The 57,671-nt window shown below is 49.5% G+C and carries 41 protein-coding genes and 1 pseudogene (1 of these 42 running past the window's edge); 27 read left to right on the forward strand and 15 right to left on the reverse strand.

The window, feature by feature from the left end; all coding sequences use genetic code 11:
- Positions 1 to 118 precede the first annotated feature (118 nt).
- The 7 genes from ACESTD_RS01320 (at position 119) to ACESTD_RS01350 (ending at position 15,261) form a co-directional block, all read left to right on the forward strand.
- The gene (locus ACESTD_RS01320; protein ID WP_005833836.1) at positions 119 to 4,192 is read left to right on the forward strand and encodes a two-component regulator propeller domain-containing protein; all 4,074 of its coding nucleotides are present in this window, start codon (positions 119 to 121) and stop codon (positions 4,190 to 4,192) included.
- Positions 4,193 to 4,321: 129 nt separating this feature from the next.
- Positions 4,322 to 5,881 (forward strand): arylsulfatase, encoded by a 1,560-nt coding sequence (locus tag ACESTD_RS01325; RefSeq protein WP_057087377.1) that lies wholly within the window; start codon positions 4,322 to 4,324, stop codon positions 5,879 to 5,881.
- Positions 5,882 to 6,072: 191 nt separating this feature from the next.
- Positions 6,073 to 9,216, forward strand: a complete 3,144-nt coding sequence (locus tag ACESTD_RS01330; protein WP_229076110.1) for a TonB-dependent receptor — start codon at positions 6,073 to 6,075, stop codon at positions 9,214 to 9,216.
- Between the two features lie 24 nt (positions 9,217 to 9,240).
- Positions 9,241 to 10,995, forward strand: a complete 1,755-nt coding sequence (locus tag ACESTD_RS01335) for a RagB/SusD family nutrient uptake outer membrane protein (protein ID WP_057087374.1) — start codon at positions 9,241 to 9,243, stop codon at positions 10,993 to 10,995.
- A 48-nt stretch (positions 10,996 to 11,043) separates the two neighbouring features.
- On the forward strand, positions 11,044 to 12,051 hold the full coding sequence (locus ACESTD_RS01340) for a DUF5017 domain-containing protein (RefSeq protein WP_035447847.1): 1,008 nt from the start codon (positions 11,044 to 11,046) through the stop codon (positions 12,049 to 12,051).
- Between the two features lie 136 nt (positions 12,052 to 12,187).
- On the forward strand, positions 12,188 to 14,239 hold the full coding sequence (locus tag ACESTD_RS01345; protein ID WP_057087372.1) for a polysaccharide lyase family 8 super-sandwich domain-containing protein: 2,052 nt from the start codon (positions 12,188 to 12,190) through the stop codon (positions 14,237 to 14,239).
- A gap of 53 nt (positions 14,240 to 14,292) precedes the next feature.
- A complete protein-coding gene (locus ACESTD_RS01350) occupies positions 14,293 to 15,261 on the forward strand; it encodes a tRNA-dihydrouridine synthase family protein (protein WP_035447641.1) in 969 nt (322 codons plus the stop codon).
- A gap of 254 nt (positions 15,262 to 15,515) precedes the next feature.
- Here the strand turns inward: ACESTD_RS01350 and ACESTD_RS01355 are convergent, their stop codons facing one another.
- The 4 genes from ACESTD_RS01355 to ACESTD_RS01370 form a co-directional block, all read right to left on the reverse strand.
- Positions 15,516 to 18,602 (reverse strand): chondroitinase family polysaccharide lyase, encoded by a 3,087-nt coding sequence (locus ACESTD_RS01355; protein WP_373158644.1) that lies wholly within the window; start codon positions 18,600 to 18,602, stop codon positions 15,516 to 15,518.
- Between the two features lie 6 nt (positions 18,603 to 18,608).
- Entirely contained in the window at positions 18,609 to 19,298 is a 690-nt protein-coding gene (locus ACESTD_RS01360; RefSeq protein WP_005826049.1) for a DUF6250 domain-containing protein, read from the reverse strand.
- Between the two features lie 114 nt (positions 19,299 to 19,412).
- Entirely contained in the window at positions 19,413 to 19,925 is a 513-nt protein-coding gene (locus ACESTD_RS01365; protein ID WP_005826053.1) for a hypothetical protein, read from the reverse strand.
- Positions 19,926 to 20,002: 77 nt separating this feature from the next.
- Positions 20,003 to 21,277, reverse strand: a complete 1,275-nt coding sequence (locus tag ACESTD_RS01370; RefSeq protein ID WP_005826054.1) for a DUF2851 family protein — start codon at positions 21,275 to 21,277, stop codon at positions 20,003 to 20,005.
- A 96-nt stretch (positions 21,278 to 21,373) separates the two neighbouring features.
- Between ACESTD_RS01370 and dapB the strand changes: the two genes are divergently transcribed.
- The 7 genes and pseudogenes from dapB to uxuA all read left to right on the forward strand — a co-directional run bounded on the left by dapB (position 21,374) and on the right by uxuA (position 28,681).
- Positions 21,374 to 22,138 carry a 4-hydroxy-tetrahydrodipicolinate reductase gene (gene dapB, locus ACESTD_RS01375; RefSeq protein ID WP_057087365.1) on the forward strand — a complete coding sequence of 255 codons (765 nt, stop codon included), beginning with the start codon at positions 21,374 to 21,376 and terminating at the stop codon, positions 22,136 to 22,138.
- Between the two features lie 6 nt (positions 22,139 to 22,144).
- On the forward strand, positions 22,145 to 23,638 hold the full coding sequence (gene lepB, locus ACESTD_RS01380) for a signal peptidase I (RefSeq protein WP_178682824.1): 1,494 nt from the start codon (positions 22,145 to 22,147) through the stop codon (positions 23,636 to 23,638).
- Positions 23,635 to 24,570 (forward strand): signal peptidase I, encoded by a 936-nt coding sequence (gene lepB / locus ACESTD_RS01385; RefSeq protein ID WP_373158643.1) that lies wholly within the window; start codon positions 23,635 to 23,637, stop codon positions 24,568 to 24,570. The genes lepB (ACESTD_RS01380) and lepB (ACESTD_RS01385) overlap by 4 nt, the downstream gene beginning before the upstream one ends.
- 89 nt (positions 24,571 to 24,659) lie before the next feature.
- Positions 24,660 to 25,301 carry a WbqC family protein gene (locus ACESTD_RS01390; RefSeq protein WP_117703736.1) on the forward strand — a complete coding sequence of 214 codons (642 nt, stop codon included), beginning with the start codon at positions 24,660 to 24,662 and terminating at the stop codon, positions 25,299 to 25,301.
- A 5-nt stretch (positions 25,302 to 25,306) separates the two neighbouring features.
- A pseudogene (locus ACESTD_RS01395) lies at positions 25,307 to 26,524 on the forward strand (alginate lyase family protein); the annotation flags it as partial.
- 137 nt (positions 26,525 to 26,661) lie between these two features.
- A complete protein-coding gene (locus ACESTD_RS01400; protein WP_057097399.1) occupies positions 26,662 to 27,474 on the forward strand; it encodes an SDR family oxidoreductase in 813 nt (270 codons plus the stop codon).
- A gap of 34 nt (positions 27,475 to 27,508) precedes the next feature.
- Positions 27,509 to 28,681, forward strand: a complete 1,173-nt coding sequence (gene uxuA, locus ACESTD_RS01405) for a mannonate dehydratase (RefSeq protein ID WP_373158642.1) — start codon at positions 27,509 to 27,511, stop codon at positions 28,679 to 28,681.
- 134 nt (positions 28,682 to 28,815) lie between these two features.
- Here uxuA and ACESTD_RS01410 read toward each other — a convergent pair whose 3' ends face one another.
- From ACESTD_RS01410 to ACESTD_RS01425, 4 genes are all read right to left on the reverse strand, one after another.
- On the reverse strand, positions 28,816 to 29,481 hold the full coding sequence (locus ACESTD_RS01410; RefSeq protein WP_373158641.1) for an MIP family channel protein: 666 nt from the start codon (positions 29,479 to 29,481) through the stop codon (positions 28,816 to 28,818).
- Positions 29,482 to 29,739: 258 nt separating this feature from the next.
- The gene (locus tag ACESTD_RS01415) at positions 29,740 to 31,965 is read right to left on the reverse strand and encodes a glycoside hydrolase family 3 C-terminal domain-containing protein (protein ID WP_373158640.1); all 2,226 of its coding nucleotides are present in this window, start codon (positions 31,963 to 31,965) and stop codon (positions 29,740 to 29,742) included.
- 360 nt (positions 31,966 to 32,325) lie between these two features.
- Positions 32,326 to 33,576 carry a glycoside hydrolase family 5 protein gene (locus ACESTD_RS01420; protein ID WP_373158639.1) on the reverse strand — a complete coding sequence of 417 codons (1,251 nt, stop codon included), beginning with the start codon at positions 33,574 to 33,576 and terminating at the stop codon, positions 32,326 to 32,328.
- Positions 33,577 to 33,781: 205 nt separating this feature from the next.
- Positions 33,782 to 35,374, reverse strand: a complete 1,593-nt coding sequence (locus ACESTD_RS01425; protein WP_373158638.1) for a DUF6377 domain-containing protein — start codon at positions 35,372 to 35,374, stop codon at positions 33,782 to 33,784.
- A 106-nt stretch (positions 35,375 to 35,480) separates the two neighbouring features.
- Here ACESTD_RS01425 and ACESTD_RS01430 point away from each other — a divergent pair, with 106 nt between their 5' ends.
- The 3 genes from ACESTD_RS01430 to ACESTD_RS01440 all read left to right on the forward strand — a co-directional run bounded on the left by ACESTD_RS01430 (position 35,481) and on the right by ACESTD_RS01440 (position 38,247).
- Positions 35,481 to 36,665 (forward strand): DUF5009 domain-containing protein, encoded by a 1,185-nt coding sequence (locus tag ACESTD_RS01430; protein WP_373158637.1) that lies wholly within the window; start codon positions 35,481 to 35,483, stop codon positions 36,663 to 36,665.
- Positions 36,665 to 37,252 carry an epoxyqueuosine reductase QueH gene (locus tag ACESTD_RS01435; RefSeq protein WP_009037437.1) on the forward strand — a complete coding sequence of 196 codons (588 nt, stop codon included), beginning with the start codon at positions 36,665 to 36,667 and terminating at the stop codon, positions 37,250 to 37,252. Before ACESTD_RS01430 ends, ACESTD_RS01435 begins: the two co-directional genes overlap by 1 nt.
- Before the next feature lie 89 nt (positions 37,253 to 37,341).
- The gene (locus ACESTD_RS01440) at positions 37,342 to 38,247 is read left to right on the forward strand and encodes an alkaline phosphatase (RefSeq protein WP_044468248.1); all 906 of its coding nucleotides are present in this window, start codon (positions 37,342 to 37,344) and stop codon (positions 38,245 to 38,247) included.
- A 9-nt stretch (positions 38,248 to 38,256) separates the two neighbouring features.
- Here ACESTD_RS01440 and ACESTD_RS01445 read toward each other — a convergent pair whose 3' ends face one another.
- Positions 38,257 to 39,504 (reverse strand): pitrilysin family protein, encoded by a 1,248-nt coding sequence (locus ACESTD_RS01445; RefSeq protein WP_009037438.1) that lies wholly within the window; start codon positions 39,502 to 39,504, stop codon positions 38,257 to 38,259.
- 123 nt (positions 39,505 to 39,627) lie between these two features.
- On the opposite strand from ACESTD_RS01445, the gene ACESTD_RS01450 reads away from it, so the two are divergent.
- From ACESTD_RS01450 to ACESTD_RS01480, 7 genes are all read left to right on the forward strand, one after another.
- Positions 39,628 to 40,233 (forward strand): SIS domain-containing protein, encoded by a 606-nt coding sequence (locus ACESTD_RS01450; protein ID WP_005826081.1) that lies wholly within the window; start codon positions 39,628 to 39,630, stop codon positions 40,231 to 40,233.
- Positions 40,221 to 41,150 (forward strand): carbohydrate kinase, encoded by a 930-nt coding sequence (locus ACESTD_RS01455; RefSeq protein WP_005833892.1) that lies wholly within the window; start codon positions 40,221 to 40,223, stop codon positions 41,148 to 41,150. The genes ACESTD_RS01450 and ACESTD_RS01455 overlap by 13 nt, the downstream gene beginning before the upstream one ends.
- Before the next feature lie 163 nt (positions 41,151 to 41,313).
- Positions 41,314 to 42,696: a hypothetical protein gene (locus ACESTD_RS01460; protein WP_005833893.1), complete on the forward strand. Its 1,383-nt coding sequence runs from the start codon at positions 41,314 to 41,316 to the stop codon at positions 42,694 to 42,696.
- The gene (locus ACESTD_RS01465) at positions 42,693 to 43,307 is read left to right on the forward strand and encodes a DUF5043 domain-containing protein (RefSeq protein WP_005826095.1); all 615 of its coding nucleotides are present in this window, start codon (positions 42,693 to 42,695) and stop codon (positions 43,305 to 43,307) included. The genes ACESTD_RS01460 and ACESTD_RS01465 overlap by 4 nt, the downstream gene beginning before the upstream one ends.
- Positions 43,308 to 43,343: 36 nt before the next feature.
- Positions 43,344 to 43,961, forward strand: coding sequence for a DUF5043 domain-containing protein (locus ACESTD_RS01470; RefSeq protein ID WP_005826097.1), 618 nt, complete (start codon positions 43,344 to 43,346; stop codon positions 43,959 to 43,961).
- A 149-nt stretch (positions 43,962 to 44,110) separates the two neighbouring features.
- Entirely contained in the window at positions 44,111 to 45,175 is a 1,065-nt protein-coding gene (locus tag ACESTD_RS01475) for a tyrosine-protein phosphatase (RefSeq protein WP_373158636.1), read from the forward strand.
- A gap of 144 nt (positions 45,176 to 45,319) precedes the next feature.
- Positions 45,320 to 47,272: a DEAD/DEAH box helicase gene (locus ACESTD_RS01480; protein WP_373158635.1), complete on the forward strand. Its 1,953-nt coding sequence runs from the start codon at positions 45,320 to 45,322 to the stop codon at positions 47,270 to 47,272.
- An 89-nt stretch (positions 47,273 to 47,361) separates the two neighbouring features.
- On the opposite strand, the gene ACESTD_RS01485 is transcribed toward ACESTD_RS01480, so the two are convergent.
- The gene (locus tag ACESTD_RS01485) at positions 47,362 to 47,850 is read right to left on the reverse strand and encodes a Dps family protein (RefSeq protein WP_005826103.1); all 489 of its coding nucleotides are present in this window, start codon (positions 47,848 to 47,850) and stop codon (positions 47,362 to 47,364) included.
- Positions 47,851 to 47,990: 140 nt separating this feature from the next.
- Between ACESTD_RS01485 and ACESTD_RS01490 the strand changes: the two genes are divergently transcribed.
- The 3 genes from ACESTD_RS01490 to ahpF all read left to right on the forward strand — a co-directional run bounded on the left by ACESTD_RS01490 (position 47,991) and on the right by ahpF (position 51,452).
- Positions 47,991 to 48,917, forward strand: coding sequence for a hydrogen peroxide-inducible genes activator (locus ACESTD_RS01490; protein ID WP_005826104.1), 927 nt, complete (start codon positions 47,991 to 47,993; stop codon positions 48,915 to 48,917).
- A 195-nt stretch (positions 48,918 to 49,112) separates the two neighbouring features.
- Positions 49,113 to 49,679 (forward strand): alkyl hydroperoxide reductase subunit C, encoded by a 567-nt coding sequence (gene ahpC / locus ACESTD_RS01495; RefSeq protein WP_005826106.1) that lies wholly within the window; start codon positions 49,113 to 49,115, stop codon positions 49,677 to 49,679.
- Between the two features lie 213 nt (positions 49,680 to 49,892).
- On the forward strand, positions 49,893 to 51,452 hold the full coding sequence (gene ahpF / locus ACESTD_RS01500; RefSeq protein ID WP_373158634.1) for an alkyl hydroperoxide reductase subunit F: 1,560 nt from the start codon (positions 49,893 to 49,895) through the stop codon (positions 51,450 to 51,452).
- A 38-nt stretch (positions 51,453 to 51,490) separates the two neighbouring features.
- Here ahpF and ACESTD_RS01505 read toward each other — a convergent pair whose 3' ends face one another.
- The 5 genes in view from ACESTD_RS01505 to ACESTD_RS01525 are tightly spaced (at most 51 nt apart) and all read right to left on the reverse strand, a layout consistent with a single transcriptional unit that may run on beyond the window.
- On the reverse strand, positions 51,491 to 53,629 hold the full coding sequence (locus ACESTD_RS01505) for a S46 family peptidase (RefSeq protein ID WP_005833898.1): 2,139 nt from the start codon (positions 53,627 to 53,629) through the stop codon (positions 51,491 to 51,493).
- A 16-nt stretch (positions 53,630 to 53,645) separates the two neighbouring features.
- Positions 53,646 to 55,007 carry a TIGR00341 family protein gene (locus ACESTD_RS01510; protein WP_005833899.1) on the reverse strand — a complete coding sequence of 454 codons (1,362 nt, stop codon included), beginning with the start codon at positions 55,005 to 55,007 and terminating at the stop codon, positions 53,646 to 53,648.
- Positions 55,008 to 55,042: 35 nt separating this feature from the next.
- Positions 55,043 to 56,488: a lipopolysaccharide biosynthesis protein gene (locus ACESTD_RS01515; protein WP_005833900.1), complete on the reverse strand. Its 1,446-nt coding sequence runs from the start codon at positions 56,486 to 56,488 to the stop codon at positions 55,043 to 55,045.
- 42 nt (positions 56,489 to 56,530) lie between these two features.
- On the reverse strand, positions 56,531 to 57,568 hold the full coding sequence (ruvB, locus tag ACESTD_RS01520; protein WP_034523273.1) for a Holliday junction branch migration DNA helicase RuvB: 1,038 nt from the start codon (positions 57,566 to 57,568) through the stop codon (positions 56,531 to 56,533).
- A gap of 51 nt (positions 57,569 to 57,619) precedes the next feature.
- Positions 57,620 to 57,671 carry the 3' end of a DUF4276 family protein gene (locus ACESTD_RS01525; protein WP_016272130.1) on the reverse strand. 617 nt of this gene lie beyond the right edge of the window, so the window shows 52 of its 669 coding nt (coding positions 618-669); its start codon lies off the right edge, out of view; it ends in the stop codon at positions 57,620 to 57,622.

Genomic DNA, 57,671 nt, shown 5'->3' on the forward strand with positions numbered 1-57,671 from the left:
CTATGACCTCGTTTTTACCACAAAGATAGTCGCGGTCTTGACTTTCTTATTTACCGGGCGTAAAAAATCTGTTTTTTTATATACCTTTGTAACTGAAACCTTAAAAACTACCCGAAAAGTGCGAACGTTTATCATCCGGCTGCTTCTTGTTTCAGTAAGCATGATTGCTGCAACCCTGCAGGCGCAGAACATCACCTTCAACCATCTGACAACCGACGACGGTCTGTCACAATTCTCCGTGAACAGCCTTTACATCGATGAAAACGGTGTCTTATGGATTGGAACCCGAGAAGGCTTGAACCGTTATGACGGAGAAGACATACAAACTTACAAGCTGCAGAAGAACGACCCTTACAGCCTTTTCTGCAACACCGTGCTGCGCATGGCCGGCAACCGTAACGGAAAAATCTACCTGCTCTGTACGGAAGGAGTAGCCGAGTTCAATCTCGCCACCCAAAGATTCACCACCCTGCTGCAAGGAAATGTACACAGCATATATTACAAAGAGGCCCTTTTCATCGGAAAACAGAATGAAATCTACCGCTATAACGAGCAGACCGGGAACTTTGACCTCTATTACCAGCTTCCCGGAAAAAGTCTGGAAATCTGCTGTATGCATCTGGACAAAGGACAAATGTGGATTGGAACGACCACCGACGGAGCATACCGCCTGCAACTGGACAAGAACGAGCTGACCCACCCCATCCTGAAAGGCAACATCACCAGCATATACCAAGACAGCGAAGGCGAGTTATGGATTGGCAGCTGGGAAGAAGGGCTGCACCATGTAAAGACCGACGGAACCATCGAAATCTTTGAATACGACGCAAAGAACCCTTACAGCATCTCTTCCAACTTCGTGCGAGCCTGCTGTGAAGACAATCTGGGAAACATCTGGATTGGGACATTCAACGGATTGAACCGGTATGACAAAAGTACGGGACTCTTCCAGAACCACACTGCCAGTGATGCCCAGAGCGACGGACTGACACACTCTTCCATCTGGTGCATCGTAAAGGACAACCAAGGAACGCTGTGGCTGGGGACCTACTTTGGCGGCGTCAACTACTTCAACCCCGAGTACGAGATATACAGCCGCTATATGTATTCGCCCATCGAAAAGAAGGGGCTGAGCAATCCGGTTGTAGGCCGCACCATCGAAGACAAGGACGGCAATCTGTGGATTGGCACCGAAGGGGGCGGACTGAACTATTACAACCGCCGTACCCGTGAGTTCAAATGGTTCCGCCCGGAAATCGGTCCCAACAGTATTTCCCATAACAACATCAAGGCTCTCTATTATGATGCCTCCAAAGACATCATCTGGATAGGAACCCATCTGGGCGGACTGAACAGACTGGACATACGCTCGGGGCGATTCACACACTACCGCATGGAAGCAGGTAATCCGGAGACCTTGCCTTCCGACATCATCCGCGATATCGCGCCTTACCAAGACCACCTGGTGATAGCCACCCAAAACGGAATCTGCCTCTTCGACCCTGCCAACGGGAAATGCCAACAACTGTTCCAGGACAGCAAAGAAGGCAAAAAAATCAAGATGGTGGCAGATGTCACTTTCGACAGCAACGGTACGCTCTGGATTGCAGCCACGGGCGAAGGTGTGTTCAGCTACCGTTTCGATACCGGCAAACTGACCAACTACCGCCATGATACTGCCGACCCACACAGCATCAGCAACAACAATGTAAACAACATTACCCAAGACAGCAAAGGCAATCTGTGGTTCGCCACTTCGGGCAGCGGACTGGACTTATACCGCCCTGCCAGCAACGACTTCGAGAACTTTGACCAAGCGAAGAACGGCCTTTCCAGCGACTGTATCTATGAGACGGAGGAATCCCCCACCAGCGGCAAACTGCTGCTCATCACCAACGAGGGCTTCTCCATCTTCGACTACCGGCAAAAGGCATTCCTGAACTACAGTGCCGAAAACGGTTTCCCAATGACTGCCGTCAACGAGAATGCCCTTTGCGTGACCCGTGACGGAGAGATATTCCTGGGAGGCACGCAGGGAATGATTTCTTTCCATGAAATGGAGTTGAACTTCACGCCGAAACCCTACAAAATCATCCTCTCCCGCCTCATTGTGAACGGAACGGAAATACAAGTGGGAGATGAGACCGGTATCCTGCAGCAAGCCTTGTACTGCACCCCCGAGATTACGCTCAACGCTGACCAGTCCATGTTCAGCATAGAGTTTGCCACTTCAAACTATGTAGCCGCCAACAAAGACGACATCATCTATAAGCTGGAAGGCTTCTCCAACGACTGGAACAGTGCCCGTGGACTGCACAACATCACCTATACCAACCTGAACGCCGGAACCTATAACTTGATTATAAAGCCCAACGGAAAAGACGAGAGCCTTTGTCCGCAAGTCCACCTGACCATACACGTGTTGCCTCCCTACTACAAGACTCCCCTTGCCTATCTTATCTACCTGATAGTGACGGGAATCCTGCTCTGGTATCTGGTGCGTACCTACAAGTCCAGAATCAAGTTGCGTGAATCACTGAAGTACGAACAGAAGCACATCCGTGACGTAGAGGCCCTGAACCAGTCAAAGCTACGTTTCTTCACCAACATTTCCCATGAATTCCGCACCCCGCTGACACTCATCGTGGCCCAAGTGGAAACGCTGATGCAACTCCAGAACTTCACGCCTGCCATATATAACAAGGTACTGGGCATCTACAAGAACAGCATACAGCTACGGGAACTCATCACCGAGCTGCTCGACTTCCGCAAGCAGGAACAAGGGCACATGAAGATAAAGGTAAGTCCACACAACATCGTGAACTTCCTATACGAAAACTATCTGCTTTTCCTGGAATATGCCAGCGCCAAACAAATCAGCCTCTACTTCGAGAAGGAAACAGACAGCCTCGAAGTATGGTATGACCAAAAACAGATGCAGAAAGTGATAAACAACCTGCTGTCCAACGCCGTCAAGCATACCAAGGCGGAAGACAGCATCACCCTCAGCATCAAGACCGAAGGCAGCAATGCCGTCATCCGCGTGACCGATACCGGCAGCGGCATAGATGCCCGGGAAGTGGACAAGATATTCGACCGCTTCTACCAGATAGACCAAATGGACTCTACAGATGCAAGCAAGACGGGTACGGGTATCGGCCTGGCATTGACGAAGGGTATCGTGGAGCTCCATCACGGCACCATCCGTGTGGAAAGCGAACTGGGCAAAGGTAGCAGCTTCATCGTAAACCTGCAATTGGGGAACGCACAGTTTGACGAAGAGCAAATAAATAAGAATGCAGACAGTGTGCAACAAATAGAAATTCCCAAACCGGAAAACGATGCCCTGCTCAAGGCGGAGCTGGAAGAGAGTGCTCCCATCAAACGACTCCCGGATGCAAAAATCCTGATAGTGGAAGACAACGACTCCATCCGCGACATGCTGGCAGGTATCTTCAAGCCCTTCTACGAAGTGCTGACTGCGGCCGACGGAGCGGAAGGACTTGCACTGGTGCGCAGCGAAATGCCCAATATCGTAGTCAGCGACGTGGTGATGCCCAACATGTCGGGAACGGAACTGTGCAAACAGATAAAGAGCGACTTCAACACCTGCCATATTCCCGTGGTACTGCTCACGGCACGTACTGCCATCGAACAGAATATCGAGGGACTACGCATCGGTGCGGACGACTATATCACCAAGCCGTTCAACACCAATCTGCTGATTTCGCGCTGCAACAATCTGGTAAACTCGCGTATTCTTCTGCAGGAGAAGTTCAGCAAGCAACCACAGGCTTTCGCACAGATGCTTGCCACCAATCCCATAGACAAGGAGATTCTGGACCGCGCCATGACAGTCATTGAGAAACATCTGGACGATACGGAATTCAACGTCAACGTCTTTGCACGTGAAATGGCAATGGCACGCACCAATCTGTTCACCAAGCTGAAGGCTATCACCGGGCAAACTCCGAACGACTTTATCCTGACTATCCGCCTGAAGAAGGGTGCCCTGATGCTGCGCAACAATCCGGAACTGAATATCACCGAAATTTCGGACCGGATAGGTTTCAGTTCTTCACGCTATTTCTCCAAATGCTTCAAGGACATTTACCACGTCAGCCCGCTGGCCTACCGCAAAGGAGAGAATGGAGGAGAGGAAAGTACGGAAGACAGTGAAGAGACATCTTAATATTGTACATCAAGCCATCGCATGACACGGTTTGTACTTTTTCTCCCCTCCCTTGTACTTCCTTATACACCCGATTCCACAAAACCTCTTACCTTTGACCTCAGAATTACAATCTAAAGTCAAAGAACTATGAAGCATTTTTCCCCCTTGTGGTCTCTGCTTCCCGGTGCAGCCCTGATAGCGGGATGCGGAAGCCAATCTAAAGACAAGACTTCGGAGCACTCTCCGCAGAAGCCCAATGTAGTATATCTGATTGCTGATGACCTGGGCATCGGCGACCTGAGTTGTTACGGTGCCACCAAAGTAAGCACTCCCAACATCGACCGCCTTGCCGGACAAGGCATGCAGTTTACCAACGCTTATGCCACTTCTTCCACCAGCACCCCTTCCCGCTTCGGCCTGCTGACAGGCATGTATCCCTGGCGACAGAAGAATACCGGCATTGCTCCGGGCAATTCCGAACTCATCATCGATACCGCCTGCGTCACTATGGCCGATATGTTCAAAGAAGAAGGCTACGCCACTGCAGCAGTGGGCAAGTGGCACCTCGGCCTGGGTCCTAAAGGCGGTACAGACTTCAACCACTCCATCAAACCGAACACCCAAGACATCGGCTTTGACTATGAATACATCATCCCCGCTACCGTCGACCGCGTTCCCTGCGTCTTTGTAGAGAACGGACATGTAGTGGGCCTCGACCACAACGACCCTATCACTGTGAGCTACGACCACAAGGTCGGTGACTGGCCCACCGGTCTCGAAAACCCCGAACTCGTCAAGATGAAACCCAGCCAGGGGCACAATAACACCATCATCAACGGCATCCCCCGCATCGGCTGGATGACCGGCGGCAAATCCGCCCTTTGGACAGACGAAGACATTGCCGACGTGATTACAGACAAAGCCAAGAACTTCATCACAGCCCATAAAGACGAACCTTTCTTCCTTTATATGGGTACGCAAGATGTACATGTTCCCCGCGTGCCACATCCGCGTTTCGCCGGCAAGAGTGGTTTGGGCGTACGTGGCGACGTCATCCTCCAGCTGGACTGGACCGTGGGTGAAATCATGCACACTTTGGACAGCCTCGGCATTGCCGACAACACCATTTTTGTATTCTGCAGTGACAACGGTCCCGTCATAGACGACGGCTATCAGGACCAGGCACGCGAACTGCTGAACGGCCATACTCCCATGAAGCACTACCGCGGTGGGAAGTACAGCGCTTTCGATGCCGGTACCCGTATTCCCTTCATTGTACGCTGGCCCAATGGCATCAAACCCGGCAAACAACAAGCCCCCTTCTCCATGATTGATGTATACGCTTCATTCGCCGCCCTGCTGAACCATCCGCTGGAAGCAGGCATCGCTCCCGACAGCCGCGACCAGCTCAACAACTTCCTGGGAACCGATACTGCCGGATGTGACTATATTGTACAACAGAATCTGGACAATACACTCTCCATTATCCAAGGAGACTGGAAATACATAGAGCCCAGCGACAAGCCGGCACTGGAGTATTGGACAAAAATAGAAATGGGCAACGCCCCGCAGCCCCAACTGTACAATCTTTCCATTGATCCGTCCGAAAAAGACAATGTGGCAGAAGCCCATCCGGACAAGGTAAAAACGCTCTCTGCCCTACTGGAAGAGGTGAAGGAAGCAAAGAACCAAAGTGAAAGGGAATAAAAGTACAAGAGTGGTATAGTTCGCAAGTTTTGTACGAATTCGTACTTTTTGTGAACTATTAACCAATGCATTTGTATACTCCATCTCCTACATTTGCGATGTGATTCAACTCTAAAGTGAGTACAAAACGAAGAAGCAACCTTTATTAATAACTAATTAAATTAATATTTATGAGACAAAAAGTAACCTTTATGCTACTTGCAATGCTCTTCTGCTGTGTACTTGGTATACACGCACAGACCGGAGGCCAAGTAAGCGGTAAAGTTGTCGACGCCATGGGAGAACTGCCCGGTGTCAGCGTTGTTGTGAAAGGAACCACCAACGGAACTACCACAGATCTGGAAGGAAAGTTTGCATTGGGCAACGTAAAACCTTCCGACATCCTTCAATTCTCTTTTATTGGATACAAGACCCAAGACATCAAAGTAGGTGACCAACGGACATTCAATATCACATTGGAAGAAGATGCCCAGGCATTGGATGAAGTGGTTGTTGTGGGATACCAGGAAGTCCGTAAGAAAGACTTGACCGGTTCTGTATCCAAAGTCAACATGAGTGACTTGCTCAAGACTCCTTCTGCATCTTTCGACCAGACATTGGGCGGTCGTATCGCCGGTGTAAACGTAAGCTCAGGTGAAGGCATGCCCGGTGGTACGATGACCATCACTATCCGTGGTAACAACTCGCTAACACAAGACAATACCCCACTTTATATCATCGACGGCTTCCCGGTGGAAGATGCACGCGTGGCGGCTGCTATCAACCCGAGCGACATCGAATCGACTGATGTTTTGAAAGATGCATCGGCCACAGCCATCTACGGTGCGCGTGGTGCCAACGGTGTCATTATCATCACCACCAAGCAGGGAAAAGTTGGCAAACCACAGCTCAGCTATGACGGCAGCTTCGGTATCTCCACCGTTACCAAAAAGCTGGACATGATGGATGCTTACGACTACGTAAAACTGCAACTCGAAGTAGATCCCACCCGTGCCATCGAAAAATACCTCCCTCTATACGAAGGTCACCAATGGACACTGGACGACTACCGGGGTATTGCCCAAAACAACTATCAAGACGAAATTTTCCGCACAGCATGGCAGCAAAATCATAATGTTCGTCTGTCCGGCGGTTCGGAAGGTATACGCTACAATGCATCCCTTTCTTATTACGACCAAGATGGTATCCTGCTCAACTCCAATTACGAGCGCCTGCAAAGCCGTCTGAATACTTTGGTAAAACGCGGTAAGCTGACCATAAACTTCAACTCCAACTTCTCTCGTTCCATCCAGAGTGGTTCATCTCCTTCCTCAAGTTCTTACTCTGGTATGAACAACCTTTTCTATAGCGTATGGGGATACCGCCCGGTTAACTATCCCGGCAAGTCTCTCGATTCTTTATTGAACGACCTCGTGGATGACGATGTGGATGCATCAAATGACTATCGTTTCAATCCCATAGCCGACCTGAAGAACGCCTACCGCAAATACTACGTCAACAACCTCCAGTTAAATGGTTATGTAGAATACGAGTTTATCAAGGGATTAAAGCTAAAAGTATCCGGAGGATGGACTTACGACAACCGTCACACCGACACCTTCAATAATTCCAAGACCCGCTACGGTGGTCCTACTTCTACCGACAAAGTGAATGCAGAAGTAGTACGCCAACAACGTCTGACATGGCTGAACGAAAACATCCTGACTTATCAGACCAACTTCAAAAGCAAACACTTCTTGAACGCACTGCTCGGTGTAACATTGCAGAACTCTGACTATGAATATTATTCATTACGCATGAAGCAGATTCCCAACGAATCACTGGGCATGGCCGGTATGAGTCAAGGCACTTTCGACAAAAGTACCTCTACCTTGTCTTCCTGGTCTATGCTGTCTTATCTGGGACGTGTGAACTATAACTACAAGTCTAAATATTATGCCACAGCCTCGTTCCGTGCAGACGGTTCCTCCAAGTTCAGTAAGAAGAATCGCTATGGCTACTTCCCTTCAGGCTCACTGGCGTGGAGCTTCTCCGAAGAAGACTTCATGAAGGATTATAAGAAATGGTTTTCAAGTGGTAAAATCCGTCTGAGCTGGGGTCTTACGGGTAACAACCGTATCGGCGAATATGACTACCTTGCCTTATTGGACATGATTAAAAGCCATGCCACCACCAGCATGACCAACACCGTATATCCTTTCGACGGTAACAACGGAAATGTCGGTGTAGCTCCTATCTCTCTGCCTAATGAAGATTTGAAATGGGAAACTACCGAACAGTGGAACTTAGGTCTTGACCTGGGATTCTTCGATGAACGCATCAGTTTCACCGCCGACCTATACCGTAAGACTACCCGCGACTTGTTGCTGGATGCCACCCTTCCCTACTCTTCAGGTTATCTGACAGCCATGAAAAACATCGGTAAAGTACGCAATGACGGTATTGAATTGACGTTGAACACCGTGAACATAGACAGCAAAAACTTCAAGTGGAGCAGTAATTTCAATATTTCCTTCAATAAAAATAAAGTATTGGAACTTGCCGAAAATCAGACTAGCTTGTTGAGTACCGCCAGATTTGACCAGAACTTCAACAGCCAGCCCAATTATATTGCCAAAATAGGACAACCAATGGGTATGATTTACGGATATATCTACGAAGGTACCTATAAATATGATGATTTTGACAAAAGCGGCAGCAGCTACACGCTGAAGGGTAACATTCCCCACTACGTAAGCGAAAGCAATACACAGCCCGGTATGCCCAAGTACAAAGACTTGAACGGTGACGGCGTCATAGATACCAATGACCGTACCATGATAGGACGCGGTCTGCCCATCCATACCGGTGGTTTCACCAATAATTTCGAATACAAAGGCTTCGACCTAAGCGTATTCTTCCAATGGAGCTACGGCAACGATGTACTGAATGCCAACCGCCTGTTCTTCGACAGTGGCTTCCAGAAGAAACGTGAGTTGAATCAATATGCCAGCTATACCGACCGTTGGACACCGGAAAACCCGAACAGTAATATTCCGGCAGCTACCAACTCAAGTTCCAATCTCGTGATTTCTTCACGCGTAGTAGAAGACGCTTCATTCCTGCGCCTGAAAACTGTGACGCTGGGCTATACCGTACCCAAGACTTTCTTGAAAAAATATAAGATTGACAACGCACGCCTTTACGTAGCTGCACAAAACCTTTGGACTATTACCGGTTATTCCGGCTACGACCCCGAAGTATCTATCCGTAGCGGAGGCTTGACTCCGGGCCTTGACTTCTCGTCTTACCCACGTGCACTCTCCGTAAGTTTCGGTATCAACTTAGGTTTCTAATCCCACTAAAACACTGGAATATATATGAAAACAATAAAAACAATTATATTATCTTTCGCTTGTCTGGCAATGGCATCTTGCGATTTCCTGGACAAAGAACCGACCAAGCTGACTCCCGACAATTACTTTAATAATGCGGAAGAAGCTCTCTCATTCCTGACCTCTGTATACGCTCCACTGACCTCACAGAACTTCTACGGAAACGAGTATATGTTCATGACGGGTGCCGACGATTTGTCCCACTACGGTGGCGGTCGTAATCCGCAAACCAGCGGTGCCATTGCATGTAATAATGCCAATTCAAGCTCACCACAGTTCAGCAACCTCTGGCAAACACTTTATACCGGTATCGACCGTGCCAATACATTCTTGGAGAACATAGATAAGACGGATGACATATCCGACAAGTTGCGTCTGCAATATGCATCGGAAGCACGTTTCATGCGTGCTTACTACTATTTTACGCTCGTACAAGGCTGGGGAGACGTTCCTTTCAAAACCACTTCGACAAATAGCGTGACCGGGCTCGATATTCCCCGTACAGACAAGCAGACTATCTATGACTTCATCACCACTGAAATTTCCGAGTGTGCCGAAGGGCTTGCCACAGCTGCAGAACTGGGTTATAAGCCAGGACACGTTTCACGTTCCGCAGCATGGGGTATCTTGGCACGCGTTTATTTATTCCGTGCCGGCGAGCACTTCCGCGACAACACCAGTGGAGACGCTACAGCCATTCAAAATTATTTCAAACAAGCCAGCACATACGCACAAAAGGTAATGGGCGAAGGACATAGCCTGACAGCCAACTACTGGGACGTATTCATCGACCTCTGTTCTAACCGCTACAATACTACAGCCAATGAAAGTATATGGGAAGCCGAATTCGCCGGTGACTATACTTCCGAAGTAAGAGCGGAGGGACGTATCGGAAACCTGATAGGCATCAAATGTCCGGACCAGTCTACCGACCAATCCCTGCTGGATGCCAAAGACCCCGGATTCGGTTATGCCTACTTCTGGTCGACTCCTAAGCTGTATGAGCTCTACAAGGCGAACGGCGACATCAACCGCATGAACTGGAGCATTGCACCATTCGAATATGTAGAGGCCGTGAGCAAGAAAGGCATTACGGGACGCCAATTCGAGTTCGGCAAAATGGAAGAGGTGAAAAACCAGTACTGGGATGTATCCTATAGCTACGGTCAAGGTGACGCTGCCAAAAAGACCGGCGACTACGAAAAGAGTGAAGCCGACTCCGAAAAGAATTACTCACGCGCTTGCGGAAAATACCGCAGAGAATATGAGCTTTACGGGTCGAAGAAGAACAAGAACTACACCTCTATCAACTTCCCGTTGCTACGCTACTCGGATGTATTGCTGATGGTGGCCGAAGCTGAGAACGAAGTCAGTGCTTCTCCCACTACACTGGCTTATAAATGCTTGAACGACGTGCGTAACCGTGCCGGTATCGCTCCCTACGAAGAAGGCAGTCTCAGCAAGGAGGCCTTCCGCCAGGCAGTAAAAGACGAGCGCGCTATGGAACTTTGCTTTGAGTATACCCGTCGTTACGACCTCATCCGCTGGGGTGAATATGTAAAAAACATGAATGAGCTGGCTCCCCGCGCCTTGCAAGGTGCCAATGCCAATTGGTCTACAGGACCCAATTATAGTGTCTACACTTTTTTCCAGATAACAGATGCTTATAATTACTTCCCGATACCGGATAGTGAAATGTCTGTGAACAAAGCTATCACCCAAAATAATCTGGGTTGGTAATCGAGTGAGTGAAACAAGGATAATCATTCCAAATAAATGAATAATATTATGAAACTAAATAAACTATTGATAGCTGTCAGTATCGCAACCTTCGCCCTTGCTTCCTGCGAGAGTGAATTTACTAAAGATGCCGAACTGAATGTAAACGTGGCAACCGGAGACGGTGTAAGTTTCGACGGCCAGACCATTACCGTAAAAAGTGGAACTCCAGTAGAGTTCCATTTCAACGGCGATCCGGACTTCCTCACATTTTACAGCGGTGAGGCCGGAAAAGAATATAAATATAGAGAACGTACCACAGTGGACGAAGGAGAAGTAGAAACTTCAACTTTAAAATTCAAGCTGACTCCACAATATGGAAAACCGGAAAACATACTGACCATGTATGTGTCTGCCGACTTCCCCGGACTGGAGAAAGGCAACTTTGAAGTAGACTCCGTACTGGTGGAACAGCACGCTTGGGAAACCCTGATTCCGGCAGCCGACTTCCCCGCTACTCCAAAGGCACAAGATTTTGAAGTGGACATGAAGCCCTATTTAGGCAAACGCATCGCTGTGGCCATCTGCTACCGGGGTCAAGACAAATCGGCCACACAATCCAGATTCACCTTCGGCAATATGCAGATTGTGAACAAGATGACCAACGGACAGGAAACGGCTTTCACCGCCAACTCGTTCGGCTTTACCCCCATCAACATGTTACACCGCCACAACCTGAGCGACCAGAAGGGTATGACCTCTAACCGTGCCTATGGTACAGTTACCAATAACACCTCCGGTATCTGGAATTTCAAAGATATGAATGCTTTCTTCATTCACAGTTCCAGTGCCAACACCGAGTTAAAATACAGTTGGCTGGTGTCCAATCTGTTTGTGGTCAATGCATGTTCCCCCGATGCAGGCACCGGATTGAAGAATGTTACCCAAAGTCTTGACTCTTACCAATACACTTACAACGCTCCCGGCACCTATACCGCTACCTTCGTAGGTACCAACGGCAATTACAAGCAAGAGTCTTCCGTGGTGCGCGAATACACGGTAGTCGTAACCGAGTAGTGAAGAAAAACGTACTATCAACACAAGACTTCTAACCTTAAAATTTTTTTATAGACCTTAATCAATTAACTTTGTCAGGGAGGAACCGCGAGGCTCTTCCCTAATTCATAAACACCCTAACATAACAAGTACCAACATGAAAACCCATAATATCAAAACCATTGCAGTAATTGCCTTGTGCATCATATTAGCAAATATTCATGCTCATGCTTCCGACTTTGAGACTATCTACAATCGTATGTATGAGAAGTACCTTGACCGGAACCCATCGAAAGAGACCATCAACGGACTGATTAAATCTCTTTCTCCCGAAGGTGCATTCGTCACCCTCAATTACCATGCCACCGACGGTTCACCCCGTAAGCATGTGCAGAACCTCATCACCCTGGCTTGTGCCTACCAACATCCACAAAACGCACTCTATCATAACAAAGCACTGAAAGAATCTTATCTCAAAGCACTCTGCTTCTGGGTAGACACCAACCACCAAGCAAAGAACTGGTGGTATCGCTACATTCCCTACCCCAAAGAGCTCTCTGTCAGCGTAGTGTTGATGAGCCGCGAAATCAATGAGAACCCGGAACTTTTTGACAAGGCCATCAAATACTTACGCTGGAGTTACGAGCATGCAGCTCCCTCGCACATGACGGGAGCCAACGGAGCCGACATCATCATGGGTTCGTTTGCAGCCAGCATCCTGACCAAAAACGAGGCGCAAATGGAAGACTTCAAAGAACGGATGACGCAACTGCTCACCATACAGTCTTCCGAAGGCATCCAGCCCGACTATCTCTTCGGACAACATTGCGGCCACGGGCGACAACTCTACTTCACCAGTTACGGCAAAGAGTTCGTAAACTCAACCTTAGCTTATTTGGAACTCTGCAAGGATACCCGTTTCCAAAGCCCCGGACTGGAATTACTGCAACGGCTCTTCACCGACGGCGTACAATGGATATTCTACAGCAAACAGCACGACCCCAACAATGCAGGGCGGTTCATCAGTAGCAACCAATACTCTTCTGCCATAAAAACATTGGCCGAGAGAATCTACAAACTAAGCAGTTCCGATGTCCGCAACAGCATGAAGCAGGCACTGCAACACATCAGCGGAGACAACAGCCTGACGGGAAACCGCATGTTCTGGCGCTTCGACTACATGGTGCATCGCCGCAACAATTACATGACCAGCTCTCGCATGACCTCTACCCGTACCGTAGGCAACGAAGCTGGCAATGGTGACGGTGAATTCAACTATTATGCCTCCAATGGAGTAAACTATCTTTTCGTCACCGGACGAGAATACAACGGAAATTTCTTCAAGATATTCAATAACCGCCAATATCCCGGTATCACCGCCGAACAAGACAATGCCCCCCTGCCCATCCCCGATTGGGGTGAAGGCGGCAATAATGGAAACAGCTTTGCCGGAGGTGTCAGCGACAGCCTTTACGGAGCCTGCGGCATGATGCTGGACCGCCACGGATTGCAAGGCCACAAAGCCTGGTTCTACTTCGACGACGAATATGTATGTCTTGGGACAGGTATCCGCAACCCCGAAGGAAAAGCCGAAGTATTTACTACCCTCAACCAATGTAACCGCGACGGAAAGGTGCAGTACATGGTGAACGGAAAAACACATACTCTGAAGAATGGTTCCGTGCAGACTGCCACAGACTGGGTGCTTCATGGACAGACCGCCTACGTCAATCTATTGCCCCAAGCCGAATACCGGATAGCTTGCGACACAGCATTGTTCAGTCTGAATACCAATCACGGTATCCGCCCGCAACGAGGAGAATATGCCTACCTGGTACATCCGGGAATCTCGACCGTATCAACCGTCGCAAAATATGCCGCAGACCTGCCGATAAAGATACTTGCCAATACGGAAAAGATACAAGCCGCACGCCACGAGAAGCTGGGAATAACGGAAATCATCTTCTACCAGCCAGGAGAACTGAGACTTGAAAATGGTGACATCCTTGCAACAGATACCCCTTGCGCCCTCTTGTGGAAGGAAAAAGAAGAGAAAATTCATGCTGCAAACCCACGTTGCGAATCGAAAAACCCCGGAAAGATAACGATAACCCTAACCCAAAGCGGGCAAACCAAACAAATATCGTTCGAGATGCCGCAAAAAGAAGAAGCCGGAAAGAGCTGCACGGCTCCCCTTTATAGGAATTAGAGGAGTTTCCTTTGAATTGAAAAAGCTATGGTTACTTTAGACCGGAAGTAAAAATGTGTATCTTTGCAGCCATGAACGAGAACATACTACCCATCCACTTCGCCCCGCTGCAAGGCTATACCGATGCCGTCTACCGGCGGGCGCATGCACGCATATTCGGCGGCATAGAGACCTATTACTCTCCTTTCGTACGCATGGAGCACGGAGAAATCCGGCGGAAAGATGCCCGTGACATCGGTCCGGAGAACAATCCGGGCCTGCATCTTATCCCCCAGCTCATTGCTCCGGATACGGACAAGCTGGAGCACATAATGTCCCTTTTCATCGAAAAAGGATACCGGGAAGCGGACATCAATCTGGGGTGTCCCTTCCCTATGCTGGCGCGCCGCCACAATGGCTCCGGCATGTTGCCCTATCCCGAAGAAGTGAAGGCGCTGCTCTCCGAAGCCATCGACCGGCATCCCGACATCCGTTTCTCCGTGAAGCTGCGTCTGGGTTGGGAGCAGGCGGAGGAGTGTCTTGCCCTGCTGCCGCTGTTCAACGAGCTTCCCCTCGCACACATCATCCTGCACCCACGTCTGGGTAAGCAGCAATACAAAGGGGAGGTAGACCTGGAGGGATTCGAGGCTTTCTACAAGGAGTGCACCCATCCTCTGTTCTACAACGGCGACCTGCATACCGCGGAAGATATCCGTTCCATCGCCACACGGTTCCCCCGATTGGCAGGTATCGTCATCGGCCGTGGGCTGCTCGCCAATCCTGCCCTGGCGCTGGAATACAAGCAAGGAACCCCGGTTTCTTCCGATGAAATGGCGAAAAAGGTGGGACAACTGCACACCGAAGTGTTCAACAGCTACCGGGAGCTACTGCAAGGAGGAGACACGCAACTACTGACGAAAATGAAAAGCTTCTGGGAATACCTGCTGCCGGACGGAGACCGCAAGGCGCGAAAGACCATACACAAGACCACGAAGCTGGCAAATTATGAGGCGGCGGTAAGCAATCTGCTCGGAATGTATTAAGCCTTTATTTCCGTATTTTTTACCATCCATACTCCTATCTTCCGACATTCCTTCCACCCCCATCCAGAACACCTTCTGAAAGGGGGTACAATGAGTCAGGGACTGAAAGGCATTCAGTCCCTGAGTGAAAGGCTTTCAGTCCCTGACTGAATGACGTTCGTTCAGCGAGTGAAACAGAAAGCCTCAGCAAAGCACTCTTTTACAGAATACTTCTGTAAATATAAAAGATTAAAAAGCAAAGCTACGTTTTACCTTTATCTCTTCAGCTCCACGTCGAAACTTGCAGCATCCCGGCAAGTAAAGCGCAGCACAGTCTGATTCTTGTCTGCCGACAACACCTTGCAATAGGACGTCTCGGCAACCTTCCACTGTCCCTTCAAAGTAACGGTTACGGGAATCTCCTGACTCTCATTGTCAGTCCACGGGCGTGAATAGATACTGCGCTCAATACGTTTTCCGTCCTTATCGAAAGCCTCGTCACTCGGACCACGATACAAGGCCAGGTCGGGCTGGGAAACAGTCAGCAGAAGCTTGTCCTTATATTCGCGTATCATGACAAGGCACGATGTATCGGCTTTCTGCAACAATCCACCGTCGGGCAGAGCCTGCGGAGTCTCAAACAAGACGTAAGAAGTAAGACTGTCTGCCGGAGAACGCACAATGTGGGCGTTGCGGTCTTGCCGGAGAATCTTGTAAGTGGGTTTCTTGGCGAATGCCTTCAAAGCGGCGGCATCCGTGTGGGGCAGCACTGCATATTCGTAGGAAGCGCCTTTCGGGGCTTTGCCATGTTGCAATGTCAAGGACACCCAGTCGCCGGAAGTAGGCTTGGTGCTACGCTCGCCTACGGTCACTTGCGGGAAGTTCTTCTCATATCGGGCAGTAGGACGGGAAGCTTTGGAAATGTAATAACCTATGCCGTTGGGGTCTATATAAGTCTGTCCATCACTCTGATAGGACTCCCAGTACCGGCGGGTTTCGGGAGTGGTGGCGGCAAGCTGGAACACGGTGGTTTCCGTTGGATATTCGGTATTTAGGTTTTCGATGTCCGTACCGAGGCATACAATGGTGCCGTCGAAGAAATGGAACGACTTGCGGGCACGGTGAGAACCGTTATACTTATCATGTTCATGCAGCACCATACCGAAGTTACCGTTCAGATGTGCTTGGGACAAACCGCCGGCAAAAGCTTCGTCGGAATAGAGCATCTCCTCCATGCCGGAGAAGGTATCGACATTCAATACCCGGGCACGCAGCTGGTCGAAAGGCAAATGAATGCTCGTGACACCCGGAATACGATTCCAGTCGAAACCGGCCTCCTGCCAGCCACTGGTGGCAAAAGTAACCATTTCATCGGGTTTTCCGGTAAGAATCTGCATGCTGCCATGTGCCAGATAACGGCCATAGAAGTTGGCGGGGAGATAGTGCTCGGCAGCCCAGAGGTAACGGGAATGTCCGCGTACTACGGCAGCCCAGTTGCTGCGACGCTGTACGGATACACAACCGTAACCCAAAGCCAGATTGCCTTGCGGGTCGGGTTCCGGACGGAAGCCTTGGGCTTCGAGCAACTTCTTCATCTCCAATTCGTGGCAGGTAGAAGCCTTCGGCAGATAGTCGGGCGCATTCTTGTCCGGAGCTTCTGTATAGGCAACCAGGCGCAGATAGGCAGCAGCCATTTCGGGGTCATACTTCTGCTTGCCATCCGGCGTACCGGCAATGGCCATCGTGGCATATTGGATAGGTATCAGGCTTCCTCCCCCGTTGGGATGGCGTCCGGACATGGAGAGAGACCATTGCTTCAGATTGCAATAGAAACGCATGGTGAGAAGCACTTTCTTCACCGTCTCGTGTGCCTGCTCGGACAGACGGAACTCGGTACCACTCAGCAAGTAAATCATATTAGTGGCACCGTCCAGACCGCCCACTGCATAGGCAGGATAATTGTTGCAATGATGGAAGCAAGCACCGTCCGGCTTGAAAGAACCGGCCAATCCCGGCGCAGGAAGGCAGCCTTTGTCCAGCCAACGGGAGAAGGAACGCAGGTATTGCAGTTTCTCCGGTGTATCCTCCATAATCAGAATGCTGGCTATGCGGCCTTGCAACTTGGTGTTGAACGTATCTATATCAATACCGTTGACGGCAGGTTCGGGATATACCTCATTGGTGATGGCATACCAGTTGAGCGTACGTACCGCCTCTTCCAGCTTACCTGCCTCACGCAACACGTCCTTCATCAAGAAATAAGCCACAAACAGACCGCGCATACTATATCCGTAATGGTGGATATTCCCCCAGCAACTGCCATAGGCAATACCCTGGTCGGTGGCATTGTCGTACATGGCGATGAATTTCTGCTCCAACTCGTGTTTCAGCGCCGCATCCTCCGCATTGTTGTAGGCGATGGCGACGCGTTTCATCAGGTTGAAATAGTCGCTTATCTCTATCCCCAGTCTGGAGAACATATCTTTGTCCCAATCGGGTACCATACGTTCGTATGCCTCGGAGTGACGTACGAAATAGATAGGACGTCCTGCCACCTTGCCGTTCTTGTAGGTAATCCGATAAAAATCATACTTCTCACGGATGGACTGCATCTCCTTGTCCGAAAGTGCGGAAGGCGTGTAGAGCATGTTGCGGAAACGCTTCTCCATAATCCGTATATCCTGCTTCTGCGCCTCGGTCACGTCTGTCAAAGGAATGTCCGGTTTCCACAAGGAGTGTTCGTAGATAACCAGCCAGTGGTTGGTGGTTCCCTTATTTACAAACGGTACCTGCAAGTCGGCAGTCTGCTGGCGGGCATCCACCTTGCTGGCAGTAATCAGATGGTCGAAAAAGAGTTTCCCTTTCACATCAGGGGCTACAATGCGGATTTCGTCCATCCCTTCTTCCGGGGTGCCTTGCATATCGCGTTCATAACATACCCATGCTCCGCGCCAACCGGTGAAGTTGATGCCAAAAGGAAAAGAGGTGCATACCTTGCCGTCCTTCAGGAACTCGAACCGAATCTGCTTGTCCTGGGCCTGCTCATTGTACACCCATACGATGAAAGCCGAAAGATAGGTGTCTTTCCCCGTCGGGTCTTTCTTCTCAAACTTCAAGTCTTTTTTGATAGACAGTGCGGCACCCGGCTCGAAAGTCCAGCTCAAACTGTGGTCACCATCCCTATAATGTTCGTCGCTAATGCCCAACTGCGAACCAGCTGCCGTAGTGACAAACGCCGGAACCTGCTTCTCCTCAAAAGAAAGCAAGCGCTCATTCTTCACGATTTGTGCATGTACACTGCCCGGCAGCAACATGCAAACGAGCGCTACCGCTCCTATTTTCCATTTACTGAATTGCATCATGTCTGTTTATTTAAGGTTATCGATATTTGCTACTTGGAAATCTGCAAAACGTACGTGGTTCTGCCACAACCGTAAGGCGAAATAGCCGTCTCCTTTGCCATCGGCAACCGGTAAGCTGAAAAGCTCTTCACCATCCATGGCATAAGTGGTGGCTCCATTCTCCACACGGATTTTAACTTCATACCAATGGTTGGGCTTCAAAAGGTGGGCGGCATCGGTATACTCTTTCAAGATGGGTTTAATCTTTGCATCGTCCACTCCATAATACTCTCCATGGTATTCACGGAAACGCGTAGTTCCATTATCATTACCGCCGTAGCCCACATAGTAAAGGTCCAGCGTATTGTAATTCTTGAACTCGCCGTTGCGCCATGCACTGCGGGCAAAGAAGTCATCCGGATGCCGGGGGTCATCGGCCCCCCAAAAACAATTCAAGTCGCTGAGACGGTCGTAGCTACCATTCTCAACCACCACTTGTACCCGGTAGGTAATCTCATAGTTTCCCGTCAACCGTTCCTTATACCAAAGGGACAGCCCGTCCGGAGATACAATATCCATCGTATCGCCGATACATGTAATTTCCACTTTTCCGGAAGAATCCTCCACGACCCAGGCGGTAAGCCGGCAGGAAGCGCCCATCTCCATACCGGGGAGGACACATAAGAGAAGTTGCATCAAAAGAAGTTGTAACCGCATATTTCAATGTATTAGTACGGTACAAAGAAACCCCTCTTTTTGGAAAAAGAGGGGCATAAATCGTACAGAAGAAGGATAAAATAATGATTGAGGCGGATTTCTGCCCCCACTTCATCAAGGATGAAGTTCTTCGAAAGCCTTGTTTTCCTCTTGTACCGCCTGAATAGTTTCTTCCAGTTCATTGATAGGGAGATCGAAGTTGTACCAGTCGTTATAGCAGTCGGTGACATACCACTTGCCATCCGTCAGTTCAAAGACCACACGAAGGGAAGGTTCTGATTCATCATAGCCTGCTTCGAACTCTTTATGGGCAGGCTCATTGACAGTGAAGTGAGAAATATAGGTACCTCCCTCCTCTTCGGTAGTACGTCCTTCCTTCAGCGTTTCTTCGTCTAGCAATGCCCACTTCTCGCGGGTGAAGGGAAAAGTCTGTTCCGTCTCACCGTCATCCTTCAAGAGGGCGATGGGAGACTTCAAAGGAAACTTGATTCGGGAATACTGGAATGAAGCACTGGACGTGAATTTCTGGAGAAATGTCTTGAAATCCTCCTCTTCGGCAGCCAGACCATTGAGAGTCGTCAGCATGAGTGCCGCAAACAGACAAAAAACAAAGCGGATAGCCTTCATATACTCGGATTATTTTTCAATGCGCAAAGATAATATAAAAGTAATAAAATGCTAAGGCTATGGGGCGATAATTATTATCATCTATGTTTCAGATACTCGTAACCAAACCGGCAACGCAAGCAGTCTTTCTTGTCACAATATTCCTTTTGAAGTTGAAGCAGAGCCTGCGAATCGGCAGCGGTAGATACCGGCAAACCGGCACCATCCCAAAGTCGGGTTACGTGATTGTTTTCGGCCTTCAAGGATTCAAGGAAACGGGTGGCACGGTCACACAAAACGTCATCGGCCTTGTGCAGGCCATAAGCATAAAGAAACGGGATGACCGTATTGATGGCAATCAGATTCAAGGCACCGTCCCCTACCCGCTTTTCCCTCCGGGGTGAAACCTTTCTGAAATTGAAGTGCTCCTCCCAATACGCGGAAGTCTTGGCAGCCAGTATCTTCTTCACCGCCTCCAGCGTTTCAGCCTCCATAACACGCGAGAAGAGCGACTGCTCCTTGTGATACAGACAGGCAAGCTGGGCGAGGCGTACATGTGGAAAGTTATCGGGACGAAGACGCAGAAACCGCCACTGCTCAACAGACATGGGAGCTGGCAGCTCGAACTTGTGTTGCAGGTAGCGGAACTCTTTCTGAAGTATCAAATAATAATCATCTGCCTCTGCCGAGACCTCCTCCAGCAGGCCTGCCTGCCCCAGGAAGAAAGCCTCCACTTGAAACAGACTGTCCCGATGCTTGTCTACGGCGCGGAATGGAAGGCGGTTTGCCCATGCCTCGAAAGCATCCCCATTCAGCCCGAAGCCGAAGTTACGAGCAAGAGTAATGAAGAAAACATCTTCCCAATGATGATTGCAGCGTTCGAGCCGCTGGGATATGACGCATGCTTTCTGCTCAAAACGCTCTACCTGCAAAGCGGACAGCCAGGAATGGACGGTCAGCTTTGGGAGGGAGGCAAGGATGGAATAGCAGGGAGGATAAATCTCTGTCTGCCGAAGCTCTTCATAGCGCAAGCGGACAGTGTCGGGGCAAGTGAGCACCATCTGGGGAACCAGCTCACCGTTCGTGCGGTACACATCACAATTCGATTCGCCCACCACGTGCAGGATGACGGTATCATACGCCTTGTCACGGTCGTGCCTATGGAGCAGCCAGTCTGATGCCTGCGTATGCACTTCGACGTTGCCCACCCAGAGCGTACCGTCTATTTTCAGTTTGGCATTAAAAAAATCGGGGCCTGCATTCATGTTCGGCAAACCGGGATCTATCACTTCTACCGGCCGGCCGGAGGTTGTCTGGAGCAATGACAAAGGAAATATTTTGTGCTTCCAAACATAATGCAGTAGTTGTTCCATGTTAACAAGACGTTAATGTTGAGCACAAATGTAAGAAAAAGATTATCTTTGCGACCTATAGTTTGTTGATAAACTAAATAAAAACAGATAGAAACAATGAAAATCGCATTAATCGGCTACGGAAAAATGGGCAAGGAAATCGAGAAAATAGCCCTTGGCCGCGGACACGAAATTGTAAGCATCATCGATGTCGACAATCAGGAAGACTTTGAATCGGCAGCCTTCAAGAGCGCCGACGTTGCCATAGAGTTCACCAACCCCATGGTTGCATACAATAACTATATGAAGGCATTCCGCGCCGGGGTCAAACTGGTATCCGGCAGTACGGGCTGGATGGCGGAACATGGAGACGAAGTGAAGAGACTTTGTACCGAAGGCGGCAAGACACTGTTCTGGTCTTCCAACTTCAGCTTGGGAGTAAGCATCTTCTCTGCCGTCAACAAGTACCTCGCAAAGATAATGAACCAATTCCCTGCCTATGATGTGACAATGAGCGAAACGCACCACATCCACAAGATGGACGCTCCGAGCGGAACGGCCATCACGCTTGCCGAAGGTATTCTGGAGAATCTCGACCGTAAGGACAAATGGGTAGAAGGGACTTTCCAAGCTCCCGACGGAACCGTTTCGGGCTCTACGGAATGTGCAGCCAATGAGCTACCCATAAGTTCTATCCGCGAAGGAGAAGTACCGGGCATCCACAGCATCCGCTACGACTCCGAAGCCGACAGCATCACTATCACCCACGATGCCAAGAATCGCAGGGGATTTGCCTTGGGAGCTGTCCTTGCTGCCGAATATACCGCCAAGCACGAAGGTGCTTTGGGAATGAGTGACTTGTTTCCATTTTTAAAAGACTAAAACATCATGAGAAAAGCAACACGCACCCAATGGATTAAATTCAGTATAGTCACCCTGCTCTACCTTGCCTTTCTGGTTTGGGTAAAAAGCTGGCTGGGACTGATTGTACTACCCTTCATTTTTGACATCTACATCAGTAAGAAGATACCCTGGGGGTTCTGGAAGAAATCGGAGAATCCTGCCGTACGCAGCATCATGAGTTGGGTGGATGCCATCGTATTTGCGCTGGTAGCCGTCTACTTCGTAAATATCTATGTGTTCCAGAATTACCAGATACCGTCTTCCTCACTGGAGAAATCCTTGTTGGTAGGCGATTTCCTTTATGTCAGCAAGATGAGCTATGGCCCGCGCGTACCAAATACACCGCTTTCCATGCCGTTAGCACAACATACGCTGCCGGTGTTCAACACTAAATCGTACATCGAATGGCCCCAATGGGAATACAAACGTGTGCCGGGCTTCGGCAAAGTGAAACTGAACGATATTGTGGTGTTCAACTTCCCGGCAGGCGACACGGTAGCCACCAACTTCCAGCAGACAGACTTCTATACCCTTGCTTACGAAGAAGGAAAACGCGTGTATCCCAACAAGGTGAATATGGACAGCCTGACACGCAAGCAGCAACGTACTGTCTACGACCTGTACTACAATGCCGGACGTAATCTTATCCGTTCCAATCCGAGAATGTACGGTGACATTGTCATACGCCCCGTTGACCGTCGTGAAAACTATGTAAAACGTTGCGTAGGCCTGCCCGGCGATACGTTGCAAATCAAGAAAGGACAGGTATACATCGACGGTAAAGCCATCGAGAACCCTACAGAAATGCAGTTCAACTACTTTGTACAGACTACAGGTCCTTATATCACCGATGATATGTTCCGTGAACTGGGCATCAGCAAAGAAGACCAGACACTGATGACCGACGGTCTGGGCTGGGAAGAGAATCTGATTGAAATGGGATTGGACCGCCGGGATGCCCAGGGCAGGCTGGCACCGGTCTATCATCTTCCGCTCACCAAAAAGATGTACAAGACCCTTACGGGCAACAAGAAACTCATCAGCAAGATTATCATCGAGCCGGGAGAGTTCTCGGGACAGATGTATCCGCTGAACCTTTACACCAAATGGGACCGCAACAACTACGGCCCGATATGGATTCCTGCCAAAGGCGCCACCATCAAGCTGACCGAGGACAACCTTCCCATCTACGAACGCTGCATCGTTGCTTACGAAGGCAACAAACTGGAAGTCAAGGAAGACGGCATCTACATCAATGGTGAAAAGACCGACTCCTATACCTTCAATATGGACTACTACTGGATGATGGGCGACAACCGCGACAAGTCCGCCGACTCCCGTTACTGGGGCTTTGTGCCGGAAGACCATGTCGTAGGAAAGCCTATCGTAGTATGGTTGTCACTGGACAAAGACCGAGGCTGGTTTGACGGTAAGATACGCTGGAACCGGATATTCAAGTGGATGGACGGCATTAAATGAAAAAAGGGTGTAAGATAGCAATCACAATAGTTGGAGTGGCACTCGTCGTGGTGCTGCTTCGGGGTTGTGTGGCAACTTCCTATCTTATCCCCTCTTCCGGCATGGAGAACTCACTGTATCAGGGTGAACGTATTCTTGTAAACAAGTGGAGCTACGGTCTGCGGCTTCCTTTCATGAAGTTATGGGGATATCATCGCTGGGCGGACAGTCCGGTGCAGAAAGAGGATATTCTTGTATTCAACAATCCTGCCAATCTTTCAGAACCCGTGATTGACCGACGGGAAGTCTTTATCAGCCGTTGCATCGGTACTCCTGGAGATACCTTGCTGATAGATTCGCTTTTTTCAGTGATTCCTTCCGAAAAGAATGCACCCGACCAGAAGTTTCTTTATTCTTACCCCAGTCAACGGGAACAACAGTTGGATTCATTGCTTTCCATCCTTTCCATCGCTCCCAACCAACTATTGGGACAGGACTCAATAAAGAATATACGTAGTTTCAGCCGCTATGAACACTACTTGCTGGAACAAGCCATGAACGGGAATTGCTGGATAGAACCGATTGTCAAGGAAGACTCCATGGAGATGTTGAAACCTCTGATAATCCCCAGCAAAGGCAAAGCCATACGCGTATATCCGTGGAACAAGACTTTGTTGCGAAACACCCTGGTACTTCACGAAAAGAAACAAACCGAAATCAAGAACGACACCCTTTATGTGGAAGGCAAACCCGTGCAACACTGCCATTTTACCAAAGACTACTACTGGGTAAGTGCCAACAATGCCATCAATCTTTCGGACTCCCGTCTTTTCGGTTTCGTCCCCGAAGACCACATCATAGGCAAGGCATCTATCATCTGGTTCTCCAAAGAAAAGGGAACAGGACCTTTCAGCGGTTACCGATGGGGCAAGATATGGAAAAGAGTGGAATGACAAACAAATGAAAGAATAAAAATGAAAATACAAACAATGAACAGTAGCTTCAATCGTAAATCGCAAATCATCTAATCGTAAATATACTGATGAAAACAGTTTTTCTTTCTTCCGCCTATTTGGCTCCCATAGAATATTATACCAAATTGCTGGCATACGATAAAGTATTCATCGAACAGCATGACCACTATATGAAGCAGACTTACCGCAACCGCTGCACCATTGCCGCACCGGACGGCGAGTTGGCACTTTCCATCCCTACCGTAAAGCCGGATAGCCTAAAATGCCCGATGCGCGATATCCGTATCTCCGACCACGGTAACTGGCGGCATCTGCACTGGAATGCCATAGAATCTGCCTATAACCACACTCCTTTCTTTGAATACTACAAGGATGACTTCCGTCCCTTCTATGAACAGAAATATGAATTCTTAGCCGATTTCAACGAAGAACTTTGCCACCTCGTCTGCTCCCTGATAGACTTGCAACCGGATATGGCACGTACTACCGGATACCGGACTGAGTTTGCTCCGGATGAGACAGATTTCCGCGAACGCATTCATCCGAAAAAGGATTTTTCTCTGGAAGATACAGAATTCTCACCACAACCTTATTATCAAGTGTTTCAAGAGAGACTCGGGTTTCTGCCCAACTTGAGCATCATAGACCTGCTGTTCAATATGGGACCGGAAAGCTTATTGGTATTACAGAAGTCCATCGCTCTAAAATAAAAGACATGAAACCGAAAACAACAATACAATGGACGCTTGCATTCCTGCTTCTGGCATCTTGTATGCAAGCACAATCCATTTGGAACACAGCACACCTTGCAAATGTAAAGCACTCTATTCACGAGCCTTTCTATGCCACAACTTACGAGATATTGAAAGCGGAAGCGGACAGGTTATTGGACGCCCAGCCCCTTTCTGTCATGATGAAAGAAAAAACACCTGCCAGCGGTGACAAGCATGACTATATGAGCCAAGCCCGATACTATTGGCCCGACCCGACAAAGCCAAACGGCCTGCCTTACATCAACCGCGACGGCGTATCCAATCCTGAACTGAACAAACTAGACCGTAATCGGTTGGGAACAACAGCCGGCCGCATCACTACCCTGGCTCTGGTCTGGTACTTCAGCGGAGAAGAGCAGTATGCCCGGAAAGCCACAGAACTTATCCGCGTATGGTTTCTGAACAAAGACACCCGAATGAACCCCAACCTGGAATATGCACAAATGATACCGGGACACAATAACGACAAAGGTCGCTGCTATGGGCTGATAGACACCTACTCCTTCATAGAAATGCTGGATGCTGTGGCACTGCTAGAACAGTCAAAAGCATTTACTACCCAGGACAGCAAACAACTGAAGAAATGGTTTTCCAAACTGACCGACTGGATGCTCGCCAGTCCGCAAGGTAAGGAAGAAGCAGCCAGTGCCAACAACCACAGCGTAGCCTACGATGCCCAAATCATAGCTTTCGCCCTCTATACCGGTAACAAGAAACTGGCGCAGGAAATCATCAATGACTTCCCCCAAAAACGTATCTTCCCCCAGATAGCTCCTGACGGACGACAACCGCACGAACTGCAACGTACCCTTGCCTTCCACTACTCACAGTACAACCTGACCCACTTTATTGACATCATGCTGATGGCAAAAAATCTTGGAATCAAGCTGGATGACATCACCTCTACCGATGGACGTAACTTCTACAAAGCCATGGATTTCCTGGCTTCCTACGTCGGAAAGGGCCTCAGTGAATGGCCCTACCAGCAGATAAGCGGCTGGGAAAGCTCGATACAGAATTTCTGCAAAGACCTCTACCGTACTGCCGTCTACCTGAATCCTGCACGCAAAGACTACCTGAATCTTTATTATGCCCACCGTATCCTAAAACCGCATGACAACTTCAATCTACTGTATATACAAGCCACGGCATTGGACAACCCGATAAGGAAATAGCACTTTCTTCCGGACAACAAATGCATCTTTTTTGTATGATTGTTAGTCAGTGCAACGGATTATTCCGTATTTTTGCAACGCTAATCAAATAAAACACAACGTAATTTTTAAATGAACGAATCATGAAAAACTTATTTGACATTAAAGACAAAGTAGTGGTCATAACCGGTGGAACAGGAGTATTGGGGAAAGCCATCGCCTTTCATCTGGCAGAAGAAGGTGCAAAGGTCGTCATTTTGGGACGCAAGGCAGAAATAGGGGACGCCATTGCCGGAGAAATCAAGGCAAACGGTGGAGAAGCCATGTTCCTGACAACCGACGTGATGAACCGTGAACTGCTGGAACAGAACTTGGCTGACATCCTGAAAGCCTATGGCCGCATAGATGCCCTGCTGAATGCAGCCGGCGGAAATATGCCGGGTGCCACCATCGCGCCCACGGGCACTTTCTTCGATTTGAAGATAGAAGAGTTCCAACGGGTGCTGGAATTAAACCTGACCGGTACCGTACTGCCTACACAAGTCTTCCTCAAACCGATGGTGGAGCAGAAGGCAGGTGCTATTGTCAACTTCTCCAGCATGGCTGCTTTCCGCCCCATGACGCGTGTAGCCGGATATGCTGCCGCAAAAGCCGGTATCTCCAATTTCACAGCCTTCATGGCTACGGAAGTTGCCAAGAAGTTTGGTGAAGGTATTCGTGTAAATGCCATCGCACCCGGATTTTTCCTCACAGAGCAGAACCGTGCCCTGCTGACGAACCCGGATGGAAGCTACACGGAACGTGGGCAAGATGTGATTCGCCAAACTCCCTTCGGACGTATGGGCCGTGCAGAAGAGCTTTGCGGAACCATCCAATACCTCATCAGCGATGCTTCCAGCTTTGTCACCGGTACGGTGGCTGTAGTGGACGGAGGGTTCAACGCATTCGCCATGTAAATAGTAAATTGCAAATCATCAAACAATAAATAACATGATTCTTTGTGAACAAACCTGGCGCTGGTACGGTCCCAACGACCCGGTAAGCCTTTGGGACATCAAACAAGCCGGGGCTACCGGCATTGTAAACGCCTTGCATCATATTCCAAACGGGGAAATATGGACAGTAGAGGAAATCAAGAAACGGAAAGAAATGATTGAAGCCGTAGGTCTGCGCTGGTCTGTAGTAGAAAGTGTACCCGTACACGAACATATCAAGACCCAAACCGGAGACTTCCAGAAGTATATCGACAACTATAAAGAGAGCTTGCGTAACCTGGGCAAATGCGGCATTCACATTGTCACCTACAACTTTATGCCCGTACTGGACTGGACACGTACCGACCTCGCCTACGAACTACCCGACGGCAGTCGTGCCCTCCGCTTTGAACGTGCCGCTTTCATCGCCTTCGACCTCTTCCTGCTACGTCGTCCCGGTGCAGAAGGCGAATACACCGATGAAGAAAAGGCCAAAGCCCGTGCCCGCTTCGAACAGATGACAGAGGCAGACAAACAACTGCTTGTACGCAACATGATTGCCGGACTTCCCGGCTCAGAAGAAAGCTTCACCCTGGAACAGTTCCAACAGGAACTGGACCGCTACAAGGGCATCACTCCGGAACGCCTGCGTGCCAACCTGATCTATTTCCTGCAAGAAATCACTCCGGTAGCCGACGAAGCAGGTGTCATGCTCGTTATCCATCCGGACGACCCACCGTACTCCATCCTCGGCCTGCCACGCATCATGAGCTGTGCTGCCGATTTCCAGGCACTGATTGACGCTGTTCCCAACAAGAGCAACGGTCTTTGCCTCTGCACCGGTTCGCTCGGTGTAAGCAGCGCCAACGATTGTGCAGTCATCATGCAGCAATTTGCCGACCGCATCAACTTTGTCCATCTGCGCAGTACACAACGCGACGCCGAAGGCAATTTCTACGAAGCCAACCACCTGGAAGGAGACGTGGACATGTATCACGTGATGAAAGCCTTCCTTGAACTGCAACAACGCCGTGGTGTCTCTATCCCGATGCGACCCGACCACGGACACCAGATGGTAGACGACTTGAAGAAGAAAACCAATCCCGGCTATTCCTGTATCGGCCGTCTGCGCGGACTGGCAGAGCTTCGTGGACTGGAAATGGGTATAGCCAAATCGCTGTACGAATAAGGCACAAGATATAGCAAGCATAAGGAAAGAACAGGAAGCCCTCCGTCCGAAACTTCAAAGTTTCGGACGGAGGGCTTCCCTTTATAAGTTTTCTGCCATCAGCCGCCTCTTCTTAAGGCACTGTCTGCCGACATTTATTTACCTTCTTTTGCAGCAAGCACTTTCCATACAACGGCACTCAGCGCAGCACCCACAAACGGAGCTACAATGAACAGCCACAACTGAGAGAGAGCCTCGCCACCCTGGAACAGTGCCGGACCGATGCTACGGGCAGGATTGACAGAAGTTCCCGTAACAGGAATACAAACAATGTGCACTAATACCAACGTAAGACCAATGGCCAATCCTGCAAGATTACCCGCCCCCTTCTCGGAATCAGTAGAACCTAACACAACCAGCACAAAGATAAACGTGAACACAGCCTCTGCAATGAATGCCTGCAACATCATTCCGTCAGCAAACCCATTGGAATCGGTAGCCGTAGGACCACCATGAGCGCCCGTAGACACCAATGCATAAAGAATGGCAGAACCGATAACCGCCCCGATAACCTGAAACACCATATACATGGCTGCATCTTTCCCGCTCATCCTGCCGGACAACAGAACGCCCAGGGTAATGGCAGGATTAATATGACAGCCCGAGATTCCTCCGATAGCGTATGCCATCGCCACAACGGACAAGCCGAAAGCAAAAGCCACTCCCAGCGTTCCGACACCTGCACTAACCGCCCCCGCCGCACTTCCGGCAAAGACAGCACTACCACATCCCATCAGGACAAGAACCATTGTCCCGATCATTTCTGTAAAAATAAATATAAAAGATGAAAATCTGCCCAAACACGGCGGTAAAAACTCACCCATTACTACAAAACATCACTGCTTTGACTCTAACATCCAGCATATCTGCATCTTCTTTAGCCAACCCGAAGAAACTCAGAAATATAAGAAAACATATTGGCTTGTAAAGAGTACAAAGAAAGGGTGCAACCTCACGGCCACACCCTCCATCTACACTATCTTTGATAATAACCTAAAAGGAAACTTTATTTCCCTACATCATTTCAATTCAAAAGGAACCGTTCCCTTCACATCGGCTGCCGAAGCTGCTATGACAGCCTCGAACTTGCCCGGCTCGGCCACCCAAGCGTGCTGGGTGTCATCGAAGAAGCTAAGAGCCTCCTTATCAATGGTAAATGTGACTTCCTTTGTTTCGCCCGGAGCCAGTTTCACCTTTTGGAAACCTTTCAGTTCCTTGACGGGACGAGGCAGAGAGGACTTCTTGTCACTGATGTACAGTTGGACAACTTCCTGCCCTTCGCGCGCTCCGGTATTCTTTACAGAAACCTTCACGGTCAGCGTACCGTCGGCCTGCATGGTCTTGCTGTCGGCCGTCGGCTTGCCATATTCGAAAGTGGTATAGCTCAAACCGTGGCCGAAGGGGAACAACGGTTTCACCTTCTTCTGCTTATCGGCCCAACGGTAGCCCACGAAGATGCTTTCATTATACTTGATGTCGATGATGTCCTTGCTCCGTTTGCCGGTATATTCGCCCAAACTGTGGGCCGGGCAGTCCTCCAGCTTCACGGGGAAGGTGAACGGAAGCTTGCCGCTGGGATTGACATCACCCATGAGGATGGCGGCAAGGGAACTGCCGGCTTCGGAACCCAGATACCAGTCCTGCACGATGGCAGGCACCTCGTTCACCCACGGCATGGCAATGGCGTTGCCGGAGATGTTGACGACAATCAGATTCTTGTTCGCCTCGGCCAGTGCGGAGATAACGGCATCCTGACCGTAGGACAAGCCCAGACCCTTACGGTCGGAGTCCTCGCAGTCCTGGCCGTTGCTCTTGTTCAGGCCGCCGATGAAGATGACATAATCGGCATCCCGGGCCTCTTTCACGGCTTCAGCTATCAGCTCTTCGGGAGTACGGTCATCCTTCAGATTCTGTCCGGTCACCACCCCGTTGTATTCACCGCTTGCATCGCCCACGTAGCCACGGGCATAGACCACCTCGGCCTTGCCGGCCACACGCTGCTTGATGCCGTCCAACGGAGAGAGTTCGCGCTGTACCTTCAGGGAAGAACTACCACCGCCTACGGTCATCATCTTGATGGCATTCTCGCCCACTACAAGAATCTTTTTAGTCCGGTTCAGGTCTATCGGGAGCACATTGCCCTTGTTCTGCAACAGTACGATGCCCTCCTCACCGATGCGGCGGGCAGCCTCGTAATGTTCCGGAGAGAGCATGCTTCCCCACGGACGGTCGGGGTTCATCACCGTACGGAAGATAAGGCGCAGAATGCGGCGTACCTTGTCGTCCAGTTCCGTGGTACCTACCTTACCTTCGCGGATGAGGTTCAGATAGGGATTTGCCAGATAATAGTTATCGTATGCGTTGCTGGCACCGTTCGAGAGCCCGTTGGTCCAACTGCCAAATTCCATATCCAGCCCGTTGGTGATGGCTTGCCAGGTATCGTGCGTGCCGCCCCAGTCGGAAATGACTACGCCGTCGAATCCCCATTCGCCCTTCAATATATCGTTCAATGTGTATTGGTTGTGACAAAGATGTTGGCCTTTGTATAGGTTGTAGGCACCCATGATGCTCCACGCTCCGCCTTCCTGCACGGCCATCTTGAAAGCAGGCAGATAGATTTCATAAAGAGCACGGTCGTCCACGATGACGTTGGTGGTGTGGCGGTTCACTTCGTGGTTGTTCAAGGCGAAGTGTTTCACGCAGGCAGCCACGCCGTTCTGCTGCACGCCCCGGATATAGGGCGACACCATCTTTCCGGCCAGATAAGGGTCCTCACCCATATACTCGAAGTTGCGTCCGTTGAGCGGTGTGCGGTAGATATTGACACCGGGGCCCAGCAGGACGGACTTGTTGCGGTAGCGTGCCTCTTCACCGATGCTCTGTCCGTAAAGGAGAGACATTTCGGGGTTCCAGGTTGCCGCCAGACAGGTCAGGGCAGGGAAAGCCACGCAGGAGTCGTTGGTGCATCCGGCTTGTTCCCACTCGTCCCACAACACATCGGGACGTATGCCGTGGGGGCCGTCGTCCGTCCATACATCGGGAATGCCCAGACGGGGCACACCCGCACTGCTGAACTTGCTTTGCGCATGAGTCAACTTCACTTTCTCTTCCAGGGTCAGACGGCTCAAGGCGTCTTCCACTCTTTCTTCAATAGGTTTGCTTGCGTCCAGATAGACGGGCTTCTGCTGGGCCGAAAGAGGCAGCGCGACAGCGGCCAGAACCAAACCGAATAATACTTTTTTCATTGTTGTATAATTAAGTTGTTATATAAGTAAGCAATCATAATCAGTCCGTACCATTGATAATCTCCAACATACAAGGGAATATGACTTAGCCCTACCTACATAGGAACTGAAGTCCTTACACCCGTATAGTGAGTACCCATAACATCCGGATGTTGTTGTCCAAAACATCCCCATGTTTTACCCCAAAACACCCGGATGTTTTATCCCAATACATCCCCATGTTTTGTCCTAAAACATCCAGATGTTTTGGGTGCTCAGTCCTATGGTGTGTACAGCTCAGTCCCTACCTCTTTCATGCTAAGTCCCGGCATCTCATCCTCTAGGACTTGATACGTACTGTTTGCAGCGAGGCAGCACCCGCTACTTCATTCCCAATGACCGGATATAACCCTCCTGAACCACACAATTCTTCAGTTTGCATGCCTCGATAAAGTCCATCATCGCCTTGCGGGACATGGCCTGCGCGGGACGTGCCTCACGGATTTCCTTGTACGTGGCACGCGGTGCTTCGGAGAAATACACGATGTTTGCCCAGTTCTCCGGCGGAGTGATGCCGACGAAAGAAGAACCGTCCATCTTCTTGTAGGGCCAGAAGGTATAGCCGATGTTGTTCTCGCGCATCGTCTGGCAGAAAGCGGCCTGCCATTCGTCCGTATTGTGGCCTATCTCACCCATGTACATGGGCAGGTTCACACTGTCGCGGAAGTTGATAATCGTCTGGATGGCAGCTTGGGTAGGTTCGCCTCCGTAACGGTGGCAAGTGTACATTATCTTGTCGTCGAACTTGGAGTCCTTGAAAGGCTTGAAATTACCGTTCCATTGCGCACCGCCCAGCAGAATGATGTGGTTGCTGTCCACCTCGCGGATGGCGGCTACACCTTTCTTATATACATCTTCCAGCTTGCCGTTGAGTTCCTCCATGTTCTCGAAGTAAGGGGCAATGGGCTCGTTGAAGAGTTCGTAACCGAGGATGACCGGTTCGTTCTTGTAGCGGTCGGCTATCCGGCGCCAGATGTCACAGTAGAGTTGCTGGCTGACTTCGCTGTCGAACAGCCAGGGATAGCCGTAGCTGTCGTCGATGTTGTCGCCCGTCTGTCCGCCGGGAGCGTCGTGCATGTCGAGGATGAGGTACAAGTCCGATTCGCGGCACCACTCTACCAGGCTGTCCACGCGGGCAAAGCCGTCTTGGTCGGCAGTCAGCCCCATATAGTCCTCGTCCGTAAACAGTTTGTAATGGAAAGGCAGGCGGATGGTGTTGGCACCCTGCTCCTTGATGAAGCGGATGTCCTCGCGCGTTACATAATTGTCCTTGAATGCTTTCCAGAAGTCGGCCGTAAAGTCCGGTCCCACCAACTGGCAGAACATCTCATTGATGAAACGGCCGGAATTGGTCTTGTTGAACTTGAACATGTATCCTTCCGGATTCAGCCAGTTGCCCAGGTTGGTACCCATGATGAAGAGTTTGGTACCGTCGGGCTTTATCAAGTCCTGACCTTGAATGGTTACGAATGCATCCGAAGTTACTTCTTTTGTCGCTTGTTTCTCACCGCATCCCACAAGGCCCAAAGACAGCAAGGCGATGGAAATGCTTGTCGCTAATAAATGTTTCATGGCAATAATTTTGGTTATAGTATTAGTTGCGATATTCGCTTTTGCTTCCCCAAAGTTAGGAAAGATAAGAACACCTCGTACCGGCGAATCGGGAATAGGTGGAAGGAGTGAAGAAGCATGAACAAACAAACAACTAATAATCAGAAATATAATCAAAAGAAGAGAAAGGCAGAAAGTGGATTCAAAAAGCCGGTTTGACGTATTGTCAGCGTATCTGCATCAGCCGTATTTCAAAGTCCTCGCGCGAAATGCGGGCCTTGTTCTTCACTTTGGCACGGTAATTATAGATGGTGTTTACGGAATAACGGAGGAATTCTGCAATCTGCGAACTGTCGTCGATGCCCAGACGAATCAAGGCGAAAATGCGGAGTTCCGTATTCAGCAACTCGCCTTTACGGAGCACGATGCGTTCTTCGGGCTGCAGCAAGTCATTGAATTTATCGACAAAATCGGGGAAAAGGTGCAAGAAGGCAGTATCAAAGTTATCATAGAGTTCCTTCAGTCCGGTGTCCAGCACCTCGCGGGAACGCACCATCTTCAGCAGCTCTTCCATCTGCCCGGCAGAGATTTTCTTGTTGACCATCCGCCGGTAGGTATCCAGCCGGTTGATATAAACGGAGCAGAGGTTCATGAAACGGCCCACATACTCCTCCTTGATGTTGTTTGAGAGTTGCAGTTGCTCGTTGGCATGCTCCAGCTTGTTCCGTGCGGCAGAGAGTCGCTGCATCTGCCGGTAGATAAAGCCCACTGCCACCACCAACAGCACAATCAAAGCGCTGATGAGCCAGAGGTACAGCCGGAGCCGGTCATTCTGCTTCTCACGCATGGCCTGATAAGTGAGGTCTATCAGTGAAAGGATGCCGGCAGTCTGGAGGCTGCGGCTACGGGCGTTGTATCGGTTGGTTTCGTCCCACGAGAAACGGATGTAACGGTAGGCATGCTCCATATCCCCTTCCTCATAAAGAAGTTCCGCCAGGTTCCAGAGTGAGGCATGGTCTGTGATGCTCAGGCGAATATCGGTCAGTGCAGACAAAGCCAGATAGCGCTTCTCCTCCTCCCGGTTCCCGAGCCGGCGGTAGAGCAATGAGCGCTGATAGGTCACCAGCGCATATTCGGGAGTATTGGGCTTGGCATGTGCCAGACGCGTATCATTGATGCTCAAGGCTTCGTCCGGATGGCCTGTAGCGGCCTCCCGCGTCTCTCTTCGTTCCAGATAGAGGGGGGATGAAGGCAGAAGTTCCTGCATCAAAGAATCGTCATAATGGGTAGCCAAAGCCTGATAATGCTTCTTGAAAGAATCGTCCAGCGTATAGAAACTCAGTTCTGTGTAAAGTTTATGACAGGCATTGTAATAGTCCGGCAGCAGATGGGAGGGAAGGGAGGCTTTGTCCGTCTGCCTCAAGAGTTCGGCGGCTTCCTCGTACATGCCTGCCGAAGCCATCAGGTGGGCAAGCTCCAGCCTTGTTTCGAGTGCTGCATTCCGTTGGCCATAGCGTTCTGCCCAATCCAGATTGACACGAAGATAATGGATGGCAGAGTCGCAGATATATGCCTTGTACTCCTTATAAATTTCCCCATTCCATCGAAAAAAAGAGAGATTGGCGGTGTCGGCATCCAGCAATTGGCACTTCAGCCGGGCAATGCGCCCTTCACGCACGGCGACATAGTGCCGATGCGCCTCGATAGCCTCATCCAAAGAAGCCGTCAGTGCAGTGAAAGACGACATGCCGGCAGCCAAAGCCACACTTTGCCATACCACGACGGCAAGAAAACAAAAAATGAACAATCTCCTTTCCATGACCATAAAGTTCATGCAAATATAGCAAGAAATCCTGCAAAGCAGTAGCATCGGAAAGAATAGTTTCCTATATTTGCGTTCAAAACCCCCAAACAAATTATCTATCATGAAAAGCTTAACACTCCAACGGATTGCCGCGGTAGACGTATTCCGCGCACTCACCATGTTCCTCATGCTCTTTGTCAACGACATTCCCGGACTGAAAAACGTGCCCCACTGGCTGATGCATGCCAGGATGGACGAAGACATGATGGGATTCTCCGACACCATCTTCCCTGCTTTCCTTTTCTGCATGGGCATGTCCGTATCCTTTGCCATACAAAACCGGTACAAAAAGGGAGACAACACCCTGCAAGTCGTGGCCCATATCTTCTGGCGGACAGTGGCACTGATTGCCATGGGACTGTTTTCACTGAACAGCGGAGGCATCGAAGGCGGCCTCTCACATCAATGGTTTTCCATCTTGATGGTCATCGGCTTCTTCCTCACCTGGGGGGTATATCCCAAAGCGGAAGGAACGAAAAAGACCCTTTTCACCGCAATGAAAACAGCAGGCGTGCTGCTGCTCGCCTTCCTCGTCATCTACAAGGACATGAACGGGAAACCGTTCCAGATAAGCTGGTGGGGCATCCTCGGACTTATCGGCTGGACGTATGCGGTATGTGCAGGCATCTATCTATTCACTCGGGAGAACCTGCGGAAGAATGCCATTGCCTGGTTCGTGGTCGTATTGCTTGCCGTAGTCAGCCATTCCGACTTGATACCGGGAGAGTACGGCAGCCGGATTGTCCTGCTTCCCTTTATCCCGAGCGACTGGACGCTGCATGCCCTTGGTATGTCCGGCGTACTGACCTCCCTGCTCATGCAGCGCTATGCCGACCGGGAACGGCCGGGACGGTTCATCGGCATGCTCTGTGCCCTCGGCATAGGAATGCTTGTCCTTGCCCTCGTCTCACACCCGTTCTGGATTATATCCAAAATACAAGCCACACCGACATGGCTGTTCTACTGCCTCGCCATGTTCTTCCCCTTGTTCGGCTTCTTCTACTGGCTGACGGACGTGAAAGGCAAGACCAACTGGTTCGATATTATCAAACCCGCAGGCACGGCAACGCTGACCTGCTATATTATCCCTTACATCTGGTATGCTGTCCAGCAACTGCTGCATCTGCACTATCCCGAAGCATTGGGAAGCGGTGTACCGGGGCTGCTCAAGTCCCTCGTCTTCTCGCTTGTCATTGTGGGGCTGACCGGCCTGCTGGTGAAAGGCAAGATTAAACTGAAAGTATAATGTTGAAAGTCCAAACACCCAACGGTGACCGCAAGGTGCTGCTGCATTCGTGCTGCGCACCTTGCTCCTCTGCCATCATCGAGTGCATGCTGGAGAACGGCATACGCCCCACCGTATTCTACTGCAATCCCAACATCTATCCGCAGGCGGAATATGAGATAAGGAAAAACGAGGCTATCCGTTTCGTAACCTCCAAAAACATCGATTTCATCGATGCAGACTACGATTATGCACACTGGCTGCACACCATGCAAGGCCTGGAGCACGAACCGGAACGCGGCAGCCGTTGCCTGAAGTGCTTCACCCTGCGCCTGACAGAGACAGCCCGCTACGCCTCCGAACACGGTTTCTCCGTATTCACCACTACCCTCGCCTCTTCGCGCTGGAAAAGCCTGGAACAAATCAATGAAGCCGGACGCCGTGCCGCCGCGCTCTACCCGGGCACCCTCTTCTGGGAACAGAACTGGCGGAAAGGCGGACTTCAGGACCGGCGCAACCAACTGCTGAAAGAGTATGACTTCTACAACCAGCAGTATTGCGGCTGTGAATTCAGCATGCAACGGTTGGAAAAGAACGAAACGATATAAAATCGGCCGGATTATGTACGATATCGTACTAAAACTAGGTACGTTTCCCGTAACTTTGTTTCATGTTAACAATAAGAACTAAAGAAAACATGAAGAAACTGACTTTTACATTATTCATCGCCCTAGCAGTGGCATGCCTCTTTTCAGTTCCCTGCAATGCCAAGGGAAAAGCAAAACACGTAGTTTTCATCGGTCTTGACGGCTGGGGTAGCTACAGTGTTCCCAAAGCAGACATCCCCCACATCAAGCAACTGATGGCAGACGGTTCTTATACATTAGAAAAACGGACTGTACTTCCCTCCTCCAGCGCCGTCAACTGGGCAAGCATGTTTATGGGGGCAGGTCCTGAATTGCACGGATATACGCAATGGGGCTCCAAGACTCCCGAGCTTCCGTCACGCGTACTGAACCAGCACGGCATATTTCCTACCATCTTCCAGCTGCTACGTGATGCCCGGCCGGAAGCGGAAATAGGCTGCCTGTATGAATGGGACGGTATCAAATACCTTGTAGACACTCTTGCCTTAAGCCACTATGCGCAAGCGCCCGACTACAACAAACATCCCGAAGCCTTATGCGGTATGGCAGAAAAGTATATCAAGGAGAAACAACCGACCCTTCTTGCCATTTGCTTTGACAACCCCGACCATGTAGGCCATCAAGCCGGACACAATACTCCTGAATATTACGCCAAACTGAAAGAACTCGACGGTTATGTGAGCCGCATCATCCAGGCCGTTACAGAGGCAGGCATGCTGAAAGAAACAATCTTCGTCGTTACTGCCGACCACGGAGGTATTGAAAAAGGACATGGCGGCAAGACCATGCAGGAAATGCAGACTCCCTTCATCATCTCCGGAAAGAACATTAAGAAAGAAGGCGAATTCCACGAAAGCATGATGCAGTATGACGTTGCCTCCACCATTGCCCACATCTTCGGGCTGAAACAGCCACAAGTATGGATAGGACGTCCTATGTTGCAGGTTTTCAAATAAAAAAAGCGGTCAGCGATAAATGAGCGTCGAAAGATAGTCCTCGGCAAACATCTCGTTCGCCACCTCTAACAGAGCTTCCGAAGTGAGCTGTTCAATGCGATGGAACACGGCTTCGGAAGTTTCGCATTTATTATAATGCAGGAAAGTCTTTCCCATACCCAGCGCATTGTTCTCATTATTATCCGAAGCTACACCGATTTGCCCGATAAGCTGCTTCTTGGCGGCCGCAAGCTGCGAGGAAGTCATCCGGACATCACGCAAGCGTTTCAATTCCTTATATACCAGGCGGGTGCAGTAGTCCAAATCTGCAGGGTCGCAACCGAAGTAGATGCAGAAAGTTCCCGTATCGGTATAGGAAGTCAAGTTGGATTCTACGTTATAGACCAGCCCACGACGTTCACGGAGAGAGACGTTCAAGCGGCTGTTCATGCCCGGGCCACCCAAGACATTGTTCAGCAGGTAAAGTGCGGTGCGCTTGTCATCGTATGCATTATATCCCCGGCTGCCAATCATGACATGTGCCTGGTGAGTATCCTTATGCACTACAAGATGCTCGGGTACATAGAGGGGCGGCAGAGTACGACCATAATGCACCGGTGTTGCCGGTATATCCGCCAGAAGTTTTTTTGCCATAAGCACAACTTTCTTGAAACTCAGATTACCCAGAACAAAGAAAACCATATTGTTGGGATGGTAGAAGCGGGCAGTGAATGCGGCAGCATCCTCACTGCGAAACTGCTTTAACTGCTCGGGATTGCCCAGAATGTTGCGTCCCAAGGGATGCCCCCTGAATATCAAGTCCTCAAAATCATCGAAGATTAGCTCGGAAGGGTTGTCTTCGTAGGATTGTATCTCGTCGATAATCACCTCTGTCTCCTTCTCTATCTCGCGTTGCGGAAAGGTGGAGTGGAATACAATATCCACCAGAAGTTCGAAGGCACGGCCGAAATGCTCGGTCAGGAAAGCAGAGTAAATCACCGTCTCTTCCTTGTTGGTGTAAGCGTTGAGGTCACCGCCCACATTCTCCATGCGGTTCAGAATGTGCCATGCCTTGCGCTTGGCGGTACCTTTAAATATAAGGTGCTCCACAAAATGCGCCATACCCTGCTCGTTTTCAAGCTCGTCGCGCGTACCCGCATCTACGGCAAAACCACAATAAGCCACTTTGGAGGCTGAGGGTTCGTGAATGATGCGCATGCCATTGGGCAGAGTATATTGATTGAAAGTTGGCAGTAAATTTTCTTTTAAGTTCTTCATTCTGACGTTTCAAACTATTTGAGGCGACAAAAATACAATAAAACTTATTGCCGTTTATAGAAAATTGCAGATATTTGCAATTGCTATAATTTTAAGCACATTAATCAAATTAGCACATTAAGTATGATTGCATCCATTCAAGAGCTTTTGCAGAAAGAGGCACAGGCCGTACTGAACATTCCAGTGACGGACGCTTATGAAAGAGCTGTAGAACTCATCGTAGAACAAGTGCACCGCAAAAAAGGGAAACTGGTAACTTCGGGTATGGGCAAGGCAGGACAGATAGCCATGAACATCGCTACCACCTTCTGCTCTACCGGTATTCCGTCCGTTTTCCTGCACCCCAGCGAAGCACAGCATGGTGACCTCGGCATCCTCCAGGAGAATGACTTGTTGCTGCTCATCTCCAATTCGGGCAAAACTCGCGAAATCGTGGAGCTGACACAGCTGGCACATAACCTGAACCCGGGACTGAAGTTCATCGTCATCACCGGAAACCCCGACAGCCCCCTGGCACACGAATCCAACGTATGCCTCAGCACCGGGAAACCGCAAGAAGTATGTGTACTGGGCATGACACCCACGACTTCGACCACCGCCATGACCGTCATCGGCGACATCCTGGTGGTACAGACCATGAAAGAAACAGGATTCACCATTGAAGACTACTCCAAGCGCCATCACGGTGGTTACCTCGGAGAAAAATCAAGATCGCTATGCGTAAAGTAATAGGCATCGGAGAAACCATACTGGACATCATATTCCGTGGCGAACAGCCCACAGCAGCCGTTCCGGGCGGTTCGGTATTCAACGGCATCGTTTCACTGGGACGTATCGGTGTTCCCATCTGCTTTATCAGTGAAACGGGCAACGACCACGTGGGCAATATCATCCTCAACTTCATGCGCGAGAACAATATTCCCACAGACCATGTCAATGTGTTCCCCGACGGGAAGTCCCCCGTATCACTCGCTTTCCTGAACAACCGGAGCGATGCGGAATACATCTTCTACAAAGATTATCCCAAGCAGCGCCTGGACGTGGAATATCCGCAGATTCAGGAAGACGACATCGTAATCATAGGGTCGTACTATGCCCTGAATCCGGTACTGCGCGACAAAGTGGTGGAGCTACTGGAACGCGCACACGACATGCATGCCATTATCTACTACGATCCCAATTTCCGTTCGTCCCATAAAGAGGAGGCCATCAAGCTGGCTCCCACCATCATCGAGAATCTGGAATACGCCAACATTGTACGCGGCTCGCAAGAGGATTTCTTCTATATGTGGGGCCTGCAGGAGGCCGACAAGATATACAAAGACAAAGTAAAGTTCTACTGCCGCAACTTCCTCTGCACAGCCGGCGCGGAGCAGGTTTCATTGCGCACCGGCACGATTTCCAAGGAATATTCCATCCCCCCACTGGAGGCGGTCAGCACCATCGGTGCAGGAGACAACTTCAACGCAGGCATCATCTTCGGGCTGCTGAAACATAATGTACGCTACGAGGACCTCGATACCATGGACGAGGCTACTTGGGACCAAGTTATCCAATACGGCATTGAGTTTGCCGCCGAGGTATGCAAGAGTTTCAACAACTCCGTTTCAAAGGAATTTGCAGAAGCACGAAAATACCAGCCATAGACACCCTTACAAAAGGGTGTTCACCACAGATTACATGGCCTGAAAATCCATGCAATCTGTGGTAGAACAGCTTCCGGATTAACAAAATTCTCCCGCTTTTCCTTTCATTTCTGCTTTTTTTTTGCTTTATTTGTCTATCCTTTATACCTTAAGCATTCGCGCTATGAATACAAAAGGAAGCAGACAGCACTCTCCAACCCCTCCTAAGCAGAAATGGCAAAACATCTGCCTTGCCTTGTGCATTCTTTTAGGAATACTCGCCTCTTGCGAAACAGAAGAATCCTTCTATCAACCCCGATTCCCGGCAAACGATGTCCCGTTGACCCGGCAAGCGTTATTCAAGCCGGAAAACTTCTTTGCCTACACCGACTCTACCCTAAAAGCCGTGATTTCCGCACTACGCAGAGTGGAAGAAGAAAAGCATTTCACCGCTTCTTTCCTGTTGAAATACGGCATTCCTCTCTGGAACTTCACCTATAAATTGACTGGAGAAGAGACCTGTATCTTCGTTCCCCTCTACCGCCTTGACAAGCCACACTGCATCGATGCCATCTGGCTGTTGCACATCAAAGACGGATGGATGAAGTTTTTTCCATTGAAGCGTGATGACGAACTCATAAGAGAAAGCGACCAAGTGTTCATATTCGACTTGTTAAGCTATCTAGTATTTGGCGAAGAGAATGCGCAAGGACTCACATTCAAGCCTCATGCCCAGACCCGTTCGGTAATAACCGTCACCCAATGCTGGGATGTATATACCGGACCTAAAGACCAGCTGGAATACAGCTATACCAACTGCGTTAGTCATTCCTATTGGGTAGATGATGCCCTTATAAATAATAGCAACTGGAACAGTGAAGGAGGAGGAAGCGGCGATGTGTGGATTGGAGGAGGAAGTTCAGGAGGTTCCGGCTCTTCATCGGGCACTCCGGCAGGAAATATATTCAAGAAAGAGGCCGACCAAGACTCGCTTTTATGGGTAATCACCGAAAACATGACAGCCCGAATCATGGAAGACTGTTTGGGAGGAGACCTATACAGCCAACTGAAAGAGAAAGTCAAAAACAACAAAATCAATCTGGAATTCGATTTCGGCAAAGGGTATTCCTACAATTGGGAAGAGCATACCTTGCACATCGGATTGGAAGAATTGGAAGCAAACAACCTTCTGCATGAAATGTTCCATGTTTTCCAAACCACACAAGAGCCTATATCATCGTTCAAAAGTTCTATGATGAACAGAGAGATAGAAGCGCACTATGCGCAATACCTGTTCTTACAAAGGAGCGCGGAGTGGACGGACAAAAAACAAGATAAATATGCAAAAAGCCAACGCCTAAGAGCAACAACTTCATTGACTAAATATGTAAATCAGCAAGGTCATGTTACAACTTCATTCTTGGATATCTTTGAAACCTATATATCTAATAATGTCGTTAATGCTTTCCGTCAGGAAGGATACGACAATTATCCATTTAAAGAGTATTCGGATATCACCAATATTTTTCCCAACATAAAATTAACAACTAAAAATTGTGACGAATGAAAAGACTATTGCTTATTACACTGCTTATAGGATACATCTACCCTTGTGTAGCACAGGACAAACCTATCAGAACAGAAGAATCACTTGAAGGAACAGTCATTTATAAAAAGACCACCACTTTCGAGGTAGATGGTTATACGTACCAATGCGACGTAGATGACGGTAGCCAGTTTGTGACTCTTTATAACAAAGAAAACAAACTGACATACGAAAAGATTGTGTATAAAGACACGGGGAAGACATATATTGGCAGCTGGAGTAGCAATGTAATTGAATATGACAGATTCATGAGTCAGCAAGCAGATTTCATAGTAGACCAAGCATTCACCAAAGCCATGGCAGATGAAATTGGGAAAACGGAACTTATGATAACCATGTTGCTCAGTCCAAATACGGGAGAAGTAATGGAAGTGAATTTCAATTTTTTCACCTTTGAGCCATACGCCAAAGTGCCACTACATGTATATAGGGAAATCGAAGTAAAACTGAAAGAACAAATTCATTTTAAACCCATAGAGGAAGGAAAACAACTCAACTACATTATGCTGGCATGGATGCAAAAGCCCCAAGGGAAACTCCCCCCATTACCTCCTCCCGGTTCGCTAATGTAAGCAACATACAAAATTAACAACTAAAAATTGTGACGAATGAAAAGACTATTGCTTATTACACTGCTTATAGGATACATCTACCCTTGTGTAGCACAGGATAAACCTATCAGAACAGAAGAATCGCTTGAAGGAACAGTCATTTATAAAAAAACCACCACTTTCGAGGTAGATGGTTATACGTATCAATGTGACGTAGATGACGGTAGCCAGTTTGTGACTCTTTATAACAAAGAGAACAAGTTGACATACAAAGATATTGTATATAAAGCCACAGGAAAAATATACATCGGTAGCTGGAATGAAAAAAAAGTAATTGAATACAATAGCTCCATGAGTAAACAAGCAGACTTCATTGTGGACGAAGCTTTTACCAAAGCCATGGCAGATGAACTCGGAAAGCGTGAGTTCACAATAACCATGCTACTCAGTCCGGATACGGGGAAAGTAATGGAAGTGAATTTCAATTTCACGACCTTTAGCCCATACGCCAGAGTACCACTGCATGTATATAGGGAAATCGAAGTAAAACTGAAAGAACAAATACACTTTAAACCCGGAGAAGTGGGAAAACAACTCAATTACATCATGCTGTCATGGAGACAAAAGCCCCAAGGGAAACTCCCCCCATTACCACCTCCCGGTTCGCTGATGTAACATTGTAAACCAACCTGCCTATGCACGAAAGAATCTATAGCAGTTTTTTTAAAGTTCAAAAAAGAAATATAAAAGCTTGGCATTGCTGTTACCTTCTGTGGGTAAATTACATATATTTGTGATTAACGACATCAGAGAGGTTACGAATTATGTATAAGAACTTATTGAACTTGCTTGTTTTGGCAGTGCTGCTCCCTTCCTGCAATGGCACTGCCCCTCACATTTCCGTTGTATGCGAAGAAAACAACGTGGGCAACTGCATTGTAAAATGGGAAATGGCCCCTCTCATCAAAGGAAATGTGAAGGTATATGCTTCGACCAATCCCAACCATATCCCCGAAGATGTTCCCGTTGCCGTCGCCAACATCTCCGACCTGAAGATGACTGTCATCACTACCGACCCTACACAACGATACTACTACACACTTGTATTCGCTGACAAATACCGGGTAAAGATTGCCACCCGCAACATCAACATCCCCGGCATACAGAACTTCCGAGACCTGGGAGGCTATTCCTCCTATCCCACCCAAAAGAAAGTGCATTGGGGCATGCTGTACCGCTCTGCCGAAATAGATAAACTGAAACCGTGTTCGCGCAAAGAGCTCAAGAACATAGGCATAAGGACTATCATCGACCTGCGTTCATCTGTCGAAGCGAATAGACAAAGCCCTTTGCAACAGGCATTCAAAGTGATCCATATCCCCATTCCTACCGGCGACATGGAGTATATCCTGAAAGGTGTACAGAAACAGAAAATCAAGAGCGATACTGTCTACCGAATCGTGGAGCAGATGAACCGCGAGCTCATCAGCAACTACACCAAAGAATACCGCCGGATTTTCGATATTCTGCTGGACAAGAACAATTATCCCGTCGTTATCCATTGCTCGTCGGGCAAAGGGCGCACAGGCATCGTATCGGCACTTGTGCTTGCCTCCCTTGGAGTGGACGAAGACATCATCATGGAAGACTACCGCCTCAGCAACGACTACTTCAACATCCCGGCGGCCTCCCGATACGCCTACCAGCTTCCGGCACGCTCGCAAGAGGCCATCACCACCCTCTTCTCGGCACGCGAGGATTTCCTGAATGCCGCCATCGAAGAAATGGAACGAAGGTATGGAGATACCGACACCTACCTGCAAAGAGGCATCGGTCTGACAAAAGAAGAAAGAAAGAGACTGCAAGACATTCTTTTAACGGATAATTGACAATGGATAATGGATAATGAGTAGCCAATAAAAAACGATTTTATCATGTAATTGCATAATTATCAACCATCAATTATCAATTATCCATTGAAAAGCACTATCTTTGCGCCCGAAATATAAAGATAAAGATATACAGAAGATTTAATGAAGACATTTGAAGAGCTCGGTGTGTCGCCGGAGATACGCCGCGCCATCGAAGAAATGGGTTACGAGCAGCCCATGCCGGTACAAGAGGAAGTAATTCCCTACCTTTTAGGAGAAAACAATGATGTAGTAGCACTGGCACAAACAGGAACAGGAAAGACCGCAGCGTTCGGCCTGCCGCTCATACAGAAGATTAACGTCAACAACCGAATTCCCCAATCACTTATTCTCTGCCCCACCCGCGAACTTTGTTTGCAGATAGCAGGCGACTTGAACGATTATTCTAAATATACCGATGGCTTGCGAGTGTTGCCCGTATATGGAGGCTCGTCCATCGAAAGCCAGATACGCGCCCTGAAACGGGGTGTACACATCATCGTAGCCACACCGGGACGACTGCTGGACCTGATGGAACGCAAAACCGTGTCCCTCGCCACCATACAGAACGTGGTTATGGACGAAGCGGACGAAATGCTGAACATGGGATTCACAGACAGCATCAACGCCATTCTCGCCGATGTGCCGCAGGAGCGCAACACCTTGCTGTTCTCCGCTACCATGAGCCCGGAAATCGCACGCATCTCCAAGAAGTACCTGCGCGATGCCAAGGAAATCACCATCGGACGCAAAAATGAAAGCACCAGCAACGTGAAACACGTAGCCTTCTGTGTACATGCCAAAGACAAGTATGCTGCCCTGAAACGTATTGTGGACTACTATCCGCAGATATACGGCATCATCTTCTGCCGTACCCGCAAAGAAACGCAGGAAATAGCTGACAAGTTGATGCAGGAAGGCTATAATGCCGACTCGCTGCACGGCGAACTGAGTCAGGCGCAGCGTGACGCCGTGATGCAGAAGTTCCGCATCCGCAACCTACAACTGCTGGTTGCCACGGACGTTGCCGCACGCGGCCTCGATGTGGACGACCTGACACACGTCATCAACTACGGATTGCCCGATGACACCGAGAGTTATACCCACCGCAGCGGCCGTACGGGACGTGCCGGCAAAACCGGGACTTCCATCGCCATCATCAACCTGCGAGAGAAAGGCAAAATGCGCGAGATTGAGCGCATCATCGGCAAGAAATTCATTGCAGGCGAAATGCCCACCGGCAAACAGATATGCGAAAAGCAACTGCTCAAAGTGATAGACGATCTTGAAAAGGTGAAAGTGAACGAGGAGGAAATCGCCGACTTTATGACCGACATCTACCGCAATCTGGACTGGCTGAGCAAAGAGGACCTGATTAAACGCATGGTTTCGCATGAATTCAACCGTTTCCTGGATTACTATCGCGGCCGTGACGAGATAGAGACAGCAACCGGTAGTGAGCGTGGTGCAAGAAGTGGCGAGAGGGGCGACCGCAACGACCGTAGAAGCAGCCGCAAAGCAGAACCCGGCTTTACCCGCTTGTTCATCAACCTGGGTAAAATGGACAACTTCTTCCCCAACGAATTAATCAGCCTGCTGAACAACAATACACGTGGACGTGTAGAGCTGGGACGAATTGACCTGATGCAGAAGTTCTCCTTCTTCGAAGTGGAGGAAAAGGAAGCCACCAATGTAGTGAAGGCCCTGAACCGCGCCAGCTGGAACGGCCGTAAAGTATCCGTAGAGGTTGCTGGAGACGAGGGTAAGGAGGCTCCGAGGGGCAAACGTCCGGGTACAGCCGGAAGCCATGGGAAAAAAGAGTTTGACAGCAAGAAGCGCAGTTACAAGGAAGACGGCAAACGGAACGATGCCACCGGCAAACGCAGCGAAAAGGCCGAAAGTCCTGCAAACGACAAGAAGAAAGGCAAGCCCAGCCGCGAAGAGCGGGGTTACACCAAAGCCCGTGGCAAAAAGGATGACTGGAAACAGTTCTTCCAGGGCAACAATGACTTTAAGGATGCAGAGCCCGACTTCAGTGAAGAAGGGTGGGCAAGACGGACACCGAAGAAGAAGTGATATAAACTATAGAAAAAGGATAGGGTGATAAAACCGGCAGCATCCGCTACCGTTTTATCACCCTATCCTTTTTCACGACTCTTTATCCTTTATTTCGTGCAGCTTTTCGTACTGAATGCAACGAGCATCCAAACCATTTTCTCCTGCTCTTTCAGGTAGCCGGTCATCAAATCTGCCGTCACGTCATCGCCAGCTTCATTTGCCAGTTCAATTACCTTTCTCTCTTCACCAATCAGGTAGCCGTAAGTCTCGAGGATATGGTCCACAGCCTCACTGCCGCAAGAGATGTCGGACACTTCCTTCACGTTGGCAACCTTCAGGTATTCACTGAACTTATTCTCGGGCACGCCACCCAGCATCAAGATGCGCTCTGCAATCTCGTCAATCTTCTCGGCGGTATCGTCATACATACTCTCGAACTTCTCGTGCAGCACAAAGAAGCCGTGTCCCTTGATGTTCCAGTGCATACCGCGCAGATTGGTGTAATGTACCTGGAAGTCGGCCAATAATTGGTGCAATGCTGATGCTACGCCAGCCACTTTCTTTTCATTCAAATGCAAGTAATCTAAAGTTTTCATAATTCTATTGTTTTAAATATTTATACTATTTTTCTTTTGGGTATTGCAAAGATAAGGGGTAAATCAAGGCTTGTCAAACAGATAATTTCTATCTTTGCATAGACGAACTCTATACATAACCTTCAAATGCCTTGTTCATCATGACTTTACAACAATTGGAATACATCCTTGCCGTCAACCAGTTCCGCCACTTTGCCAAAGCAGCCGAATATTGCCGCGTGACACAGCCCACCCTCAGTGCCATGATTCAGAAACTGGAAGAGGAACTGGACACCCGGATTTTTGACCGCAGCCAGCAGCCGGTATGCCCCACTCCCGTCGGTATCCACATCATAGAACAAGCACAGAATATATTGGTTCAAGCCAACCGTATAAAGAATATTATAGAAGAAGAAAAACACTCACTGACCGGCACCTTCAAGCTGGGCATACTTCCCACCGTAGCTCCTTACCTCCTGCCCCGTTTCTTTCCGCAGCTGATGAAGAAATACCCCGACCTCGACATCCGGGTAGTCGAAATGAAAACAAACGACATCAAGAAAGCCCTGCAGACGGGAGAAATAGATGCAGGTATCGTAGCGAGTCTGGCAGGTATGGAAGAGTTGCAGCAGACGCCGTTGTTCTATGAACAGTTCTTTGCCTACGTGTCGCGCGAAGACGCCCTCTTCAACAACGAGGTAATCCGTACTTCCGACCTGAACGGCGAACAGCTTTGGCTGCTCGACGAGGGCCATTGCTTCCGCGATCAGCTGGTGCGTTTCTGCCAGATGAAGTCGGCACGTGCCAGCCAGCTTGCCTATCACTTGGGCAGCATGGAGACCTTTATGCGCATGGTAGAAAGCGGCAAAGGCGTGACCTTCATCCCCGAACTGGCCGTTCTGCAACTGGGCGATGCCCAGAAAGAGCTGGTACGTTCCTTCGCCATCCCCTGCCCCACCCGCCAGGTCGTGCTGCTGACCAATAAGAACTTTATCCGCCACACGCTGCTCGAAGTGCTGGTTAAGGAGATAAAACTTTCCGTACCCAAGGAAATGCTCTCACTGAAAGCAACCCAAGCAGTCGTATAGATTTCATCTATCGCTCCATAAAATCTTTCAATCGGATTTTTTGTTCTATCGGGGAAAAATGCTATATTTTTGCAAACAGAAAAAGCGAAGGTCGGTTGCACCTCAGCATCATCAAGCAAACTGGCTTCTACATTCTGTCTGCACAATCTTCGCATTGGTAAAACAAAAAACTAAACCTATTAAAAGAGAAAAATTATGGAACCGATCATCAACTCACAACTCCCTGAATTCAAGGTTCAGGCTTTCCAAAACGGAAGTTTCAAAACAGTATCCCACGAAGACGTAAAAGGTAAATGGGCCATTTTCTTCTTCTATCCGGCAGACTTTACCTTCGTATGCCCTACCGAGCTGGTAGACATCGCAGAGAAATATGACCAATTCCAAGCAATGGGCGTAGAAGTATATTCTGTAAGCACAGACTCGCACTTTGTGCACAAGGCATGGCACGATGCTTCCGAAAGCATCCGCAAGATTAAGTACCCCATGCTTGCCGACCCCACAGGCGTACTGAGCCGCGCATTCGGCGTGATGATTGAAGAGGAAGGCATGGCATATCGCGGCACATTCCTCGTAAATCCCGAGGGTAAAATCAAGATTGCCGAGATACAGGACAACAACATCGGACGCAATGCCGACGAGCTGCTGCGCAAGGTAGAAGCTGCACAGTTTGTTGCCACACACGATGGAGAAGTATGCCCTGCCAAGTGGAAGAAAGGAGCGGAAACTTTGAAGCCGAGCATCGACCTTGTAGGAAAGATTTGATAAGTAATAGGAGGAGCGGGCGCTTTCACCATAGAAAGACGTCCGCTTTCCTTTAAGACGTCCGCAGTACTTGTACAGAAGTACTGTAGTACTTTCAAAGGAGTACCGCAGTACTTTCGAAGGAGTATTGGAGTACTTCCTCACAAGTTCTGCAACTACTCTATATCAAACATATTAAAAGACTATTTTCTCACCCCAAACACCCTATTAATCATGTTAGAAACAACTATATTAGACCAGGTGCGGAGCGTATTCCAGCATTTGGAAGCCCGCTACGTCTTTCACATCACCTATCATCCGGGTCACGAGCAGGCACAAGAGCTTATCGGATTCTTGAAGGATGTGGCAAGCTGTTCCGACAAGCTCTCCTGCCGGATGAGTGAGATAGAGAACCCCGTGTTGGAGTTCACATTGCTGAAAGACGATGTGGAAACCGGCATCAAGTTCCGCGGCATCCCCGGCGGACACGAGTTCACTTCCCTCCTACTTGCCGTGCTGAATGCCGATGGAAAGGGGAAAAATCTGCCGGACGAAGCAATTCGTCGCCGCATCCGGGCGTTGCAAGGCGACATCAGCCTGCAAACGTATGTATCGCTTACTTGCACCAACTGTCCGGATGTGGTGCAGGCACTGAACATCATCGCATTGCTGAATCCGCACGTCACCCACGAGATGGTGGACGGGGCGCTTAATCAAGAGGAAGTGGATGCGCTGAAGATACAAGCCGTGCCGTCAGTCTACGCTAATGGCAAGCTGCTTCACGTAGGTCGCGGTTCTTTAGGAGAGCTTTTGCAGAAGCTGGAAGAAGCCTTCGGCAGTGCTCCGCAAGAGGACGAAGCGCCGATAGAGAGAGATTTCGACGTGCTGGTATTGGGCGGCGGACCAGCCGGAACTTCCGCAGCCATCTACTCTGCACGCAAGGGCCTACGGGTGGCGATTGTTGCCGAGCGCATAGGCGGACAGGTAAAAGAGACGGTAGGCATAGAAAACCTTATCTCCGTGCCGCAGACTACTGGTGCAGAACTTGCCAACGCACTCCGCACACATATAGAGCACTATCCGATAGAGATTTTCGAGGAGCGTAAGATAGAGAAAGTAGAGTTGCAGGGAACGGAAAAAAGTGTCTCCACCGTAGGCGGCGAGGTGTTCCATGCACCGGCGGTAATCATTGCCACAGGGGCAAGCTGGCGCAAACTGAATGTGGAGGGCGAAGCGGAATACATAGGACGCGGCGTGGCATTCTGTCCGCATTGCGACGGTCCGTTCTATCAAGGCAAGCATGTGGCGGTTATCGGTGGAGGTAACTCGGGGATTGAAGCTGCCATCGACCTGGCAGGCATCTGCCGGAAGGTAACGGTATTCGAATTTGCCGATACACTGAAAGCCGACCAAGTGCTGCAAGAGAAAGCCCGGAGCCTGCCGAATGTGGAAATCTTCACCTCGTCACAGACCGTAAAAGTCGATGGAAACGGGGAAAAAGTAACTTCTATCCGCATCAAGGACCGCCTTACCGGCGAGGAACGCGACTTCCCGTTAGACGGCATCTTCGTGCAAATCGGTTTGGCAGCCAACAGCGCTCCTTTCCGCAACAAGCTGGAAACGACTCCGACCGGGGAGATTAAGATTGACGCTTTCTGCCGTACCACACTTCCGGGGGTATATGCGGCAGGGGATGTATCGAATGTTCCCTACAAGCAGATAGTCATTGCCATGGGCGAAGGGGCAAAGGCAGCACTCTCGGCATTCGATGACCGTATCCGTGGAGTGATTTAGAAAATATCACCCATAAAAGTATAGGCAGGGGGCACACGTTAAGGATTGGCAAGCTTCAGTTCCTGAATCAGATTTCCTGCCTTCCCATACTTCTCAATCATAAACAGTATGTAGCGTACATCTACCCCGATGGTGCGCTGCATCTTCGGCTCATAAAGGATGTCGCTGCTCATGGCTTCCCAGTTCCCATCGAAGGCAAGCCCCAGAAGTTCTCCTTTGGCATTGAACATGGCACTGCCGGAATTGCCTCCCGTAATGTCATTATTGGAGATAAAGCAGACATTCATTTCTCCCTTCTCATCGGCATATCTACCGAAATCACCGGAGGAAAGAAGGGATAGCAACTCAGGCTGCACTTCAAAATCCACATCGCCTGCATGGGCTCTGACTTTCTCCAGAATACCTTTCGCGGTGGTATAATAATCATATTCCGCTCCGTCGAAGGGGGCATAACCGCAGACAGTGCCAAAACTCAAACGCATGGTGGAGTTGGCGTCGGGATAGAAGTTACGGGATGCGTACATACGTCGCACGGCAGAGTTGAACAAACGTTCATTCCGCTCGATTTCACCGGAAGCCTGCTGTACCTGCATATTCATCTCGAATAGCTTCGTGATGAGGTCGATGCCCAAGTTGATGGCAGGGTCATTATATATCTGATAGGTGGTGTCCTGCTCCAGAAAACGCTTCAATCCACGGGGGGTGGTCAGCTCCGAGCGGGCATAAAGACTATCCACATAGGTACGCTCGTTACCTCCGTATTCTGTCGCAATCGTCTGGTAGAGCTCGGGCAGATAGGTGGAATCCACTTGGGAGCGGTATTCTTTCAACAGTGCTGTAAACACTTCCTTGTCAATGCCCAAGTCCAGATTGGCATATTTCTCAACGATAGCTTTCAGATTGGCAACCACCGTTTTCTCTTCCCCCTCAAAGTCGAAGTTGAGGATGGACAAAGCAAGCTGCACCAGTTCCGGACCGTTCAGGAAAGATTCGGCAAAGTAAGCTCTGGCACGATAAGCATCACGGCGGCTCTTGTAGTTCAGCTCCAGGTCGGAAAAAAGATGCAGCAGATGTTCCCGCTCCTCCGGTGTCTGCTGTATCCAGCGACGGAGTTCGGTCTCCATGGCACGCTTCTTGTCCAGCACATGCAGTTTCTTGATGGTGCGGTTCACTCCTATGCTGTTCTTCCAATAATTGGAACTTTCGTCGTATTTGGAAGCGTACTTGATGCGGATGCTGTCACGGCTATCCATTTCACGCTTCCAGATGGCCTGCTTCACACCACGGACATCTATCTGAGCCTGGTTGGTGGTGGTCATCATCTCTTCGATGCCAAAAGAGGAAAGATAGCGTTCCGTACTGCCCGGATAGCCCATCGTCATACAGAAGGAACCCTCACGATAGCCGTCCAGGGATATCGGAGCCACGTATTCGGGATGGTAGGGAACATTGTCGGGAGAGTAGTCGGCAGGACGGTTGTCTTTGCCGGCATAGATACGGAATACGGCGAAGTCGCCCGTATGGCGTGGCCATACCCAGTTGTCAGTGTCCCAGCCGAACTTGCCCACTGAAGAAGGGGGTGCAAATACCAGACGCACATCATTGTAGTCGCGATAAACGGAAAGCCAGAATTCATTGCCTCCATAGTAAGCATCCACAATGCCTATCAGCGTGGAGTCTTTACGAGAAACCTCTTCGCCAATGACCAGCATCACCGAATCTACTACACTTGTACGCTCAGATTCGTTCATATCCGGTTTTACTGCTCCAAGTACCCGACGGGTCACGTCTTGCTGGTGCAAGAGGAAGCGGACGTAAAGTTCCGGATTAGGCAGTTCTTCACTAAGATTACGTGCCACAAAGCCGTCTTTCAGATAGTCGTGCTCCACAGACGAGTGTTGCTGTATGCTGCTGAAGCCGCAGTGATGATTGGTAAACACCAGCCCGTCCCCGGACACCACCACTCCGGAACAAAAGCCTCCGAAGCTGACTACCGCATCCTTCAGAGACGGGCGTTTCGTATTGTATAGCTTGTTGACAGACATCTGCAAGCCCAACTCTTTCATGGTCTGGCGTGTCTGCTTGTTCAGATTTCCCAGCATCCACATCCCTTCATCCGCTTGTCCCGGCAGAGAAAAAAGGAAGCAGACAGCTATCAGTATAAATCTTATTTTCATTCCGTCAATTCTTGTATTATTCAGTAATCAGCCTCAATTGCTTGGCACCCGTACGCGCCTTGAGCCACTCCGCAATCTTTTCCTTCTCGTGCGCACCCGGATGCTTGCCGAATTTCAAGACGGCAAGGGTCACAGTATCCACCCGTACAGAATCTACCGCCAGTTCAATCGCATGAGATATTGATACGGTCTTTACCGACGGGTAGAGCACTTTCAGTTCTGGGATAATCTTCTTGCCCAATTCATCGAAGGTTTTGTATCTTTCCAAATTCTGCTCCAGTGTGGCAATCTTCTGTTTCTGTTCCACCAGACGCTGCTCACTGTTCTTGTAGAAGTCTTCCATCACCATGGCACGGATGGAAGAAATATCCACCGCTTCATTGTTCATACCTTGGAGGACTATCAGCTTGGTATTGTCCAGCTTATAGTCTTTCATCTTGCTGCGGGCAATGGCGATGGAAGCTTCGGGCACCTCCTGCCCAATCAGCACGACACGTATTTCGTGGCCCTTGCCCTCGTGATGGATTTTCTTGTCCAGCACCTGCGTATTCTCAAAGGAGAGCTGCTCGTTGACAAAACGGTTGGCAGCACTCTCAAAGAAGGTATCCTGGACGATACCTACCGTCAGATAGACAGCGGGACACATGGTCAGGATAGCAATCAGGACAATATATTTACGTACTTTCTTCTCCCGGTTCTTATCCACAAACTCCTTGCGCTGGAAGTGCATCACGCGCACGCCCAGGAAAGTGGCAAGACTGATAAACACGGAATTGATGAAATAAAGATAGAATGCACCGAGGAAATAAATCAAGTTACCCGTTGCCAGCCCGTAGCCTGCCGTACAGAGAGGCGGCATCAAAGCCGTGGCAATGGCAACACCCGGAATCACATTTCCTTTCTCTTTGGTAGAGAGCGCCGTCACACCTGCCAAGCCACCCATCAAGGCGATGAATACGTCATAAATGGTGGGTGACGTACGTGCCAGCAATTCCGACTGCCCCTCGGCAACGGGACTCACCAGAAAGAAAATGGTAGCAGTGGTCACACTGAACAAGGTAGTTATCAAGAAGCTCTTCAAAGACCGCTTCATCAATTCAAAATCATTCAACCCCACAGAAAGCCCCACGCCCATGATAGGCCCCATCAGCGGCGAGATGAGCATGGCACCGATAATCACGGCTGTGGAGTTTACATTCAATCCCAACGAGGCCATGAATATGGCGAATATCAGAATCCAAAGATTGGCTCCTTTGAATTCCACTCCCTTACGGATGGAATCTACAGTTTCCAGTTCATTGTCCTTGTCTTTACGCAAATCAAGATAGTCTTTCAGAAAAGTCTTGATAGCGAAGGTATTTCTGTTGTCAGAATCCATGATATTTACAATTTGACGATTTACTATTCAGTAGTTTATTTCTTTATCAACCAGCTGATGACGGGTATGCTGCCGAGAGGCATATCACGCCGCACGATATAGGCCACAAAGACCAGCAACAAAACGGTACGGTACACCATACGCAGGTAGATATTTTCTATCGGGACATATTCGGCAGCCAGATAGAGTACTGCCGCAAGCAGCACATAACTACCGATAGCCTTCAGGTCATACTGAATGGGATACTTCTTCTGCCCTACGAAATAGGACAGAAGCATGGCGATACCATAGCCACAGAATCCTGCCCAGGCACAAGCCATATAACTGTATCGGGGAATCAGAAGTATGTTCATCACTACCAGCACCGCGCAACCTATCAGGGAGAAGTAGGCTCCCCAACGCGTTTCGTCAATCAGCTTGTACCAGAAGGAAAGATTGAAATAGATACCCATAAAGATTTCGGCAGCCATCACGATAGGCACTACCCGCAATCCCGGCCAGTAATCAGGGCCGATGATATAGCGCAAAATATCCAGATAGAACATGACAGCCAGGAATGCCAGCAGTGTAAAGATGATGAAAAACTTCATGGCCTGCGCATATACCTGCTTATTGTCTTTGTCCCGGCTCTTTCCGAAGACAAAAGGCTCGTATGCATAGCGGAAAGCTTGTGTAAGCATCGCCATCACCATAGCAATTTTGCTGGCAGCTCCATAAATGCCCAACTGCACAGTAGCTTCCGCCTCATCCGGATAGACAAAAGGAAAAATAATCTTATCGGCCACCTGATTCAAGATACCCGCCAAGCCAAGTACCAGTAACGGCAGACTGTAAGCAAGCATCCGCTTCAACAGTTTTTTATCCAGCACATAAGCAAACCCGCGTAACTCCGGAATCATGCAAAGCATAATGGTAGAGGTGCATATCAGATTGAAAAGGAAGGCATAGCCCACGTCATCCCCTTTCATCCCTACATAATAGACCAGATTCAGTGCTATATTCAGGAAGATGAACAGCAGTTTGAGTGCCGCAAACTTAATGGGACGCTTCTTGTAGCGCAAATAAGCGAAAGGAATGCTTTGAATAGCATCCATCGCCACCACAATCATCATCATGCCCACGTACCAGGGATGCTCACTGTACTCCATCCATCCGGCAATAGGGTCGAGAAACAGCAGCCCCAATGCAAGGAAAGTAAGCGCCCCCATACTCACACTGAGTAATGTCGTGGAGTACACACGCATCGGGTCATCCTCCCCTTTATTGGCAAAGCGGAAGAAACCGGTTTCCATGCCGCACGTCAATAATACCAGCATGAGGGCCACCCACGCATATACATTCGTCACTACGCCATAGCCGCCACTCTGTGCGGACATCGCCATGGTATATACGGGCACCAGCAGGTAATTGAGGAAACGCCCCACAATACTGCTCAGCCCATAAATGGCAGTTTCTTTTGCCAATGATTTTAATCCGGCCACTTCTTTTTAATGATTAATGGTTAGTGATTAATGATTAATGAATCACTCGTCGCCAAACAAGGTACGCTGGCTACTATAGAGACTCCGCCCCAAATGCTTGTAGGCAAGCTCCGTCACTTCACGCCCACGGGGGGTACGTTTCAGGAAACCCTCTTTTATCAAGAACGGTTCATAGACTTCCTCTATCGTGCCGGCATCTTCGCCCAAAGCGGTGGCAATGGTGGTCAGTCCCACCGGGCCGCCTTTGAACTTGTCAATGATGGTGCAGAGTATCTTATTATCTATCTCATCCAGACCGTATTTGTCGATATTCAGGGCTTCGAGGGCAAACTGTGCAATTTCCGTATCGATACTCCCCGAACCTTTCACTTGGGCAAAATCGCGTACACGCCGCAGCAATGCATTGGCAATACGCGGTGTGCCACGGCTGCGGCTCGCAATCTCGGTGGCAGCCCTTACGGAGCAAGGCACATCGAGGATGCCGGACGAACGACGGATAATGCCGCTCAACACATCATCATCGTAATATTCCAGATGCAGGTTGATACCGAAACGGGCACGCAACGGAGCTGTCAACAGACCGCTACGCGTGGTAGCTCCCACCAGCGTGAAAGGATTCAAATCAATCTGTATGCTTCGGGCAGAAGGGCCTTTGTCTATCATGATGTCTATGCGGTAGTCCTCCATGGCTGAGTACAGATATTCCTCCACTACGGGGCTCAACCGGTGTATTTCGTCGATGAAAAGTACATCATTGGGCTCCAGGCTGGTAAGCACTCCCGCCAAATCCCCCGGCTTGTCGAGTACCGGACCGGAAGTTATCTTGAAACCTACGCCCAGTTCGTTGGCTATGATATTGCTGAGTGTTGTTTTTCCCAATCCGGGAGGGCCGTGAAGCAACACATGGTCCAGCGCCTCGCCACGCAGGCGGGCAGCTTTCACAAATATGCGCAGATTGTCCACCACCTTGTCCTGCCCGCTGAAATCCTCAAAATTCAACGGACGGAGAGCATTCTCGAAATCACGTTCTCGGCTGGTGACGGGCTGCTGGTTGCGTATATCAAAATCTTCTTGTTCCATACTATCTATCATGTTCCAAACACTGCTTTATTTCCTATTGATTTTTCCACATTACCGTAACAATCCCAACTGTCTGTAGGCTTCTCTGACCTCATCCACAAAT

Source organism: Bacteroides sp. AR20 (genome assembly GCF_964250605.1).
In the GTDB taxonomy this organism is placed as follows: domain Bacteria; phylum Bacteroidota; class Bacteroidia; order Bacteroidales; family Bacteroidaceae; genus Bacteroides; species Bacteroides uniformis.

What these genes read in the sequence shown, in the direction of transcription:
- ACESTD_RS01410 (WP_373158641.1), bottom strand. Translation starts at nt 29,481, where the DNA reads ATGATCGGGACAATGGTTCTTGTCCTGATGGGATGTGGTAGTGCTGTC.
- ACESTD_RS01400 (WP_057097399.1), top strand. Translation starts at nt 26,662, where the DNA reads ATGAAAAACTTATTTGACATTAAAGACAAAGTAGTGGTCATAACCGGT.
- ACESTD_RS01475 (WP_373158636.1), top strand. Translation starts at nt 44,111, where the DNA reads ATGTATAAGAACTTATTGAACTTGCTTGTTTTGGCAGTGCTGCTCCCT.
- ACESTD_RS01355 (WP_373158644.1), bottom strand. Translation starts at nt 18,602, where the DNA reads ATGATGCAATTCAGTAAATGGAAAATAGGAGCGGTAGCGCTCGTTTGC.
- ruvB (WP_034523273.1), bottom strand. Translation starts at nt 57,568, where the DNA reads ATGGAACAAGAAGATTTTGATATACGCAACCAGCAGCCCGTCACCAGC.
- ACESTD_RS01430 (WP_373158637.1), top strand. Translation starts at nt 35,481, where the DNA reads ATGAAAAGCTTAACACTCCAACGGATTGCCGCGGTAGACGTATTCCGC.
- ACESTD_RS01505 (WP_005833898.1), bottom strand. Translation starts at nt 53,629, where the DNA reads ATGAAAATAAGATTTATACTGATAGCTGTCTGCTTCCTTTTTTCTCTG.
- dapB (WP_057087365.1), top strand. Translation starts at nt 21,374, where the DNA reads ATGAAAATCGCATTAATCGGCTACGGAAAAATGGGCAAGGAAATCGAG.
- ACESTD_RS01335 (WP_057087374.1), top strand. Translation starts at nt 9,241, where the DNA reads ATGAAAACAATAAAAACAATTATATTATCTTTCGCTTGTCTGGCAATG.
- ACESTD_RS01420 (WP_373158639.1), bottom strand. Translation starts at nt 33,576, where the DNA reads ATGAAACATTTATTAGCGACAAGCATTTCCATCGCCTTGCTGTCTTTG.
- ACESTD_RS01440 (WP_044468248.1), top strand. Translation starts at nt 37,342, where the DNA reads ATGAAGAAACTGACTTTTACATTATTCATCGCCCTAGCAGTGGCATGC.
- ACESTD_RS01360 (WP_005826049.1), bottom strand. Translation starts at nt 19,298, where the DNA reads ATGCGGTTACAACTTCTTTTGATGCAACTTCTCTTATGTGTCCTCCCC.
- ahpC (WP_005826106.1), top strand. Translation starts at nt 49,113, where the DNA reads ATGGAACCGATCATCAACTCACAACTCCCTGAATTCAAGGTTCAGGCT.
- ACESTD_RS01370 (WP_005826054.1), bottom strand. Translation starts at nt 21,277, where the DNA reads ATGGAACAACTACTGCATTATGTTTGGAAGCACAAAATATTTCCTTTG.
- lepB (WP_178682824.1), top strand. Translation starts at nt 22,145, where the DNA reads ATGAGAAAAGCAACACGCACCCAATGGATTAAATTCAGTATAGTCACC.
- ACESTD_RS01510 (WP_005833899.1), bottom strand. Translation starts at nt 55,007, where the DNA reads ATGGATTCTGACAACAGAAATACCTTCGCTATCAAGACTTTTCTGAAA.
- ACESTD_RS01485 (WP_005826103.1), bottom strand. Translation starts at nt 47,850, where the DNA reads ATGAAAACTTTAGATTACTTGCATTTGAATGAAAAGAAAGTGGCTGGC.
- ACESTD_RS01460 (WP_005833893.1), top strand. Translation starts at nt 41,314, where the DNA reads ATGAATACAAAAGGAAGCAGACAGCACTCTCCAACCCCTCCTAAGCAG.
- ACESTD_RS01470 (WP_005826097.1), top strand. Translation starts at nt 43,344, where the DNA reads ATGAAAAGACTATTGCTTATTACACTGCTTATAGGATACATCTACCCT.
- ACESTD_RS01415 (WP_373158640.1), bottom strand. Translation starts at nt 31,965, where the DNA reads ATGAAAAAAGTATTATTCGGTTTGGTTCTGGCCGCTGTCGCGCTGCCT.
- ACESTD_RS01345 (WP_057087372.1), top strand. Translation starts at nt 12,188, where the DNA reads ATGAAAACCCATAATATCAAAACCATTGCAGTAATTGCCTTGTGCATC.
- uxuA (WP_373158642.1), top strand. Translation starts at nt 27,509, where the DNA reads ATGATTCTTTGTGAACAAACCTGGCGCTGGTACGGTCCCAACGACCCG.
- ACESTD_RS01325 (WP_057087377.1), top strand. Translation starts at nt 4,322, where the DNA reads ATGAAGCATTTTTCCCCCTTGTGGTCTCTGCTTCCCGGTGCAGCCCTG.
- ACESTD_RS01490 (WP_005826104.1), top strand. Translation starts at nt 47,991, where the DNA reads ATGACTTTACAACAATTGGAATACATCCTTGCCGTCAACCAGTTCCGC.
- ACESTD_RS01435 (WP_009037437.1), top strand. Translation starts at nt 36,665, where the DNA reads ATGTTGAAAGTCCAAACACCCAACGGTGACCGCAAGGTGCTGCTGCAT.
- ACESTD_RS01390 (WP_117703736.1), top strand. Translation starts at nt 24,660, where the DNA reads ATGAAAACAGTTTTTCTTTCTTCCGCCTATTTGGCTCCCATAGAATAT.
- ACESTD_RS01445 (WP_009037438.1), bottom strand. Translation starts at nt 39,504, where the DNA reads ATGAAGAACTTAAAAGAAAATTTACTGCCAACTTTCAATCAATATACT.
- ACESTD_RS01455 (WP_005833892.1), top strand. Translation starts at nt 40,221, where the DNA reads ATGCGTAAAGTAATAGGCATCGGAGAAACCATACTGGACATCATATTC.
- ACESTD_RS01450 (WP_005826081.1), top strand. Translation starts at nt 39,628, where the DNA reads ATGATTGCATCCATTCAAGAGCTTTTGCAGAAAGAGGCACAGGCCGTA.
- ACESTD_RS01330 (WP_229076110.1), top strand. Translation starts at nt 6,073, where the DNA reads ATGCTACTTGCAATGCTCTTCTGCTGTGTACTTGGTATACACGCACAG.
- ACESTD_RS01365 (WP_005826053.1), bottom strand. Translation starts at nt 19,925, where the DNA reads ATGAAGGCTATCCGCTTTGTTTTTTGTCTGTTTGCGGCACTCATGCTG.
- ACESTD_RS01480 (WP_373158635.1), top strand. Translation starts at nt 45,320, where the DNA reads ATGAAGACATTTGAAGAGCTCGGTGTGTCGCCGGAGATACGCCGCGCC.
- ahpF (WP_373158634.1), top strand. Translation starts at nt 49,893, where the DNA reads ATGTTAGAAACAACTATATTAGACCAGGTGCGGAGCGTATTCCAGCAT.
- ACESTD_RS01425 (WP_373158638.1), bottom strand. Translation starts at nt 35,374, where the DNA reads ATGGAAAGGAGATTGTTCATTTTTTGTTTTCTTGCCGTCGTGGTATGG.
- ACESTD_RS01340 (WP_035447847.1), top strand. Translation starts at nt 11,044, where the DNA reads ATGAAACTAAATAAACTATTGATAGCTGTCAGTATCGCAACCTTCGCC.
- ACESTD_RS01350 (WP_035447641.1), top strand. Translation starts at nt 14,293, where the DNA reads ATGTGTATCTTTGCAGCCATGAACGAGAACATACTACCCATCCACTTC.
- lepB (WP_373158643.1), top strand. Translation starts at nt 23,635, where the DNA reads ATGAAAAAAGGGTGTAAGATAGCAATCACAATAGTTGGAGTGGCACTC.
- ACESTD_RS01465 (WP_005826095.1), top strand. Translation starts at nt 42,693, where the DNA reads ATGAAAAGACTATTGCTTATTACACTGCTTATAGGATACATCTACCCT.